Source organism: Epilithonimonas hispanica (assembly GCF_003385395.1).
Lineage (GTDB): Bacteria > Bacteroidota > Bacteroidia > Flavobacteriales > Weeksellaceae > Epilithonimonas > Epilithonimonas hispanica.
This window is the reverse complement of record NZ_QNUG01000018.1, coordinates 1-57,671: the sequence shown is the minus strand read 5'-3', so window position 1 is coordinate 57,671 and position 57,671 is coordinate 1. Positions and strand designations below refer to the sequence as shown.

Here is a 57,671-nt window from a genome sequence, read left to right as displayed (position 1 = left end):
GCATTGGAAATGGGGGAAGAATAGAGTAGAGTAGCTTTTGTATTGTAAACCTCAAAAGAGTTCTCTTTAAGAATGTAAACTTTGTTATCGTAAACAAGGAAGTCTTTCAGAGATTGTAGATTGATGTTGAAAGGGAAAGAGCTAATTGTAGAGCTATTTCGGAAGTTGTATTGGAAAAGCGTCTTGTTGCTGTCGTCTAAAAGCCAAGCGAATTGAAGATCTTCTGCATAAACAGCCTTTATGAATCCGAAATTTAAATTTATTTTTTGAATTTCGTTAAGGTTTTGATCTAGAAATTTGATTTCCTGAGCGTTTTCAGAAAACATCACAATGTTGAGTGGGTTGGTTACGCTTTGGATTTTGTAAGGGAAAGTTAACATTAGTTTTCCCAATTGAGATCCTATTGAATCATACTTAGTAAAACTAAGGTCTCTATTCTTATATAAATAGATGTTTCCATAATCATCCCCCAAAAGTTCTTGGACATTCTTCGTTTGTAAAGAGTCTAATCCGATTCTTTTCTGAGAAAAAAGTAAAACAGAACTTAATATTAATATGAATGATAGAGATTTCAATAAATTAGTTTTTATTAAATGAGATAGCTTATCCTCCATTTAGAGTAATGATAATATCTTTTGTGATGGCTTTGTTTTGATTATATTTTGCATCGCAGATAGAGGTGGTTAAGTTGTAATTACCTTTTTCTACTAAGATGTAATTTTGTCCATTGGACGGAACTGTAAGGTTGTAGAATTTTTTACCATTTATTTTTACCACAAGGACACATTTGGATTTATTGACAATTTGGATGACAGCCTCTTTTTTATTGGGGTTGTTATCGAATAAATTCGTGAGGATTGCCGCAGTGTTTTTTGCTTGTGCAGACGGTTGTCCTTTTGCAGCAGATGTTCCAACAGTAGACGTTTTTTCTATTCTCTTTTCCGTCATCCGTGTAATTGTGGGTTTTGCGGAAGATGATGTTGATCCTCCATAAGAAAGAGTTGTGAGTCTTTTCTTCAGTTCGGGAACAGCGGGATGTTTTGGGTTTTTGCTGATAAATTTTTCAACAATAGCTCTGTCTGTGGTCGATTTTGCTTCGAAAACGCTTTGTGAAAATGCAAAGAAACTAATTGGTAAAAACAAAAGTAAAAATATCTTCTTCATTGTAATATTATTAATGTCGGTTTGGGTATAAAACGTAAAAATAAATTAAATCTTGTTAATAAATTAGAAATTTATGATAATTAAATAATAAGTTAACTAGTCTGTTTTAAAGAAATGTGGCTATGTTTCTATTTTATTAAGAATATTTAGGTGTGTTATTTTTTTATAAAAATCACTATATTTGCACGCTGAAAAACCTCAACGAGGAAAATCAAATCAATTAAATAAAAAAAATAATCAATATTATGTCTTATACACCAGTAGCTGCAGACGTAGCAAAACTAAGAAACACAACAGGTGCAGGAATGATGGACTGCAAAAAAGCTCTAGTAGAAGCTGAGGGAGATTTCGAAAAAGCAATCGATATCCTTAGAAAAAAAGGACAAAAAGTTGCTGCTAACAGAGCAGACAGAGATTCTTCTGAAGGTGCTGTAATCGCAAGAGTAAACGAAGATAATACTTTAGGTGTTGTGATTTCTCTTAACTGTGAAACTGACTTTGTTGCTAAAAACGAAGCGTTCATCGAGTTGGCTTATGAGTTGGCTGAAATGGCAATTTTTGCTGCTACTAAAGAAGAATTATTGGCTACAGATTTCCACGGAATGACTGTTGCAGATAAATTGATCGAGCAAACTGGAGTTATCGGTGAGAAAATCGAGATTGGTGCATTCGAAAGAATCGAAGGGCCTTTCTTAGGAGCTTACATCCACGCTGGAAACAAAATTGCTTCTATCACTTCTCTTTCTGCAAAAGTTGACGGAGCTGACGAAGCTGCAAAATCTGTTTCTATGCAAGTTGCTGCAATGAACCCAATTGCTCTTGATGAGACTGCTGTTTCTCAGGAAACTATCGATAAAGAATTAGAAATCGAAAGACATAAACTTATCGAAGAAGGTAAGCCTGCAAACATTATCGATAATATCTTGAAAGGTAAAATGCAGAGATTCTACAAAGACAACACTTTGGTACACCAAGATTTCATCAAAGATTCTAGCGTATCAGTTGCTGATTATGTAAAATCTGTAAACGCTGATCTTAAAGTAACTGGATTCGTAAGAGTTGCACTTGCTTAATTAAGACTAGGAATAAATAAATCAAATCCCGCTATATTTTTATGGCGGGATTTTTTATGTTATAATTAATGAATATTTTTGCATCCCATTATTATGTTAAATGACACGTTCTAAATTTTTCCAATTATTGCTTTGTTTTTTTAGTCTTATTAATATTAATCTGATCAAAGCACAGAATATTAGCGTTGATACAAGTTTGAACGCACAGCAATTGGTGGATAAATTCATTGGAGCACAAAATGCAAGTTGTATCACTGTTTCGAATGTCTCTATCTCAGGATGGAATTTTGGAGGAAATGATACAAGTTATGGTTATTTTAGCAGAAATGGAAGTAGTTTTGAAATTGATGAAGGCATCATTCTTTCTACTGGAAAAGCTAAAGACGCAGAAGGACCAAACAGTACATTGCAAAGTAATTTTGATAGCAATTGGCCTGCAGGAGATCCAGATTTGGTTTACATACTCAGTCAAGCGGGGTTGCCAACAGATAATATTCTGAATGCAACTTATCTCGAATTTGATTTTGTATCCCTGCAAAGTGATAAGATTAGTTTCGATTATATGTTTCTGTCGGAAGAATATCGTGATAGCAACTGCCGTTATTCCGATGCTTTTGCTTTTTTGATCAAAGAGGCGAGTAGTACAGATCCTTATCAGAATATTGCACTTGTCCCAGGAACCAATACGCCTGTAACTTCTCTTTCTATAAATGGAGCTACAAATTGTCCTCGTAATGTTGATTACTTTGGGGGTTTTAATGGTTTGGTGAGTCCAACCAATTTTAATGGGCAAACCAAGGTTTTGAAAGCAAACGCAACTGTGAAAAAAGGAGTGACTTATCATATAAAATTGGTAATCGCTGATCATGGTGATGCTAATGGACTCTATGATTCTGCGGTTTTTCTGAAATCTGGAAGTTTTACAGGGAATATTAATATTGGAAATGATCTTACAATTGATAATGCGGATCCACTTTGTGAAAATGTACCATATAGGATTCAACCCAATCCTATAATTAATGATCCATCTGCCAAATATACTTGGTTTAAAAATGGAGTGGCAATTACTTCGATTCCTCCAAGTCAATCTTATTATGATGTTGTCAATGAAGAAGGAGATTTCAGTGTGGAAGTTACTTTGGGAAGTGGATGTAGATTGGAAGGTTATGTGAAGATTGAAAAAGTACCAGTTGCTAATATTAATACAACTCCAATTCAAGTTTGTGATAATGATTTTGATGGGAAGTATTCTGCGGTTCTATCAGATTTCAATAGTCAGATAATAACCAATTTTTCAAGAGATTTTAAGGTTTCTTATTATACTACTTCGGGAGCTCTAATTGATCCGGATAAAGAATTTGTATTTACTAGTAATCCCCAAACTATTAATGTTTCCGTAGGAGCGTTTTCCTGTACTCCAAAAATTTATCCAGTTCAGTTTTATTATGGAACTCAACTTACTGTCAATTCTATTCCGGTTTATCCAATTTGTGATGATGAACTTAACGGGAGTGAGGATGTTAATTTGGCTGATTATGTAGCATTAATTACAAATGAAACTGGTGTTACGCCAACTTATTTTGCAACAGAAACCCAAGCAAAAATAGGCGGAAGTTCTACTATCTCTAGTTTGCAAACCATCAGTACGGATAAGTCATTTTTTATCAGAATAGAGAAAGCTGGGTTTTGTCCTAATTATAAAGAAGTGAAGTTTAACTTCAAAAAACCTAACCAATCTACTACGTTACCAAATGATCCGATAACTATCTGTAAAGGAGCTACCACAATCTTAGATGCTGGTATGGGTTTTACAAGTTATGATTGGTATAATGAGGCAGCTCCTACAGTTTCTATTAGCAATCTTGATAAAATAACAGTCGGTGTAGGTAATTATTTTGTAATTCTTACTTCTCCAAATGGATGTAGTTTCAAACAATCTGTAATAGTTGAAGAAGCTATAGAACCAGTGATTGATAATGTTTTGATAGAGGGAACAACGGTTACGGTTTTGGTTTCCGGTGGAACAGCTCCTTATCAATATGCTTTGGACGGAGGTAGTTACCAATCTTCTAATATCTTTACAAACGTAGATCTTGGAAATCATACAGTTTTTGTTCAAGATGCAAATGGTTGTTCTATAATTACGAAAGATTTTTCTTTGATTAATATCCAGAATATCATTACACCAAACCATGATGGTATTAATGATGTTATCAATTATTCTTCTTTGTTGACAAAACTAGAACCAAGATTTGAAATCTATGATAGGAATGGGATTCTGGTTTTCAAAGGTGATGTCAATAACCAATTTGTTTGGGCTGGTACTTTAAATGGAAGAATATTACCAACCGCTACATATTGGTACATTATAGAATGGAATGAATCTGGAAATCCTCAAAGAACAAAACTTACAGGTTGGATATTACTGAAAAATAGAAATTAGTAAATTTAAATATAAGGCAATAAAATGCTTTTTTCTACATTTGTAATAATATTGATAAGGTTATTACAATGAAGAAAGTTTTACAAATTCTATTATTATTTATTTTTTCCATAAAGTTTTATGCTCAATTAGATAGAGAACATTGGTTTGCACCAATGATTGATAGAACAGGAAATCCCGATCGATTTCAAACGTTGTATATGTCAACTGATGAGACGGTGCCCTTCAAAGTCGATATTTATAACAATAATGTTGTTATTGGATCTGTCAATATCAGCAAGAATAATCCAGGGAAATTTGATGTTCCAAGGATTTACATTATTACAACAACAAACGGAGATCTATTCAAACCTGTTTCAAAGGGACTTTACCTAAAAGGAGAAAAACCTTTCTTTTCTAGCTTACGATTTTCAGTGTATAATCATGGGGAATTAATAACATCCAAAGGATCTGCTGGAATAGGGAATTCATTTAGAGCTGTTATGGCTCCTATCTCAGCAAGTAATAATATTCTGAATTTTATGACTAGTGTTATGGCGACAGAGGATAATACCAATGTCACAATCACAGGCTTTAGTCCAAGTCTTATTTTTTCTGATGGAGATGGACGAACCCAGTTTACTTTTACGCTTAACAAAGGACAATCTTATATTATAGATGGTAGAGGAGGAATATCTCAAAACTGGACTGGGTTCATAGGTGCAAAAATAGATTCGGATAAACCTGTTTCGATAACCAATGGTAATTTCAACGGACAATACGCAACTAGTTCTACAAATAGCTCTGATATCTTGATGGATCAAGGTGTTCCTATTGATAAACTGGGACAAGAGTTTGTTCTAATGAAAGGCAATGGAAATCCTTACAATGGGATGGAAAAAGCTCTTATTGTAGCAACAGAGGATAATACTGAGATTTATTTGAATGGTTCCGGCATGCCTGCTGCAACTATTAATGCGGGTAAATATTTTGTAACACCTAATAATGCTTACATTTTGCAAGGTTCTACGCATTACAACATGCATGTTAAAACTACGAAAAATGTGTATGTTTATCAATTGTTGGCGGGAGATCCAAATAGTTCTGAAGTTGCAACAGGCGGTTTTAATTATATTCCGCCACTAAGTTGCTATCTACCAAAAAAGATTGATGAAATTGGAGCTATCCAAGAAAATTATGTTGTAAGCAACGGAAATCCCGGTGGCATTCTCAATATCCCAACAAAACTTAATATCATTACAGAAAAAGGTGCAACTATAGATGTTAAAAGAAATGGAGTTTCTCTTAATTTAACTTCTGCTAATGGACCTTTCAATGTTTCGGGATCTAGTAATTGGGTGACTTATTCTTATCCCAATATTACAGGAAATGTAGCGGTTATTTCCTCTAGTGCGGTTACTGCTGGTATCTCTGCAGGGGATGATGCTGTAGGTTACGGCGGTTATTTTGCGGGTTTCTCCTATATTCCGGCCATTATTAAGCAGGAAGGAGATTGTCTACCTGGAGTTAAACTTGCTGTAACAGAGGGTTTTACGTCTTATCAATGGGTTGTTAAAGATAATTCAGGTGCTTACTCACCAGCACCAGGTGTTAATAATACTAATACTTATGAGCCGGCTCAGGCAGGGATCTATGCAGTAATTATTCAGCAAGGATCTTGCCCAGCAATCCAGACTCCAGATTTTAAATTTTATAATTGTACTACCTACACCAATGTCAATTATGAGACTTGTTCTACACTTACTATAACGCCAACGTTTAGTTTAAGTCCGCAGGTTCTAAATCCATCAACTGTAAAAATAGAAACACCTCCAACAAAAGGTACTGTTTCTATCGCAGCCAATGGTGTTATAACTTATACTGCAAATCCTAATACTTTAGGAATTGATACTTTCAGATTCTCATATTGTGGAAATGGCACAATCCCAGATTGCGAAACCACGCAAGCAACTATCCAAGTCAATCAAATTGTTGGACAAGATGCTACTTTGAGAGAGTGTACTTCTACAAATAATGCGGTTTATAACCTTTCTCAGGCCGATGTAACATCAGATACAACAACAACCAAAGTCTATTACAAGTCGTTATCAGGAGCGCAAAACGAGACGACCGCAGATGAAATTTCAAACTTTACGGCATTCAACTCTCCAGATACCAATGTGTATGTTCGAATCAAAAATGCGACAGGTTGTTTTGCCATCTTTAAAATTGAATTGAAGCACAAAGCAAATCCTGTTGTTCAAGAAAATCTTTATACAAAAGTACATTGTGACGATGAAGATGGAGTTGTAGACGGTAATTATGTGGTGAATCCCAATGATATTACACCAATTGTGCTGTCAAATCCAGCAACATTTACTGTAAAATATTATGATTCTGCGGCTAAAGCAAATGCTGGAGGAACAGATAATATTACAGGAAATTATATTTTCACTGCTGCCAATGCAAAAATATGGATTAGAGTAGAATCTGTGGAAGCTTGTGCTACGGTAAGAGAAATTACATTAAATATAGGTAATAAAATACCACTTATTACAAATAACCTGAATGCCGACGTTTGTGACAAAGGTTTAGATAATACAGAAATTGTAAATCTTGCCGACTATCTACCACAGTTGACTTCCGAAACTGGTCTTACAGTATTATATTATGCATCAATGGCAGATGCGCTTAGTGGTCAAAATGCAATTTCTGCATCGCAGACAGTAACTTTAGGAACAGTGGCTACATTTTATTATGTCATCAAAAATGCTAGTTTCTGTTCGGATGTGGCAACCGTTAATTTGACATTGATAGAAGGCGGAATTGCATCCACAACTTTGCAACCAAGCTATACGATTTGCGAGGATTCAACAATTCTTTTAGATGCAGGAACCGCTCATTCTACTTATAATTGGTATAACCAAAACGATCCAACTACAATTATAGGAATAAGCCCGAAAATAACGCTTCCTGTTGGGAAATATTTTGTAATCTTAATTTCTATCACAGGTTGCGAATACAAACAGTCTGTAGAAATTGTGGGAGCGCCAAAACCGGTTCTTAATATTGCGGCTTATAATGCAACTCTTTGCGATGATAACCTAGATGGACAAATTGATCTTACATTCTCAACAAACGTTACACCAACTATTTTAACAAATAATAATACCTATTTCACGGTAACATATTACAACAATCCAGCAATGTTGCCAACACAAGTATTGCCAGATGCTTGGAGTTTTTCGGCAGATACAAGAGTATATGTAAAAGTAGCTTCTAGCAATTGTACAGATGTAACCGGTTTTATTGATTTCAAAATAGGAAGTAAAGTTGTTCTTCTTACAGAGTCTGTTAATCAAAACATTTGTGATACAGATTCTAATGGCGATGAAAATATAGATCTTTATGATTATAAAAACTTATTTTTATCAGCAGCCGACATGGGAATCCAGCCCACGTTCTACTTGACTTTGTCTGATGCTCAAAATAATACTAATGCAATTGCAGCTAATGTAGTTTTAACTGCAAATATTAATTACTATTACCGATTTGAAACCTCAGGAAGTTGTGCAAACGTTGGCGAGTTGAAAATCGCATTCACAAATGGTTTTTCCTCTACAACGTTGCAGCCAAGCTATACGATTTGCGAAAATGCAACAACAGAATTAGATGCGGGAACTGCTCATGCTTCTTACAATTGGTACAACGAGGCAGCCCCATCCACAATCATAGGAACAACTGCAAAAATTACTGTTCCACCAGGAAAGTACTATGTGATTCTTACATCGGCAGACGGTTGCGATTATAAGCAGAATGTTGAGGTTGTTGGTTCTCCTGTTGCACAGCTGGATGTTACAAAACTCCCATCAACTTATTGTGATGATAATATTGATGGTACAATTAATCTTCAACTATCAACAGGCGTCACGCCTTTGATTTTGTTGAATAATAATAGTGTTTTCACGGTTAATTACTACAATAATGTTACGGGGCAATTGCTTCCAGATAATTGGAGTTTCACAACCGATACAGTAGTTAGAGTAGAAGTAATATCTACACATTGTGGAACGGTTACAGGAATCCTTAATTTCAAAATTGGGGCAAAAGTTCCGCTTATTACATCGGCTGCAACAGAATCTGTTTGCGATGATGATCTAGATGGTGAGAAATTAGTTCAAAACCTGGATGACTATATTGCCAATTTTACATCCGATCCAGCGGTAACCGCTAAGTTTTATACTAAAAAAGCAGATGCACAAGCTAATGCATCTAACAATATTACAGAGATTACTGTTAACCAATCGCAGACTTTATTTGTCAGACTTTCTAGCCCAACAGAGTGTCCAGAGATAGCCGAGTTGACAATCAAAATTAAAGTTCCTTTGTCATCCACTAGTTTGCTGCCGGTTTATACTATTTGTCCAGATGCAACAATAAGTTTAGATGCTGGTTCAGGATTTAGTTCTTACGCTTGGTATAATGAATCAGACCCTACAACTATCATTGGAAGTACTTCGGTGATTCCAGATTTGCCGGTTGGTAAATATTTTGTAATTCTAACAGGATTCTCACCAAACGATTGTCCTTATACTCAAAAAGTTGAGATCAAAGCAGTAGAATTGCCAATTATAGAGGGGATTTCCATCACCGGAAATACAGTTATTGTCACTGCAACCGGAGGAAACGCTCCGTATAGATATGCTCTAGATGGTGGTAGTTATCAAGATTCTAATACGTTTACCAATGTTGCACCAGGATTACATACTGCTTATGTAATTTCTGATGATAATTGTACACCAGTTAACAAAGATTTTTCTGTCATAGAAATTTATAATTTGATTTCTCCAAATGGAGACGGCAAAAACGATGTTCTAGATATGTCGCTTCTCAAGTATAAAGAAAATGTGACGTTCCAAATTGTTGATAGACAAGGTAAAAAACTGTTTGAAGGCGATACCAAAAACAACTATATCTGGGATGGAAAACAAAATGGAAAAGTATTGCCGACATCTAGCTATTGGTATATTATGCAATGGCAAGATTTTGTTGACTCGCCTCCGGTTAAATATACCGGTTGGATATTGTTGAAAAATAGAAACTCCGACTAAAAATAGATCGAACAGTTATGATGTAAAATATATTGTAATTCTAATTACTTAACAGAAAGCCGATAAAGTTTAATATAATTTTAAACCTTATCGGCTTCTTTTTTGTAACAATTCTCTGTTTATTTCTCTATAAATTTGCCGGATTATTATGAAGAAGATATTTATTGTTTTTCTATTACTTTTTGTAGCATCTGTTTCTGCGCAGGAGATTCAGGGAGAGATCTTTATCCGAGATAAGTCTAGCTTGTATCTTAATCAAGTCTATGTTACCAATCTCAATGAACACAAAAGTGTAATGGCGAACTATAATGGCGAGTTCAAAATTGCTGTTAAAGAAGGGGATGTCCTTAGATTTACATCTATAGCAACAGAAAGAAAAGATGTAAAAGTTACCAGTCAAATGCTGGGGATTAGGAAAAATTTCGTAGAATTACAAATTGCTTATTACGAGATTCAAGAAGTTATCGTAAGCGCTTTCAAACCAACGGGCAACCTTCGTAGAGATGTCGCAATGCTGAAAGGTTCGGATAAAGCTTTCGAACTCAAAAAAATGATCGGCCTCCCAGAACCGAAAGGCGACGGGACTTCTCCAGAAATTCCTATCTTGGGCTTCAATCAAGGACTTAGTTTTAGTATCGATAGTTTTTTTGATTTAATCTCGGGAGAAAAGAAAAAGAAAGAACGCGCCTATCAGTACGAAAGAATGAGTAAGAATATCAAGAATCTTCAAGATTATTTCGGGGACGATTATTTTATCAGAATGAAGATCCCAAAAGAATTGATCCCAAATTTCTTACAATTTATCTATAGTTCAGATAATATAACAGAGTTTTTGGAGACTAATAATTACGAAGCTGCAAAAATTTATATAGAAAAATATCTGCCGATTTATCTTAAAAGATTGCAAAATTCCAATCTGATGCAAGTTACATCAGATATGTCAAAATAATATTATTAACTAATTATCAAATTTTAAAAAATAAACGAAAAAGCTGTAAGTTATTGCAAGGTAGCTGATTACACGTTTTTCATTTTCAAGATAAAAACAACCTTAGAAAAAATGGGCAAGAACAAAGCTGCAAGATTTAGAGAAAATACGATATTACCAAATGTAATCCAGCCAACGCGTGATCAGTCAATCAATGGGTTTGAACACAAAGGGAAATGGAAAGAGTTTTTTGGAAATGATAATCCAATAGTTTTGGAACTTGGCTGTGGGAAAGGAGAGTACTCGGTAGGATTAGCAAATGCTTTTCCGGATAAAAATTTTATTGGAGTAGATATCAAAGGAGCAAGATTTTGGTTTGGTGCAAAAGAAGCTATAGAAAAGAACCTTAATAATGTCGCTTTCCTCAGAACCCAAATAGAATTAATAGATAATCTCTTTGCTGAAAATGAGGTGTCTGAGATTTGGATTACTTTCCCAGATCCACAGATCAAATACAGAAGAACAAAACATAGGCTTACGAATCCAGAGTTTTTAGCAATGTACAGAAGGATCCTGAAACCAGACGGAATCATCCATTTGAAAACAGATTCCGAATATCTTCATGGATATACCTTGGGACTTTTACAAGGTTTGGGACACGAGATTCTGACTGCTCATCACGATATTTACGGTGCTGCAGAGTATCAGCCAGATACACCACTGTTGAAAGATATTAGAACTTATTACGAGGAGTTGTTTTCTGCGAAAGGAAAAACCATCACGTATATCAAATTCAAATTAAAGAATGAATAAAATTTTCTATAACAAGAATCTTGAAAATACAGATTTAGCGATTATTCATTAATAATAAAAAAAACGAGTTTCAAAAAAAGAAACTCGTTTTTTATGCATTGTAAAGTGAAATTACTTGATTGATATTTCGTAGATTCTGCTCCAGTTTTTACCAGTTATTACCATATTATCTCCTTTGAAAGCGATCCCATTCAAAACATCTTCACCACCAGTAGAACTTTGTTTTACGATATTTGTAAGATCAAGAATACCTGTGACTTCTCCATTAGTTGGGTTGATTTGCAGAATGATTGGTTTGTGCCAAACATTAGCATAAACAGAGCCTTTGTGATACTCTAGCTCATTTAGTTGATCGTAACCTTCTGTGTTGCTTGCTACAGCAATTGTTCTTAGGACTTTCGATGGATTTTCTGGATTCAGGAAGTAGAGATTTTTTGTCCCATCAGAAAGGATAAGCTCTTTCCCGTCGTAAGTCAATCCCCAGCCTTCACCTAGGATGTTGTCATAAGGGAATTCGCTTAATAATTTCAGACTGTTTTTATCGTAGATAAAACCTTTTTTGTTCTTCCAAGTTAATTGATAAACTTTATCTCCAACAATCGTACTTCCTTCCGAAAAAATGTCTTCAGGTTGAGATGTGCTGATGATTGGAGTTGTAGAGCCGAGATTATAAGTCAAAATTCTAGATTGTCCGTTTTGTCCATCAGATTCGTAAACGGTATTTCCGTCCAGTTGAAAACCTTGTACAAAATTATTGGCATCGTGTGGATATTGGTTTAAGACAGTATATGTTATACTTCTTGGTTTTGCTTTTGCAAAAACGTTTATCGTTGCATCTTGCTGTAGGACTTCTCCACTTTTTGTTTTGATATTGAAAGTCACATCATTTTCTCCCAAAGTGAAAAAAGTTGGGTCAATGGTCAAATTGCTGATTTCTTTATCACCATAGCTTATTGTGATAGCTTCCGAATAGTCCAAAACATCTTGAGGGATTTGAAGTTTGTCCCCAAAGTGATAACCTTTGCTCTGTTGGCTGATATTATAGTCATTCAGTGAGTTGAGGATATCCTTGTCATTAGTACAACTTACCAAAAATAAAAATGCAACAGCGGATGTTAAAAAAATCTTTTTCATTAGAAAATATTGTCTGTCGGACTTATCCGATTTTTAAATTAAAATTTGGGAGAATCTATTATTGTTTCCAATTCTATAGCTCAGAAACTTTGCCAAAATTACAAAATATGAAAACTAAGAGCTCATAAATTTTTCTTAATTAAACATAAAAATGTAGATTTGTAGATATTATGATTACGATAATTGCCGCAATAGGAAAAAATAATGCTCTAGGAAAAGATAACCAATTACTTTGGCGTCTTCCAAAAGATTTGAAACATTTCAAATCGCTTACAGAAAATCATCCCGTGGTTATGGGCAGGAAAACTTACGAAAGTATAGGAAAAGCTTTGCCAAACAGAACCAATATTGTGGTGAGTAGAAAAGATAACTGGTTTGAGGAAAATATTCTGATTGTTTCCAAACTTAAAGAAGCTCTCAAGTTTGCAAAAAAAATTAATGAAAATTTTTTCATTATTGGTGGTGGTGAGATTTATAAACAAACAATGGAATTGGCGGATAAATTAGAAATCACCTATGTGGAAGAAGATTTTGAAGCAGATACATTTTTTCCGAAAATAGATTTGAAAATCTGGCAAAAAACAAACGAAGAATTCCACGCAAAAGATGATAAAAACGATCACGATTTTTATTTTCAAACCTACGAGAGAATTAACAAAGATTAAATCATTAGGATTAAGTCTTCTGTCTCAATTCTTGATTCTGAATTATGGATTATCCAAGCAAAGTTTTATCGAAAGCTGTTGAAGAAATATCTGGTTTGCCCGGCATCGGGAGAAAATCTGCCCTTCGATTGGCGTTGCATCTGCTTCGTCAACCAGCTTCGCAGGGAATTTCTTTAGGTACATCAATCCAAAATTTGGTTACAGATATTAAGTATTGTAAAGAGTGTCATAACTTTTCCGATTCAGAAGTTTGCGATATTTGTAATGATCCCAAACGCAATGATGAGCTTCTTTGTATAGTAGAAGACGTAAGAGATGTAATGGCGATTGAGAATACAGGAAAATTCAAAGGGAAATATCTGGTTTTGGGAGGGAAAATTTCGCCAATGGAAGGTATTGGTCCCAATCAATTAAGAATAGGAAGCATAGAGAAAAAACTAACGTCCAATACAATAAAAGAGCTGATTTTTGCGTTAAGTGCTACTATGGAGGGCGATACTACGGCTTATTATATCTACAAAAAATTCAAAGCTCAGCAAGTCAAATTTTCGAGTATTGCTAGAGGAATTGCTGTGGGCGATGAGTTGGAGTATGCAGACGAAATCTCTCTAGGAAGATCTATAACAAACAGAACTGCTTATAACGAAGCCGAGTAATGAAAGTAAGTGTCATCATTGTTCATTACCAAGTAAAGGATTTGTTGAAGAGTTGTATCCTTTCTATTCAAAAATATTTTCAAGGATTTGACTATGAGATTATCGTTGTAGACAATAGCTCTCCAGATTCTGCATGGAAAAGCTTGATTAATCAATTTAATGATGTCGAATTCATTGCTCTAGAAGAGAATTATGGTTTTTCTAAAGCTAATAACATAGGTGTAAAATCTGCAAAAGGAGAGTATGTTTATATCTTAAATCCGGATACAGAAATTGAAGGCAATTATTTTCAAGAAGTTCTAGATTATGCAGATCAACAATCTGGATTTGGAGCATTGGGTTTGAGAATGCACGATAAGCAAGGTATGTTTTTGCCAGAAAGCAAACGCTCTATTCCTGCATTGATTAATTCCTTCGAAAAATTATTTACTAAACTGAGCAACGATTCCAAGACCTATTATCGTAATGATGTAGACGAATTCGAGATTGCTGAGGTTGAAGTGATGACTGGTGCTAATCTTCTCATCAAAAAGTCGGTTTATGAAGAGGTTGGCGGTTTCGATGAACGTTATTTTATGTATGGTGAAGACATAGATTTGTGCTACACTATTCTGAGAGCTGGTTACAAAAATTTCTATTATGGGAAGTATTCTATCCTACATCATAAGGGTGAAAGTACGTTGAAAGATAGAGTCTATCTCAGTCGGTTTTTCGGAGCGATGGATATTTTTATCAACAAGTATTATAAAAAACAAAAGCCTTTTCAGTTTGTCCTGATGAAAATTGGATTGAAATTGAAACATTTTATAGAAGCGCAAAAGATTTGATATTAATCTTCCTTCTCAACGTGTAAAGTAGATTCTTCTGCAAATTTTCTTAACTCCTGCATTTCCTCTTTAGCTTTAATTTGTCCAAATCTTGCCGCAAGATATGTAAGCGCAATTAATCCTAATACAGCAAAAGAACAAGGCAAAGCCCAAGGATAGTTACTGGTATTGATTTGTTTTTCTACATAATACAAAGTGACAAAAGTCATCCAGGAAACAGTGAAAAGAAAATATAAAAACATAAAAAATGTCCAGACAGAAGTACTCGGGCCAAAAATTCCTCGGATAACTGTTTTTTCGTCTTCCTTTTCAATTCTCAATGCTAGATTGGGTTTCCAATAGTTGTCCTCTTCTTTTCTTACAAATATTGTTGCAACTTCTTTGTTGATATTGCCATAAAATTGATCTTGATGTTCATTAAGGTATTTTTTCAGATTAGCTTCATATTCTTCCAAAGAAAGATCTGTGTATAGCTTGAATCTCGGTCTGTTTCGTATGCTGTTCAAAGTCTCGTTCATAATCAAATATTAGTTTTCAATTATACCATTACTAAAATCATTCCTCAATGTAAGAAATTGGGCCTTCTAATGTGAATTCGAATTTCATTGGTAGACTGAGCGCTGGTCAAGACACTGAAAATTAAACTGATAATGATTAAGAATTTCATCATATTAAATTACACTTATTTTTAATAATTGCAATTTTAAGAGAATTTATTTTATTAAATATTTAATTTAATTATAATTTATTTGATAATTAATATAGTATTGGAATGTTATTTGGAGTGTTTTTCAAACATTTTAATAAAATGTTATTAATCGTTTAATTTAAAAATTTATCAGTTATGAAAAATCTATCAACTTACTTTGGAAAAGACAATTTGGATGAAATAGTTTTCTCCAATAGAAATAAAGCTTATGGTGCTTATGCTCTCAGAAATGAGTATTCTAATGATCTTACGAAGGCATTATTTGTAGGTGTCGCTTTTTTCGCTTCAGTAGCGGTGATTCCGTTGGTGGTTTCCTCATTTGAAGTTAAAATTGTTCCTAAAGAGATTCCTGTTTCAGATCCAATTATTTTGGATAATGTAGATGATCCGGAGGTTGTAAGAGCTACGCCAGTTGCGGTTGCTCCACCTAATATCAAAACAGTTGTTAATCCAGAATATACACCAGTAAGAGATCTGAAAAAAGACACTCCAATTCCCACAGTTGATGATATGAAAGGAGCTGCTATTGGTTCCGAGACCAAAGGCGGTGATGAAACAACTATCGCTTATGTTCCTCCGGTTGTAACTTCTGGACCACCAGCGGTTGTTTATACAGCACCTGTAAAAGTTGAAAATCCTGATAAACTTATCAATCAAAATGAAGCAGACGTTGCAGCGGACTTCAAAGGAGGAATTAATGTTTTTCGAGAAAAAGTAGCGCAAAGTTTTGATACAGAATCTATGGATACATCTGGTATGATTTCTGCAGTTATTACATTTGTAGTAGAAAAAGACGGGAGTATTTCCAATTTGAAAATCAACGGTTCTAATGCAGAGTTTAATTCAGAAGCAGAAAGAGCTGTTAAATCTGTTAAAACAAAATGGACACCAGCACAATTAAAAGGCAAAGCTGTAAGATCATCTTTCAGAATGCCTATTTCCATGAAAATTGAATAGGCTGATAATCAGGACTGTGAAAATATTAAACTTGTAGTTTTTTATAATTATCCACATTTTGTAAGGAAATGTGGATAATTTTTTTTTAAGCCAATCGTTTAATTAACAATACTTTAACGGCTTTTCAGGTTTTTCAAAACTTTCCAAGTAGTAAAAAATCGTATTTTTGAGAATTAAATTAATGTTTATGGCAAAAATTATAGGTGTTGCAAATCAGAAAGGAGGTGTCGGAAAAACGACAACTGCTGTTAATCTGGCGTCGGCTTTGGGGGTTTTGGAAAAGAGAGTTCTCTTGATAGACGCGGATCCGCAAGCCAATGCGAGTTCTGGTTTGGGTGTAGAAGAGATTAATTTTTCTACCTATCATTTGCTAGAACATAGCGCAGAAGCATCCAAGTGTATCCTGCCTACAACTTCGCCCAACGTGGATATTATACCGTCTCATATAGATTTGGTAGCTGCGGAAATAGAATTGGTTGATCGTGAAAAACGAGAGTATATGATGCGTGAAGCTTTGAAGCCGATTAAAGATTTGTATGATTATATCATCATCGATTGTGCTCCTAGTTTGGGTTTGATTACTATTAATGCATTAACGGCAGCAGATTCTGTTATTATCCCAATTCAATGTGAATATTTTGCATTGGAAGGTTTGGGTAAATTGTTGAATACCATTAAGAATGTACAAAAAATCCATAATCCAGATTTGGATATAGAAGGTTTGCTTCTTACGATGTACGACAGCAGATTGAGATTGTCTAACCAAGTTGTAGAAGAAGTTAATTCTCATTTCCCAGAAATGGTTTTCGAAACAATCATCAGCAGAAATGTAAGGTTGAGCGAGGCTCCAAGTTTCGGAGAAAGTATCTTGAGTTATGATGCAGAGAGCAAAGGAGCAATACAATACATTCAGCTGGCTGAAGAGGTTTTGCTGAGAAACGAGAAATTAATTAAAAATTAAAAAAGCCGGAAGTCAGAAGGTAGAAGCTGGAAGCTTGTTTTAAAACTTCCATCCTCCTTCCTCCATCTTCCAACTTAAATATATGAAAGACAAAACAAGAGCAATGGGGCGTGGTTTAGGAGCTATTCTAAACGCCGAAAGCAAAACAAATATCAATTCAGCTTCGGACGAAGGTGCAAAAACATTGGTAGGCAATATTGTAGAAATTGCTATCGAAGATATCTATCCTAACCCAAATCAGCCAAGAACTTTTTTTGACGAAAAAGCACTGAATGATCTAGCTGAATCTATTAAAAGCTTAGGAATTATTCAGCCGATTACCCTTAGAAAAGATGGCGAAAAGTTCGAAATTATTTCTGGTGAAAGGCGTTATCGTGCCTCCAAAATTGCAGGTTTAACTTCTATTCCCGCTTATATCCGATTGGTGAATGATCAGGAATTGCTAGAGATGGCTTTGGTAGAGAACATCCAGAGAGAAGATCTAGATCCTATTGAAGTGGCCTTAACTTACCAAAGATTATTGGATGAGGTAGGGATGACTCAAGAAAATCTTAGCCAAAGAGTAGGAAAAGAGAGAAGTACAATCACTAATAGTGTTCGGCTTCTGAAGCTTTCACCGGATATCCAGAATGGTGTAAGAAGTGGTCAGATTTCTGCAGGCCACGGGCGCGCAATCATGGGCTTGGATTCTGATGAAAAACGCCAAATTCTTTTCGAAAGAATCATTAAAGACCAACTGAATGTAAGACAAGCTGAGCAATTGGCAGGCTTTATGAAAAATTCTCAGGATACAGAAAAAGTTGCGAAACAATCTATCGTTCCGAATCATTTTAAAAAAGCTCAGAAAACGTTATCTGATATTTTGGATGTAAAAGTTGAAATCAAAACTTCAGCTAACGGGAAAAAAGGTAAAATTGTTCTCGATTTTAAAAATGAAGAAGAGCTGGAAAGCATTCTTGCACACATTAGATAGATGAAGAAATTACTTTCAGTTTTTTTGATACTTTCTTTTTGTTTTGCCTTTTCCCAAGTCAATCCAAATGATACAATACGTGTGGAAAACCATCCGAAGGACAGTATTCCAGCAGCAAAACCGTTCTCTGAGTCTCAGATCTTGGGAGATATCGATCAAAAAAATGCACCTGCAAAAATCACAAAACTAAGTCCAATAAAAGCCGGATTGTATTCAGCAGTTTTACCAGGTTTAGGTCAGTATTATAATAAAAAATACTGGAAAATTCCTTTGGTTTGGGGAGCTGTAGGAACCGGGGTTGGGATAGCACTTTGGAATCAGAATCAATATGAAAGATATAGGAATGCTTTTGTAGCAGAGCTTAATGGTCTTCCTCATGAGTTTTCTGATAAACCATATGTTACAAAAACTGTTTTGGGAAATGCACAAGATAGGTTTAAAAGACAGCGTGATTACGCTATAGGAATTGCTGCTTTGATTTACATTCTTAATATTGTAGATGCTGTTGTAGATGCTCATTTGTATGAAGGTCGTCATGATCCGGATCTAGCCATTACACCTACAATTATTAATGATCAATTTGGAACTTCTATTCCAAAGACAGGATTAAGTTTAAGCTTTAAATTCTAAAAAAAACAATCAAATTCTAAAATTTAAAATGAAAATAGCATTAGTCGGGTACGGAAAAATGGGGAAGATTATCGATGAGATTGCCCAAAACCGAGGTCATGAAGTAGTTGCAAGATTAAAAGAAACACCAACTAAGGAATCTCTTAACAATGCAGATGTTGTAATAGAATTTTCAAATCCCGAAGCTGCTTTTGAAAATATAAAAGTCTGTTTGGAAAATAACATTCCTGTAATCTGTGGAACAACAGGTTGGTTAGACAAAAAACCAGAAATTGAAAAAATCACTTTAGATAATAATAGCGCGTTTTTATATGGTTCTAATTTCAGTTTAGGTGTCAATTTATTTTTTGCTCTCAACGAAAACTTAGCCAAATTAATGAACAATGTTAACGAATATTCTTGCCAATTAGAAGAGATTCATCACATTCATAAACTGGACGCACCAAGTGGAACTGCTATTTCCATTGCAGAAGGAATTATTGAAAATTCTAAATATGAAGCTTGGAAATTAGATGAAACCAAAGATAACGAACTAGGAATATTTGCTATTCGTGAAAATGAAGTTCCTGGAACTCATAGTGTTTTTTACAGGTCAGAAGTGGACGAGATAGAAATCAAACATACAGCTTTTAACCGAAACGGATTTGCTTTGGGAGCGGTCATTGCTTCTGAGTGGATTGTTGATAAGAAAGGAATTTTCTCTATGAAAGATGTTTTAGGTTTGTAAACTTTCAAATTGATTCTCCCTTTAGGGTTGGGGCAAAAATTAATTTAGAAGTAAAAAAACTGTAACAAAAAATAGACATCAAAAACTAATTATAAAAAATCAGCAAAAAGCTATTAGCCATTTGCCAAAAGCCAAAATATGAATTATATTATTACTTATACAGTTTATGTTCTCATTATCAGTGTTTTGATGGGACTTACAACTTGGAAGTTATTCAAGAAAATGGGTTACAATCCATTATTATCGTTTGTTCCTTTTTATAATTATTTGATTATTCTCAAAGAAACCAAACATCCAAAATGGTGGGCGATTTTGTCATATTTGCCAATTGTTGGTCCAATCATGATGTCGGTTTTTCATCTTTTCTTGATGAAAAAATTTGGAAAAAGAGGAGCATTAAATGGGGTTTTAACAGTAGTTCTGCCTTTCATTTTTATGGCAACAGTCAATTACGGAAAAGAGCCAGAAATTGAAACTGAAGAAGAGGAAGAAGAAAGCAAGAAGAAAGAAACGTTCTTGGGTTCAGTAACTTTTGCAGTAGTTTTCGCAACTATTATTCACGCATTTATTACACAACCATTTGGGATTCCGACAGGTTCGATGGAGAGAACTTTGCTAGTTGGAGATTTTCTTTTCGTTAACAAATGGGCTTACGGTTACAGAATGCCGATGAGACCTGTAGCATTACCATTTTTACAAGGAACAATCTTCGATACGGGACAAAAAGGAAATCCAAAAGATGATCCAAAATCTTATGTTGATGCAGTTAAATTACCATACCTAAGACTTCCAGGTTATGACGAAATCAAAAGATATGACATCGTTGTTTTCAACTATCCACAAGATTCTGTTCATACGGCAATCGATAGAAAAGACCCTTACGTAAAAAGATGCGTTGGTATTCCTGGAGATGTTATCGAGTTCAGAGCCGGAAGATTATTCGTGAATAATGCACCTGAGAAAATTCTTGGAGACGAGTATCAGCAACACGGATATTTGGTGACAACGAGCTCTCAGCTTAATATTCCTCAGTTATACAAAGCTTTCGGTTTCCTTCCGGTTCAAGAAAATCAGACTAATACAGGATTTTTATATACTTTCCAAGGTTTAACAGACCAGATCGCAAAAGAAATCAAAGCACTTCCTGAAGTTGTTGAGATGAAGGAAATGATTGAGGAAAAAGGAGAAGGTGCAATTAGATATAAAGCGAATGCAGATAAAACAGCTTACACCAAAAATATAGATACAACGCAGTCCATTTATCCAATCAATAAACCTTGGAATCAGGATTGGTACGGACCGCTTAGAATTCCGAAAAAAGGCGATGTTGTAAAGCTTGATAAAGAAACTTTGCCAACTTACCAATGGATTATCTCCGAATATGAACACAATAAGTTGGAAAACAAAAACGGGAAAATCTACGTCAACGGACAAGAGACCAATCAATATACTATCAAACAAAACTATTATATGATGATTGGGGACAACCGTGATGCGTCTTTGGATGCAAGATTCTTTGGAGTTGTTCCGGAAGAAAATATCGTGGGAAGACCGATGTTCACTTGGATGAGTGTAGAAGGATTGTTCGCCGACGCTAGCTCAACTTACCAAGCGCCAGGCAAAAAAATCCGTTGGGACAGGATGTTCAAAGCAACCAATACGGGCGAAGCCAACAAAACGTCCTATTGGTGGGTTGCCGTGATTATTTTGGTCTTGTTCTTCGGTTGGGATTATTTCGCCAAACTTTTCGGAAAGAAAAAAGAAGAAGAGTAAGTACTTTGTCAAAGTTTCAAATCTTTGACAAAGTTTAAAGACAATTAGGAGCTTTTGAATTCCTCGATTGCGATTGATTGTTTGGAGCTGTTTCCCGCTTTCCGTTGCAATCTTTTTTGCTACAAGTTTTGTCAGGCTGAGGCTCTCGAAGCCCACGCAAAAAAGGATTTCCACTACAATCGGGGCTATGGGATTGGTCCTTCGAAATAAAGATTCAACACTTTGTTGAGGCTTCAAAGCTTCAGCAAAGTGTTTTTAGTTTTAATAAACTATAAATATAAAATCATTGTTATCTTTGCTGAGTTTGAAGTTTACACTGAGCAAAGTCGAAGTGCCTTTGCGAACCTAAAACATTCATTAATTAAAAAATCTTTGCGGGCTTTGCGTTTAAATTAAATGCTTTAAGCAAATGCAACATAATAAATATGAAAAAAGTTCTTTTACCAATATTCTATTTACCGCCAGTTTCGTGGTTTTCGGTATTCTTAAATGAAGAAAACGACGTCGCTTTCGAACAATTTGAAAACTTTCCAAAGCAGACTTACAGAAACCGAGCATCAATCTACGGCGCTAACGGAAAATTAGCATTGATTATTCCCATCAAACATACAGGAAAACGAGAAATCAAAGACATCGAGGTTTCTTTTGCAGAAGATTGGCAGAAACTCCATTGGAAGTCCATCAAAACAGCTTATCAAAGCACACCTTATTTCGAATATTACGAAGATAAGCTCAAGAAAATATATAGTGAGCAGATTGTTTCTTTAAAAGAATTTAATCTTAAAGCTTTAGGTATTATTCTTGATATTCTGAAGACCGAAAAAAAATATGACCTGACCAACGAATATTTTAAAAATCCAGAAGCAGAAGATTACAGAGAAAAATTCTCTGCAAAATCCGAATCAACATCTGAGTTCGAAGAATATTATCAAAGCTTTTCGGACAAGAACGGATTTATAAAAGATTTATCTATTCTGGACTTGCTTTGTAACATTGGACCAGAAAGTTTGACTTATATCAAAAATATAAAACTCGATTAATAGCCACGAAACTCTACAGACGAGATTTTCTTTAATTAAAATAATTATTTATATGAAATCGCTTGTTGCAAAAACGTCTATTTAAAGATTAGTGAAATAAGTGATAGCATAAGGCAATTAAAAACAATAGATTTATACTTATGAAAAAATTATTGATAGCGGCAGCTTTTTTATATGCAGGATTTGGATTGATTCACGCGCAGACAGCTTCTCCGCAGGAAGATAAAGACCAAAAAACTTGGTATCATAAAAATTATGCAACTACAAAAGTTTATGGCGTTAACACAGAAAATGCTTATAAGTTTTTAGAATCCAAAGGTCTGAAACCAAAAACTGTAGTTGTTGGAGTTCTAGACAGCGGCGTAGAAGTTGACCACCCAGGATTGATTAAAAATATGTGGACAAATCCGAACGAGATTCCTAATAACGGAAAAGATGATGACGGAAACGGATATATCGATGATGTTCACGGCTGGAATTTCTTAGGTGGTAAAAATGGCGATATTGATGTTGATAATATGGAAGTGACGAGAGTCGTGAAAAAGTATCAGCCAATTTTCGAAGGTGATGATTCTACTAAGAATAAAGAGAATCAAGCTAAGATGCCAGACGAGTTTGCAATGTATATGAAGTCCAAAGAGATTTTTAACAAAAAAAGTCAAGAGGCAAAACAAAGTGTTCAGATGTACACGATGATTAACAATTCGATTCCAGATATGGTGAAATTGTTAGGAAATAAAACATTGACTAAGGAAAACCTTGCAACCATAAAACCTTCTACACAGCAAGAAGCTATGGCAATGCAGGTTCTTTCTCAGGTTGCTAATGATCCTCAAGTTGCAGGAAAACCGGCTTCTGAAGTAAAAACTTATATGGAAGGTCAGATGAAAGAAGCTTTGGATTATTTCACTCCTCAAGCAGAGAAAGGCTTTAACCTGGATTTTGATCCAAGAAAAGAAATCGTTGGCGATAATTACGATGATTATTCTGAGAAAAGCTATGGAAACAATCATTACGAAGGTCCAGATGCGAAACATGGGACTCACGTTGCTGGGATTATTGCTGGTTTAGCAAATGGTTCTGAACCTCAACATGGTGTAGCTTCCAGAGTAGCAAAAATTATGACTGTGAGAGCCGTTCCAGACGGAGACGAAAGAGATAAAGATGTTGCTAATGCAATTCGCTATGCAGTTGATAACGGTGCGAAAATCCTTAATATGAGTTTTGGAAAACCAGTTTCTCCAGGTAAAAATGTAGTTTGGGATGCATTCAAATATGCAGAAAGCAAAGGTGTTCTTTTGGTAAAAGCTGCAGGTAATGAAAACGAAGATATTGCTGAACATCAATATTTCCCAACTAATTTCAAATCTCAATCAGATGAGAAACCATTCATCAATAATATGATGGTAGTTGGTTCTAATACAAATGATGCAAATGCTTTGAAATCAAGTTTCTCTAACTATGACGAGAAAATGGTGGATGTTTTTGCTCCAGGTTCAGAAATCTATTCAACAGTTCCAGATGGAAAATATGAGTATCTTCAAGGTACATCTATGGCTTCACCTGTTGTAGCTGGTTCTGCTGCTATTCTTTTAGCTTATATGCCAAATCTGAAACCAGAACAAATCATCGAATCTCTTGTTAAAACTACAAATGTAAGTTCAGCTAATGGCTTTGATAAATTGTCAAGATCCAATGGTGTGATAGATGTTGCAAAAGCTGCAGAATATGCTTATGCTAATTTTTACAGAGCCAATTCCTCTTCGAATTCTGTTAAAAAATCTATAAAAAAACCAAAAACGCATAAAGCGATTGATAAGTCTAAGCTTTAATTCATAGACTGTTACATGAAAATAAAAAATCTGAGACTCACTCAGATTTTTTATTTTTTATCCTTTGGCATAGTTTTTGTAATAACTTAGCAGTAAATATAAAACTATGAGAAAATTAATTTTTTTAGGATTTATTGGAGCCGCTTTGATTTCTACATCATGTGCTTCAAAGAAAACTGGAGTTAGTGCAGGTGAGGCTCAGACAGTACGTGCTGAAGTTATGAAATTGAAAGGTGAATGGTCAATCTCTGACGTAGATTATAACAAATCTTTCAAAATAAAACCTTTTGATGAAGGGGCAGATATCAATTGTTTCGTTGGTAGTTCTTGGAAATTGATTCCAAACAATTATACCGGAACTTACACATTGAATGGAGGAGGAGATTGTCCTGCTAAAACTCAAGCAATTACTTTTAGTGTAGATAAGTTCAGTAATGTGTCTATCAAAAAAGTAGGTGAAGGAGAAAAAGCAAAACGTGTTTCCGCAGGATATATGTTGAAACTTGAGAATCCAACCGAAAACAGCTTTACATTGGTTCAGTCAGTTAATGCAGATGGTTCGCCAATGGATGTAAGATATAATTTTGTAAGAACTGCTAAATAATTAAAAATACATATAATGAAAATCACTAAATTAAATATAGCTGCATTTTTTATTTCAGCTTCACTTATTTTAACAAGTTGCGAAGCTGTTCAAAATGCTAATAATACACAAAAAGGTGCTGCAATTGGTACTGCTGCAGGTGCTGTTCTTGGAGGAGTCTTAGGAAACAACATTGGGAAAGGCGGTAATGCACCTCTAGGAGCTGTTTTAGGTGGAGTTGTTGGTGGAGTTGCTGGTGGTGTTATCGGTAACAAAATGGATAAACAAGCCAAAGAAATTAAAGAAGTTTTACCTGGTGCAGAAGTAGAAAGAGTAGGAGAAGGAATCAAAATTACACTTCATGAGAATACTGTTAACTTTGACTTTAATTCATCTAATTTGACAACTTTAGCTAAGTCTAACCTTGATAAATTGGTAACGGTTCTTAAGAATAATCCAGATACAAATATAAATATTTATGGACATACAGATAGTATTGGTAGCGATGCTGTTAACTTAAGAATCTCAGGGCAAAGAGCTGCAGCTGTAAAAAGTTATTTCGTAGCCAATGGGGTTTCTGCTTCTAGATTGTTCACAGAAGGTTTAGGGAAATCCAGTCCTGTTGCAAGCAATGATACCGATGCCGGAAGAGCACAAAATAGACGTGTAGAATTTGCAATTACTGCAAATGAAAAAATGATTAATGATGCAAAAACAAATTAATATTCATTAATTTACCAATAAATAAAAACCGCAATTTGCGGTTTTTTTATTTTAATGCTATTTTTGTATATTATAGAACAATTGATGAAAAACTATTTAAAATTAATAAGAGTAGAGCAGTGGGTTAAGAACTTATTTGTGTTTGCTCCATTGTTTTTTTCAGGAAAGATTACAAACTCGCATTTATTTTACGAGAGTATTTTTGCTTTTTTAGTTTTCTCATTCACTGCAAGTTCTATTTATATCATTAATGATTATTTTGATATAGAATCGGATAAAAAACATCCGGAAAAGAAACTTCGTCCATTAGCGAGTGGAGCTATTTCCAAAACAAATGCAAAAGTTCTATTTGCTTTTTTGATTCTTTTATCCATATCATCGGTTTTTATCGGGAATTATATTTTCCATACCAATTTTTGGAAATTCGGAGTGATTATCGCATTTTACTTTGTAATGAATCTTTTCTATACTTTCAAGCTAAAACAAGTTGCCATTGTTGATATCTGTATTATTGCCATTGGTTTTGTTCTGAGAGTCCTTGCTGGTGGTTATGTTACCGGAGTTGTTGTTACTAATTGGGCGATTTTATTAACCTTTGTTTTGGCTTTAGTCTTAGCAATCGGAAAGAGAAGAGGAGAATTAATCAATGCGCAGATTTCTGGAAAAACAAGAAAAGCTTTAGACGGATATAATGTTCAATTTGCCGATATTGCTTTGTCAATCAGTTGTACATTGGCAATTATTTGTTATCTGATGTTTACTTTGTCACCAGAGGTTCAGGCGAGATTTCATCCAAGAGTTTTCTATACCGTGATTTTTGTTGTGTTTGCATTTCTAAGATATTTGCAACAAACTTTAGTTTATAATAAAACTGAATCGCCCACCAAAATTGTCTACAAAGATCGATATATACAAGTCACAATTATCCTTTGGGTAATCGTGTTTCTTTTACAAATCTATTTTAAGAATTAAAATCAAAATATTAGAAGTTGAAGAACACATTCAATTTTTGAATAATTAAAAACCCAAAGATGAAACCGAATTTTGTGCAAAAAGTAACCAATTGGGGTAATTATCCCATTGTAGAAAAAGAAATGAAATCGGATGATTCTGTTTCTAAGATCAAACAATTTGTAACAGATAACAACGAAGTTATCGCAAGAGGTAACGGACGTTGTTACGGAGATGCTTCTCTTGGTGAACATATCTTTTCGACGAAAAGACTTAATAAATTCATCTCTTTTGACAGACTCAACGGAATTATCGAATGCGAATCCGGTGTTCTGCTGTCAGAGGTTTTGGAAGTGTCAGTTCTTCAAGGTTACTTTCTGTATGTAACACCAGGAACTAAATTTGTTTCTGTTGGAGGTGCCATCGCTTCCGATGTTCACGGAAAAAATCACCACGCAGAAGGTTGCTTTTCAGAATATGTAACGGAGTTCAAATTGTTGAATGAAAACTCAGAAGTGATTACTTGTTCCCGCGAAGAAAACTCGGATAAATTTTGGGCTACAATTGGCGGAATGGGTTTGACAGGAATTATTTTGTCAGCTAAATTCAAACTGAAAAATATAGAATCGGCTTACATCAGACAAGAAAGCATCAAAGCTGAAAATCTGGATGAGGTTTTCAAATTGTTTGATGAAAGTGAAGATTGGACATATAATGTGGCTTGGATTGATTGTTTTCAAAAAGGAAAAAATCTTGGTCGTTCTATTTTGATGAGAGGTGAACACGCTTTGAAAGCTGAATTGCCATCCAATCTTCAGAAAAAATCTTTGAAACTGAAAGAAAAATTTAAACCAACTGTCCCTTTTTATTTTCCAGGATTTGTTTTGAATGCCTTGACTATTAAGATTTTTAATTTCCTTTATTACAATAAGCAAACGAAGAAACAACTCAATAATTTTATCGATTACGAAACCTTTTTCTATCCTTTGGATGTCATCAATGATTGGAACAAAATCTACGGTAAAAGAGGATTTATACAGTATCAAATGGTAATCCCGAAAGAAAACGGGAAAGAAGGAATGAAACAAATCTTGGAAGCTATTGCAAAAAGCGGAAACGGTTCTTTTTTAGCGGTTTTAAAATTATTTGGAAAAGATAATCCATTGGCTTATAATTCATTTCCAAAAGAAGGTTACACTTTGGCATTAGATTTTAAAGTCAACAAAGGATTGAAAAAACTGGTTGACCAATTGGATACAATCGTTGAAAATTTCGGAGGAAGAATTTACTTAACGAAAGACAGTATGAGCAAGTCTTCTCTGACTAATTATCTTCAAAATGTGGATTCATCCAAGTTTGTATCACTTCAACATAAAAGAATTCTTAATAATAATGGTTGATGGTTTTCAGTTGATGGTTGATAGAAACAATTCTAAGCCGACAACTAACTACTAACAACCGACAACTAACAACTATGATAGTATTAGGTTCCAATTCCGAAGTTGCACAAGCATTCGTAGAAGAATGTTTGGCTAGAGGAGAAAAATTTTCCACAATTTATTTGTTGAGTTCCAATCCGGAAACTACCGAGAAATTCGCGGGTCATCTTCAGGTCAAGTTTCTTCAGAATTCCGAAATTATTCATTTCGATTTGATGAAAGAAATCGATTATAAATCTTTTGAAAATATAAATTCCGATTTGTTGTTTTGTGCCTCTGGTTATCTCGGTTTAGGAACGGAAGAAGGACTTTATGATGATGGAAATACAGCGCAAATAATTGATGTCAATTATGCTAAGTTAGTTCCTGTCCTCAATTTCTTCGCCAAAAAAATGGAATCCAAAAGAACCGGGACTATGATTGTTTTATCATCGGTTGCTGGCGAAAGAGGAAGACAAAGTAATTTTATCTATGGAAGTGCGAAAGCGGGCTTAATAGCTTATTTAAGCGGGCTTAGAAATTACTTATTTGATAAAAAAGTTCAGGTTTTGACTGTGAAACCGGGTTTTATGGATACCAAAATGACAGAAGGTTTACCTCTGAATCCTGCGCTGACAGCAACTCCGAAAAAAGCAGCGGATGGAATTTATAAAGCTTATAAAAATAAAAAAGACGTTGCTTACGTTTTACCAATTTGGGCAATTATTATGATGATAATCAGAAATATTCCTGAGTTTATTTTTAAAAAATTGAAGCTTTAATTTAGGTTTAAGGTAATAGGATTAGGGTGATTTTAGAAATTATTTCCTAACTTATAACCTAAAACCAATTCCTAATACTTAAAATGATGAAAAAGTTATATCTATTCGACTTCGACGGAACTTTAACTTACAAAGACACAATGTTTATGTTTTTGAAGTTTTATGACCCTGCAAAATATTCGGTTCAATTCTTGAAGCACGTTCCACTTTTTGTTTTATTAAAATTAAAGTTGGCAGACGCAGAATCTGTAAAGAAAAGTTTGATTGCATCCATTCTGAAAGGCAAATCAAGACATCAAATCGAAAAAAAAGCACAACAATTCTTTGAAGAAAACTATCCAAGTCTGTTCAGAGAAAACGCTTTAGACTTTATTAATAATATCGATAGAACTCATACAGAATCCTATATTGTTTCGGCTTCTTTGGATATTTGGGTAAAGCCATTTGCTGAGAAATTTAATATGAAATTGCTTTCTACGCAGGCAGAGTTCAAAGATGATATTTTTACAGGGAAATTCGTTGGGAAAAACTGTAATAAAGAAGAAAAAGTCAATCGAATTAAACTTGAAATTGGCGATAAGAAATTCGATAAAACAATTGCATTTGGAGATACTTCCGGAGACAAAGCAATGTTCAAATTTGCAAATGAGTCTCATTATCGATTTTTTCACTAATTTTGTAGCTTAATTTTTCGAACAATTTTCGGCTTCAAATCTAATTTAAAAATGGAAAGAATTTATCTGGATAACGCAGCAACTACGCCTCTGGACGATGAGGTGATAGACTGTATGGTGAATGTTTTAAGATTCAATTATGGCAATCCGTCATCAACACATAGTTTGGGACAGGAAGCCAAGACCATTTTGGAAGAAGTAAGGCGAAAGATTGCAGATTCTTTGAAAGTAACTCCGGGAGAAATCGTTTTCACATCCTGTGGAACCGAATCCAACAATATGATTATCAAATCTGCTGTGAATTATCTCGGCGTTGAAAGAATCATTACTTCGGCTCTGGAACACAAATGTGTAGCTGAAACCTGTCTTGAAATGAAAAAATTGAAAGGTGTGGAATTGGTTTACTTAAGACCAGATTCCAACGGAGATTTTGATTTGAATAAACTAGAAGAATTACTGAAAAACTCAGACAAGAAAACCCTTGTAACATTGATGCACGCCAATAACGAAATTGGGAATCTTCTGGACATTGAAAAAGTAGCTCATCTTTGTAAAGAAAATAATACATTGTTCCATTCTGATACAGTTCAGACAATGGCACATTTGGATTTGGATTTCTCAAAAATTCCTGTTGATTTTGCATCTTGCAGTGCACACAAATTTCACGGACCAAAAGGTGCGGGATTTGCATTCGTAAGAAAATCTTCAGGTCTGAAAGGAATCATTACAGGCGGTCCACAGGAAAGAAGTTTGAGAGCCGGGACTGAGAATGTAACCGGAATTGCAGGTTTAGGAAAAGCTTGGGAAATCTCTCAGGAAAAAATGGATCTATATAAAAATCATATTCTGGAGATCAAGCATTATGCAATTGAGCAGCTGAAAGATAAAATCCACGGAATAAAATTCAATGGAAGAAGTGCGGATGACACCAGTCTATATACTGTTCTGAACATCTTATTACCTTATAAAAACCCTTTGATAGGTCTTCAGTTGGATATGAAGGGCATTGCTATCTCTCAGGGTAGTGCATGCAGTTCAGGAGCTGCAAAGCCATCAATGGTTTTGATGTCTGTTTTATCGGAAGAAGAGTTAGAAAATTCTACTCCTGTGAGAGTTTCTTTTAGTCACTTCACTAAAAAGCAGGATATAGATGCTTTTGTGAATGCTTTGGAAGAGATAGGGAAACAATTCGTTATAGAAAAAACTGATAGTTTACATAGATAATCAACAGATTAATTACAATATAAAAGTTGTAAATTTGTTTAATAAAAACAATTAAGAATAAGAAATCATGGCAGTAGAAATTACAGATCAATCCTTTCAAGAAACAGTTTTAAATTCAGATAAACCAGTTTTAGTTGACTTTTGGGCAGCTTGGTGCGGACCTTGTAGAATGCTTGGCCCAATCATCGAAGAAGTTGCAACTGACTTTGAAGGCAAAGCTTTGGTAGGTAAAGTAGATGTAGATAACAATCAACAGATATCTGTTGATTATGGAATCAGAAATATTCCTACAGTTTTAATTTTTAAAAACGGAGAAGTTGTAGATAAAATTGTAGGTGTAGCACCAAAAGAAGTAATCGCTGAAAAGCTGAATGCCTTCTTGTAAGAAATTAATATACTTGAAAATGAACGCTTTCTCTTATGGGAGGCGTTTTTTTTATTTAAAATTTTCAAATATAAAATATTGTTGTATTTTTGCAACCACAATAACAGAGGGTAATAATCCAGGTTATGGCAAAAGATCCGGTAGTTCAGCTGGTTAGAATGCCGCCCTGTCACGGCGGAGGTCGCGGGTTCGAGTCCCGTCCGGATCGCAACTATTAAATTAAAATAGTGCAAAATGCTTTAAAACGTATGTTTTAAAGCTTTTTTTGTTTTATGTCTGTTCAAAGAGAACTAAAAAAGCACAATCTGAAAGTGACCTATTCAGTGACCTGTTAAAGCAGGTGTAAAATGGTCACTAAAAATTCAGAGAAACCCTGTTCAGTAGCTAGTTCAGCAACTGAATATCTTGTGATAAGTTTTTGCTAAGGATAATTTTAAATCTTAAACGCTAAACGATATGAACAAGACATTCAATTTACTTTTCTATGTAAAAAAAGCTAAAATCAATTCTGTAGGAGAGTCTCCTATTTACCTAAGAATTACAATTGATGGCAAAATATCCGAGATCAGCACAAAACGCACAGTAAAGCCTTCAAAATGGAACTCTGCTATGCAGAAGGTTAGTGGTTCTTCAGAAGAATGCAGATCACTTAATTTTTATTTAAAAACATTTGAGCAGAAAGTTTACGACACCTACCACGAATTAATCAGAGATAAGGAAACAGTAACTTGTGAGGCTCTTAAGAATAAGTTAGTAGGTAGAGGTAGATTGACCAGAACACTGATTCCTATTTTTCAAGATCATAATGATCGAATGGAGAAACTGATAGACAAAGAATTTGCTCAAGGAACATTAACGCGTTATAAGACCTGTTTGAAGCATACCAAAGATTTCCTGAAATGGAAATACAGTGTTACCGACATTGAAATTAAAAAGATCGATTACGCTTTTCTAAACGATTTTGAATTTTTTTTGAGAACCGAAAGATCCTGTAACAATAATTCGGCTGTTAAATACATCAAGAATTTTGGTAAGATCATTCGTATCTGTCTTGCAAATGGATGGATGGAGCGAGACCCTTTTATGAACTATCATTCGAAGTTTAATGAAGTGACGAGAATGTTCCTTAATGAAAAGGAAATAGAAGTGCTTTTTGCCAAAGATTTTAAAAATGAGAGATTGTCCTTGGTAAGAGATATTTTCCTGTTTAGTTGTTTTACAGGATTGGCTTACATTGATACTCAAAAACTAACATACCAAAATATCAATTTAGGACTTGATGGCTCTCAATGGATCTATACCAAACGTCAGAAAACGAAAACTACTTCTAATATTCCCTTGCTTTCTCAAACAGAGAAAATCATTAAAAAATACAAAAATCATCCTGTATGTCTTAATAGTGGAAAACTTCTTCCTATTCTTAGTAATCAAAAAATGAACGCCTATCTCAAAGAGATTGCAGACCTATGCGGAATTAACAAAGAATTGACCTATCATATTGCACGCCATACTTTTGCAACAACGATCACTTTATCTAACGGGGTTTCCATTGAAAGTGTAAGTAAAATGCTTGGTCACAAGAGTATTAAGACTACTCAGCATTACGCAAAAATTCTAGATAAAAAAGTTAGTGAGGATATGATGGAATTGAAACAAAAATTGATTGACAAAAACATGTCAGCAGTTGTTAGTTAATTTTTAGTTATAAAATGATACGTTGAAAAATGATTTAATTTTTTACGTTTTTGGCCCCTACCCATAACCTAAGAGATATCGAAATATTTGGTGGAAGATTTAGAAAGAATTTCACAATTATCAAAACTGAAAGAATAAAATTTCTACAGTAATATTCAAGAATAATTATCATTGCAGACGGAAAATCTATAAATTTAGAATTATATTAGATTCCACTATTTGGAACTGAAATTTACAGTTTCTAGTGAGCCCGAAAGATCATCAAATCATTTCCCCAGATAATTAATTCTTATGATCCAAATTACTTATCCAGCTTTAATAAAATGTTCTCTTAATTTATTCATAGATTTAGATTGTTGTAAAACATCATCTGACTTCATTATATTATGAAAAATATCAAATAATTCAGATTGTGTTAGAGGATTTAAATCCATTCCATATTCATGTACTTTTCTATTAAGTTCACAAATATGGATCGTATAGGAACCTTTTTTCGACTTTGAGATTGTTAAAACCTATTTTTAATACTACATCTTTTATCTCTGATAGCGCTTTTAAGATTAATTCAATTACTACTTCAATAAATAAAATTGAGTCATTATGCTCAACTGTGCAGTCTTGTATCTTACTATCAAGCTTTTCTATTATTTCATTGTATAGTTTTCTCATGATAATGCTTTTATTTCGTCTCAATATTTAAAATTTAGTGGTAAAAAGCTACTCAATTTTAATTGATCCTATCATACTTAACAATAAGCAAGTCTTTATAGCTTGCTTATTGTTTAAATAGCAAATCACTGCCGTGGTACAATATAAATGATGTCGGACAACTTATTTATTATACTATAAATTCGCCATTGAACTGGATCGCCACCATTTCACTTAGCAGTAAATTAGGAATTTCTGGTCCAATGCTAAAATCTTTACGATTAACGCTTCCTGAAAGACTAAATCCGGCGGTTGTCTTTTGAGACATAGGATTTTCAGCTTTACCATGGTAAAAAAGATCCATCGATATCGTTTTGGTGATATTTTTAATCGTCACATCAGCTTCAAGCGAATAATTACCGTGACTGTCCGCATTTTGATGGTAGGATTTGTTGCCGACAAAGACAGCTCCTTTAAATAATCACCTCCTATTGAAACAGGGCTTTATCCATTTCGAAGTTTTATACTCCAGGTAAAATCAAACTGCGCCACCTGTTCCCCGGCTTCGTCCGTCCCTAAGCTGGTAAGCTTTATCGTTATCCCTTCGTTTGTTTTCACCGCTTCTCTTATGGCTTGGTCTATTTCTTCGCCCTGTCCGCAGGTAAATACAATTTTACCTACTGCTTTTTTGGTAAATACTGCTTCATTTTTGGTTACCAGTGTAGAAATATTTTTTCCGGATTTCCGGATTTTTTCCAGCAACATCATACCGCCAGCAAATTCTGCTGCCATTCCCTCCACTGCCCAAAACATGCTTTTAAAAGGATTTTGGTTTAGAAAATCCAGTTCTACATAGGTTTTGATTTCGTTTTCGGCGGCACTTTCCAGCCGTACGCCGGCGATCCAGGCAATAGGAATTTGGGTAGTTAACAACTGTTTGAAGGTTTCTTTATTCATATTAATTTAATTATTGTTGACGGTGTCTTTGTGAAGTGTTTTCAAATCTTTTTTGGATATTTTTCCGGAGGCAGTCATTGGAAGGGTTTCTACCAATTGGATATACCTCGGATATTTGTAACCTGCTATATTTTCTTTTGTCCATTGCATCAATTCTGCTTCCGTAACTGCTATGCCCTGTTTCAGTACGGCATACGCCTTTACTTCCTCTCCGTATTTATCATCGGGAATACCGATAACGGCAACCATAGAAATAGCAGGATGCGTCATAATTACTTCTTCTACTTCTTTCGGGTAAATATTTCTTCCACCCCTGATGATGAGGTCTTTGATCCTGTCCACCAAAAAATAATTTCCTGTTTCATCCACATAGCCTACATCTCCTGATCTTATCCATCCGTTTGCGAGCATTACTTCCTGCGTGGCTTCCGGATTTTTATAATATCCTTTCATGGCGGAAACCCCTCTGAAACAAAGCTCCCCTATTTCATTCACCTCTGTATCAGAGCCGTCTTCTTTGATGATTTTAAACTCGGTTCCCTGTATCGGTACGCCGATAGAACCCAATACAGGCTCTTTATCAACACTGCAGAGGGATACGATTCCTGAGCTTTCAGAAATCCCCATTCCTTCGTAAATTTTCATGCCGAACATTTCATAAAAATCTTTGCTGATCTGTGGGGGAACTTTTGCGGCACCGCCACCACATAACCGGAGATTTTGCCGAATTTCGGGTAACAGGGCTTTGGTTTCTTCCGTTTTGCCGGACTGCACCAGCTGCCAATACATGGTGGGCACCGCCGTGAGTATAGTTACTTTATGTTTATGCATTTCTTTCAATGCCGCTACCGGATCGAATTTCAACATCAGTATATTGGTCATTCCTCCGATGATACTGCAATTCATATTACAACCCTGTCCAAAACTGTGAAACAACGGTAAGGCAGTAAGGAGAATGTCGTTTTGTGTACCCCTGAACGTATTAAATGCGGCCTGTGCATTCCAAACAATCGCAGAATGGCTGATCTCCACGCCTTTCGGATCCCCGGTTGTGCCGGAGGTGTATAGGATAACGGCGGTATCGGTTTCCAGCGTAGGATAGCATTCGTATACATCGGACTGCCCTTGGATGAGATGAAAATAACTGATGCTGTTTTCAAACGGTTGGGTGGCTGAAGAGCCGGTGGGAATCGTGATAAAATGTTTGCAGGACTCAGCCTGAGAGAAGCCTTCAAAACCCCAAGTTCCCATCGGGAGTCCGGGAGTATCTTCAAAACAGAAAAACGCCTTGCTCTCGGAATGGGTGAGTTGAAGTGCGATTTCGTTTGGCCTTAGAAGAATACTGAGTGGTACGATGGCGGCTCCGGTTTTAAGTATTGCGTAGTAAATAATCGGGAAATAGAAGAGATTTGGGCAGCTCAGGGCAATTTTATCGCCCGGCAGAATTCCCATTGAAGTCAAACCGTTTGCCACCTTATTTACACTGCTCTCAAGTTCTTCAAAGGTCATTGAATTATCTCCTTGTATAAAAGCTTGTTTGTGAGGATAATTTCTGGCATTATAATTCAGAAACGTATTTAAATTCAGCATAATGTTATGTATTAATGATTTTAAAAATAGTATTTTTTGTTAGATTAAAGTCTAATCAATTATTTTAAACCGGCCGTAGTAGACCTTCCTGAGCAACACTTGCCACGAGCTTTCCCGAACGGTTGAAAATGCGTCCCGTTGCAAAACCTCTTACACTGGCCGCTACCGGAGATACCAGGTCAAACAGCAGCCAGTCGCCAATATCCGATGTATGATGAAACCATATGGAATGGTCTAAACTGGCTACATGGGTGTTGGCATAGCTTGCACGATCCCCGTGGGTGCGGAGAGCCGTTCCTAAAATATTATAGTCTGAAGCATAGGCTATCAGCTGCTGTACTGCAATCCACTCCAATTGTTGCGGAAATTCCCTGAATCTGAACCATACAGGATTGTGGTTATTGATTTCGGAGCGGGAATAATCGGGTTGAAAGCAAGTCCGCATCTCAACCGGCCTTTCGGCATTAATGAAATTCTTAATTTTTTTCAGTTTCTCTGCATCTTCCAGCAAAGGAATATCCAACCACTTTGTGAGCATTTCGGGCTCCGGAACTTCGGGCATGTCGACCTGATGCTCATACCCTTCTTCCTGTTTATGAAATGATGCCGTCATAACAAAAATGGAGGTATTGTCTTGTTTCGCCACTATATCGCATACGGTAAAGCTGCCACCTTCCTTTATATGCTCTACTTCATAAATTACCGGTAATTTCAGGTTGCCCGGCAAGATAAAATAGGCGTGAAGCGAATGACAGATACGTTCGGGTGAAACACTACGGATGGCGGCATTCAGTGCCTGTGCTACCAGCTGTCCGCCAAAGATGTTGGGACTGCCCATATAGCCATTTTTACCCAAGAATACTTTATCGCTCATCTGTTCCAACTGTATTAAATCAAGCAATTCTCTTGTTGTCTGCATTATTCAAGTCTGTTTATTTCTTGTGTGGAACAAATTTTTCCTTTAAAATGAATTTCTGTGCTTTGCCCGAAAGAATATGCTGCAATACGTTGGCAAACTGCTGATCTTAGAAATTTTGCATTCGGCCATGGGTTTCCTTTCTAGAATTTTAGATTCTCCCTTCTCTCAAGGTTTTTATCCAAAGCAGCTTTATAATCTTGCTTTAGACTTCCTACCAATTCAGCAACGGTAGGGACATCTTTGATATTGGTGCTTCCGTGTCCTGCAGACCAAATGTCTTTCCACGCCTTGCTGTGTTCTCCCGTCATTTTGGAGAAATCTTCTTCTTTTTTTTCATCAATGTTAATATTGGCTTTGAGGATGCTTTTCTTCAGAAAATTAGCATGTACACCGGAAACGCCATCGGTGTATATGATGTCGTCAATCCCGGATTCCACTACCATCTGTTTGTACTCCCCCTGTGCGAGACATTCCTGCGTGGCTATAAACCGGGTACCCATATAGGCAAAGTCCGCTCCTATCGTTTGTGCGGCAAGGATGTCGCTTCCGGTATCCAAACTTCCGGCTAATAAAATGGCACCTTTGAAGAAACTTTTGATCTCTGCTACCAGTGCGAAGGGATTTGCGGTTCCGGCGTGCCCTCCTGCACCCACTGCAACACAGATCAACCCGTCAACACCTGCTTCTGCCGCTTTCTCGGCATGGCGTTTTTTGATAATGTCATGAAAAACGAGTCCGCCGTAGCCGTGTACTGCATCCACCAGTTCTTTTACCGCTCCAAGGGATGTAATGACCAGTGGAACTTTGTATTTTACGCATAATTCCAAATCGGGCATCACACGGGGGTTGGTTTTGTTCACGATGATGTTTACACCAAAGGGTGCGGGTTTTATGCCGGTTTCCTGTTCGAACTTTTCCAATTCTGATGTCACTTCCCGGAGCATCTCTTCGAATGCTTCGCTTGTTCTGCCATTCAATGCGGGAAAGGAGCCTACAATACCGTTTTTACAGCATTCGATCACCAATTTGGTTCCTGATACAATGAACATCGGCGATGCGACAACTGGTAGACTCAATCTTGATTTTAATTCTTGTATGGTCATAACGTTTTAATTTTTTTTTAAAATAATTTTTTACCGGTATTTAAATTAATCCTCCATTCAGGAAGAATATTTTGAAAATGTATTATGTAAATGTACCAAGTATAATATTTTAAAATTTGACATTTTTTTTGTATTTTTTGATTATTTTTAATATTCAATTATAATAAACCGATGAGCAATTCCTTGATTTCACCCTATACTGAATTTACAATTACTGAAGGCAAAAAAAGAATAGCCCCCGACTATTATATTACAGAAATACACAGCAAAAATCTTTTGAGAAATTCTTCTATCAGAATGAATGGATATCAGTTTGCTTTTTGCCTCTCCGGCAGTGTAGAGATGAAGGTTTCAGGAGAAGACATTCATTATGGAAAAGGGAGTTTTGGGGCTTTCAGCCCTTATAACACGCTGGAAGCAGATAGCGTATCTGAAGATTTCAGGTGTACGATGGTGATGTTTCAGAAAAGTTTTTTAACCGAAACGCTTAACAATATTTACTTCTTGGAACGCTTTCAAATCCTGCGTAATAAAGGTTTTGCCCATTTGCAACTGACAGAGCCTCAGATGGAACTTTTTGTTGCGAAACTGAACAGAATCAGAAAAGTCTTAGAACTCCACCACCATACATTCAAAAGGGAAATAATACGAAGCGAGATCATTATCCTGCTTTATGAGATTGAAAATGTACTGCTTAGCAACACGGATGATGCCGTTTATGAAACCAAACACATCGGTAAGGTAAAAAAGCTTTCGGATTTCCAGAAACTTTTGGTGGAACATTTCTATAAAGAACGAAAGGTGACGTTCTATGCCAATGCGCTCAATACCTCTATTGCACAACTAAGTAAACTGTTGTTCGACACCACAGGCCGTACAGCCAAAGAACACATTGATGAGATGAGGCTGCTGCAGGCAAAGCACCTGCTAAAAGCCGGAAAATACAATGTATCTGAAGTCGCCTCACTGCTATATTATGATAATATTGAAGAATTCAGCCGTTTTTTTAAAAAGAAAGCGGGCATTAACCCGCTTCGTTTTTCTAAGGGCGAGTAAGCCCGTCCTTATACTTTAATTTTACAGAAAATTTCTTCTCCCCTCCAGATAAATTTATTAATGAATTAATCCAATGCGGGCTCATAAGCATTGATATCTTTTCGCAACCATTCGGGAAGTTCAATCGGTTTCTTCACTGCGATGTCTATCATCACCTGAACACTTTTGCCTTTGGCGTGAAGGATTTCTGAGCCGTCTTTAGCGGTACTCGTTATCAGGTATTCGATTTCAAAACTTTTATTTCCCAAAGAGGAAGTCCGCATTTTGATGGTAGGATTTGTTGCCGACAAAGACAGTTCCTTTAAATAATCACATTCTATGTGGGCAATCACAAACATGTATTTCTGCCAGTCCCACTGTTGGCTTACGGCGTGCATATAATGGCCGCGTCCGATCTGAAAATATTCAAAATAATAAACGTTGTTTACGTGTGCAAGCGGATCCAGATCATTCCATCTGATGCTTAGCGGCATAGAAAATTTGTAGTCGCCAGTATTGATGTTGTTCATTGTTTTTTTTATTTTAACATCTATCTAAACATAGATAGACAAATTTAACAAATAGATTATATAAAAATATAATGGGTATTTTAAAATTATAAATATTCTCTTATCTTGGAGAGTAGCTCAGCGGCATCGTTAGTTGCATTTACACTATTAATCATCTTCCCTTTTTCATCCACAAAGAAAAATTTATCGGGGTGGGTGATCACATATCCCAAATGAGATTCAGGCTTATTTTCGATAATATACCCTGCCGGAAATTTTTTGATGGCCCTGTCAATTTCAGCTTTACTTCCCGTCAGCCCGATAAATTCAGGGAAGAAGGCTTCTGCAAATCGTGCGGCATCTTCCGGAGTGTCGTGCTGCGCATCGACACTGACAAATATCAACCGGACATTTTTTCGTTCTTCGGGACTAAGCTGACGAAATGCAGTTCCCGCTTTGCTCATACTAACCGGGCATACATCGCCACACTTGGTAAAGCCGAAATAGACGAGGTTCATCTTTTTGGGAGCATCGGAAAATTGCCATTTAGTATCTTTGTAATGGAGTGCGAAATTGCCACCGTAAGGAATACTGTCAAAAAACTTCCATACCACACCGCCCATTAAGACTAAGCCGATCAATACGGCAACGAATTTCCACGTGCCTGATCCAGATTGAGGTCGCATCTTATCCATAACCCATTTTTTAACTATTTTTACCCGATAACCTGCCTTTTACATAAGCTCCCGTCATCGCTACGCCTACTCCCACGAACATTGTCATTACCAATATGGTCCAGCTGAGGGCATCTGCACCCAATTCAAAAAAGCTTCTGTTCCATACGCCCCAAACGGGAATTACCGGTTTCCATAAATGTACCTTGGCAAATGCCGAGGCTACAAGCAGCCCGTTCACCATAGTAGCATTGACGGCTGATCTCCTTTTTTTACCCAACAAATAAAGTGCAATAAGCGAGGGCAGGTACACAATGATATTCACAATCCAGACTTCCAGCCCGATGGTGTAATTCCAGCATATAGCCTGACGGATGTGGTCGGCATCGTGGATTACGACCATAGCTATCATAATAAGATTGGCCCGTTTCAATAATAATTTACTTTTTTGGTCTAACATAATTTTGATTGGTATTTTGATTATTCATTCTCACTATTATTTTAACATCATTTCTATTTTAATTCTCGCTGGAATGGAGAGAATAATGCCCAGTATATAAGTCAGGAAATTTTATTTTAAAAAGTCTTTATCCTTATACGCCGGATTGGGATATTGATAAAAACCTTCGCCAGAGGATGTACCAAGCTTACCCAAATCCAGAAATTCTTCTTTGAGTCTCTCAGCAGTTAATATTTTTATCGGATCCTGAGTAGCTTCAGCTTTCATTTTTCGAATATTGTAAGCCGTATTGATACCAATAGTATCTATAAATCCAAATGGACCAAACGGTGCTCCGGTAGCTACCATCCAGGTTTTATCAATGGTTTGAATATCTGATACATCTTTACCCCACAGCTCTAATGCCGCATCTAAATAGGGAACAAGCAAACTGTTCAGGATATATGCAGGCTGTTCTTTATATATAGGCAATGCGACCATTCCAATGGATTTGGCAAAGCTGAACAACAGGTCAAAAACAGCTTTATCCGTGCCTGAATGTCCCATTATCTCCGCTGTGTTATATATCCGTATATCATTAGCAAAATGAAGTGCAATAAATTTATTCGGACGACCTGTGTAAGGAGCCAGAGCACTCGGTAACAAGGTTGAAGTGTTGGTTGCAAAAATGGTTTTTTCAGGAGCCACCGCTGCAAGTTTTTCGTAAAATTCTTTTTTTATATGTGGGTTTTCGGGCACTGCCTCTATCAGCAAATCGGCATCTTTTACCGCTTCCCCCAAATCTTTTGAATAACTTAAATTACCAAACGTTAAAGCCAACTGTTCATCTGTAGCATTCAAATCTTTTTTAAATGCTTCGCTAAGCAAGTCAAATTTTGCTTTTGCTTTTTCCAATACTTCATCACTAATATCATAAACGGTTACTTTATAACCGTGAAAGGCCGCCTGAAAAGCGATCTGGTAGCCTAAAACGCCGCTGCCTGCGACTGTTACATTTTTAATAGTCATAATACTTTGATTTAATTATTAATTAATATTTATGTTGTTGCATTGCCAGTAATTTATCCATTACCTTATGCAAATATTTCCTGAATTCATTTATCATAAACAATTTGTTGCGACCGATTCATTTTACCTTGCTGATCGTTTTTGCTGAAAGGCACAAAACTCATTAAAAAATAGATGATGATCGACAAATAATTCACCCCAATTTCCTGAGAAAACTCTATTTTATCATGTGATTTAAGGGTTTGGCTCAGAAGTTCTGTGTTATCCCACAAAATGGAAAACTCTTCCGGTTTAAGAGGGAAATTTCTGCTCAGTTGTTTTTTAAGGTTGTTGTATAAATTGAGTCGGTTTAATTTCATTGATACTTTTTCGATAAACTACCGATTGTAGGCAATAAAGCGGATTTCTATATCCTTGCTGATTTCCAATAGCTCATAAACCGATTTCATATCGATAAGCACCACCGAATTTTCATGGATTTCTACCACACTGATCTGTTCTTTCAGTATAATTTTTCCTTTTTTAAGAAATAGAATAGCTGATTTTTTTGGTCGATAGGGATGTCCCACAGGAATATGTTCATAAACCTCTTTTTCCGTATAAACCGTTATCGTCTGAAGTTCTGATTCCTGATCGTTCACTATTTTTTCCGTGGTTTTCAATATTTCAGTTTGTTAACATATTATTCAATATTTTCACTACATCAACCCATAATTTATCCTTCATCATTCTTCTGAAAAAACCAAAGTGGTCTATTGTCTTTAAACCCATTTTTTTGGGTTCCAATTTAGTAAAAGAAATTTCTTTTTCGCTTTTTACGTGCTTCCAAAAGGCTTTGGTGTTCTTTTCGTTGGAGATGGTATCGTCTATCGTCCAATACGTGTGTATAGGGAATTTATATTTTTTGAATTGTCCGATGGGAACTGTTTTTCCATAAAACTTTTTGTCGAAGAAGTAGTTTTCTTTTTCCAGCCAGTCACGCCATTGATACACCACCTTTTTTGGCAAATTTTCCATTAGTTTAAATGGTCTTGCCTTCACATATCCTGTAAACAAAACGCTCAATGGAGAAAAGATATAAAAGAAAAAATAAGCTCTTATCCTATATTTAAGCGGCATATTGGGATAATATCCTCCAGAGACGGCAAAATTGATGACACCTTTGACGTTGTCAAGATTTTCCATTAACCCAACCTGCTGTCCACCTGCACTGTGGGCGACAATGAAAAATGGCAGGTCAGGAAATTTTTGATTTAAAAAGGTTTTAATGGCTGGCATATCTTTTATTCCATAATCCGAAAAGGTAAAATCACAGTGCCGTAAATTGTCGGAAGACGATTGCCCGCTTCCGCGATAATCCCAGAGACAGCAAATATATCCGTTGTCGGCTAAATACGTTAGGAAAGAAAGATAAACTTCCTTTTTTGTTCCTGTTCCACAATTGAATTGCACGACTGCTTTTGGATTTTCGGGAATTAATAAGATTCCTTTGAGCGTAATCCCGTCTTTACAAACGGTTTCAAAATTTTCTTTTTTCATCTTATTCAGTTTTTATGGTCAAATCATCCAAAATCATTTCCATCATCTGTTCAAAAGAATGGTTGTTTTTTTCAATTCTTGCCAACTGTACCAACGACATTAAATTTGCAATTAACAGCTTGGCCTTTAGCTGGGTATTGAATAACTGTTTGAAAACATTCTGTCTTTGACCTTCCTCCAAAATACTATTTGCCCAATCGACCACGGAATTGGCAAAAGTCAATATTTCTCCTCTTACAGATTCTTCCAGTGTATTAATATCAGAAGTGAAAGCCCCGATAATGCACACTTTATGTGCAATGGCAAGTCTTTCATAATAAAGAAACAGTTTTTTTAGTTTTTCCAATGGAGTCTTCTCGTTGTTTTTTTCTATTGTTTTTTTTAAAATTTCATGATGGCTTTTGATCAGAGCTATTCCCAAATCCGTTTTAGAAGGAAAATGGTAGTGTATGGAAGAGGTTTTAATACCGATTTGTTCTGAAATATTTTTATAACTGAATGCATTAAAACCTCTTTCTATCAAAAGGTTATTTGCAGTACCGACTATCAATTGCTTAGTTTCCATATTCTATCTACTTATAGATAGGTAAAGATAGTAAAAAAAATTATTTCATGATAAGTATGTAATTGCTTAGAAATAAAGTAGGAGGAAAAACAACATTGAAATGTAGTTTGTTGTGACTATTCGCAATTGGTGCCATCGCAAAAACTTTGTTGATCTCATAGGGAATCCTGCCATATATTATTTACATAAAAATCTAAAACTTTATTTTGAGGAGTTATTGTAGAGTGCCTCTGGAATATTATTCGATCTCTCAGCCGGCAGGTTGAGAGTCATATTCTGAAAGGCCATTTGATTGCTTTCTGAAAATTGATTGTATTTGAAGTAGATTCCTCCTATCGGCAATAAATCAATTGTTTGCGCTTGAAACCCATTCAGTTTTAAAATCAGCAGGAGATTTAAGAGTGCCACCATTTAGAAGATATTTAGCTCATTACTATAGACCCGTAAATATCATTTATAATTCGAACCATCAGTAGGAGTTCTGTTATATTTCTTGAGATCTGCAAATTCAACTCCTGCATCAAGTAGTAAACCTGTCTGTATTTTAGTTTTGTCCAATTCTGAAAATGGCAATAAAAGTGTAGATTCAAGCGCTGGGTCAGTGGGTTGTATTGCAAGTGCTGATTAAATTGATCTTGCCCAAGCAAAAAATTTGACAGCAATATGAATGCTGTCAAAAACATAATTTTGTTTTCATAGGTTGTTTTTTGAAATTTAGTTATTAATCGAAATTTTTATCGAAACGTCTCTCCGTTACGTTGATAATGTTTCCGTTATTATCTGCAGCTTTGAACTCTAAAGTTCCGGAAACGATTTGGCTTTGCAGATCAACCCTCGTTATTTTTATTGTGCCTTTGTTACTAGTAAAGTTAGTACTATAGCTTTCAGGTGATTATCTGTGTAGACTGCGAAGTTGTAGCCAACATCTGGATGTTCTGATACAGCATAGCTATTGTTTAAATCTAAATCTTCAATAATTGAGGTGATATCTATTAAATTTCTACCTTAATTCTCTACCTGTCGTAAATCTAAAGTTATTTTGGTCCTATTGCCTAAATTCTCGCAGTAAGTACTGCTAATTTTTTTAGCAGTAGCTACCCAAACTTTACCGTTTATCAACGCAATCCGGCAGTGTTTTTGCCGGATTGCGTTGCCTCTGGTAGTACATTTTGATTTTGGTCATCATCTTTACAGGAAGAGAAAAGTCCTATGGATAATAGGACTAAAAAAAAGGTTTTTCATAAATTTTGATTTTGTAGCGGTTTGGAAAACGTTGTTAAAATAAGAAAATTTTGATTTGTATACAATTTTCTTTGATAGTCTGATTGATGAAATTTTACCTATCATCAAGCTTCTATGCGAAACCGTGTAAATAAGCTACAACTGTTTCAATTGTATGCATAAATCAAATACAGCCAAATTCTGACAGTGCGTAATTAAGACAACCCTCAACTTGACTAGTTGTTACAAGCACAAAATAATTTACCTGGGTAAAACAGACACAACTTATTCTCAAACCTGCGTAAAACAACTACAAGTAATTTCCCAACGTGGGTAAAATAAATACAGGTTTTCAATTTACCTGCGTAAAATAACTACACGCAATTCCACAAGGTGAGTAAAATAGATACAGCCCGAAAACTTTTTCTCTCAGTATCTTTTTTGTTTCCAAAGCATTAAATAAAAAAATCCCACATTATAAAGAGAATGAAGCTTTTGCAGTATTTTTTCAGAGCTCTAAAAAATAAGCCCTTTTTTGTGGCAAGATGTGTCTTTGTATATACAAACTTTCCAAGTTTTATATCCAAAGACGATCTTGCCTTTTTTGCAAAAAGGGGAAAAAACTGCGGAACTTGTTTTTTAATGTTTCAGCTAATATTTTGTTTAAGAATAATATTTTCTTTTTAACCATATACTAACCCTAACCAATAAAATTAATACCGGGACTTCCACCAATGGTCCGATTACACCTACAAATGCTTGTGAAGAATGGATGCCAAAAACTGCTATAGAAACAGCAATAGATAATTCAAAATTGTTTCCTGTTGCCGTAAATGCGATAGATGCATTTTTGTCATAAGGCACTTTCAAGGCCTTACTAATGAAAAAACTGATGAAGAATGTGAGAACAAAGTAAATAACTAACGGGATGGCTACTTTAACAACGTCCATTGGTAACTCTAAAATCTTATCTCCCTTCAAACTGAACATCAATACTATAGTAAACAGCAAAGCGTACAATGTTACAGGTGAAATAGCCGGAATGAATTTTCTATTGAACCATTCTTTTCCTTTAAATTTAATCAGGAAGTAACGGCTCAAAAATCCTGCAATAAATGGAATTCCTAAATAAATGAATACACTCTCGGCAACATCTTTCATTGGTACCGCAATGTTAAAATTTCCTAAGCCTAGTTTTTGTGGTAGTACATTTATGAAAAGCCAAACATAAAAACTATAAAACACCAATTGGAAAATACTGTTTAATGCGATCAGCAGAGCTGCGTACTCCCGATTACCTTTTGCTAAATCGTTCCATACAATTACCATTGCAATACATCTTGCTAGACCGATCAAAATTAGACCAATCATATAGTCTGGCTCATCCCGTAGAAAAATGATAGCTAATACAAACATTAAAATAGGGCTGATAATCCAATTTAGTAGTAATGATACCGACATTACTTTTTTGTCTTTAAAAGCCATTGGTAATAGAGTATAATCCACTTTTGCCAAAGGTGGATACATCATCAAAATCAAGCCTATTGCTAAGGGAATATTAGTCGTGCCAACAGACAAAGAATTTGTGACAGTAGAAATATCAGGAAAGAAATATCCTAACCCAACGCCCAAAAGCATTGCTAAAAAAATCCATAGGGTAAGAAAGCGGTCGAGGAATTTTAGTTTTGGTTGCATCGTCTAATTATTGAGTTGAGCGTACTTTTCCGCTGTTAATAAATTTTCAGTTTCTCTTAGGTCTTCAATTTCAATTTTCACCATCCAGCCATTATCAAATGGATTAGAATTTACAAGCGTTGGCTCTTTTAAAAGTTGCTCATTAGTTTCAATAATTTTTCATGAAAGAGGCATAAATAGGTCGCTGACGGTTTTAATTGCTTCTACAGAACCAAATACTTCGTCTTGTTTGAAATTATGATTAACATTCGGTAAGTCAACATATACGATTTCTCCCAATTCCTTTTGAGCAAATGCTGTAATACCGACAGTTGCAGTTTTATTGTCGATTCGCACCCAAGTGTGTTCTTTAGAATAATGTAGATCTTTTGGAAGTTCCATTTTTTTTTAGATTTTAAAGATTAATAACCACGTCTTAGATTTTCTGCGTACTCATTCGGAAGCGGACTGTCTTCTACTGCTTTTGCTGCCTTTTCAAAGTCATAATCGAAGCGGATAAATTCCACACTGATGCTTTCTTTGTCTAAAACAGAACTGTTCTCATTAATTGTCAACATCACGTAACCGCCTCTGATATCATTGTCTTTCGGCTTCCCAACGGAACCGATATTTACTGCGTGACGAAAATGATCTTGTCCGTCAATACCCGAATTTAAAACCCTGTGATATGGCTTGTGGGTATGTCCGAAACACATAATGTCGGCATCGGCCTGTTCCATAATACGAAGCATACTTTTTTCTTCACGGTCTTCAAAAAGATATTCGTTAATTTTTCTTGGACTACCGTGTACTAAAAGCAGGTTTAGTTTGTCTTCGTTCAATTGAAATTCTACTTTTATATGTGCGGGGAGTGTACGCAAGTAAGCACGTTCTTCATCTTTCATCAAAGAATTGGTAAAAGAAATGGAAATATTTCCGTTGTCCTTCTCAGCGTCTGTTTTGTAGGCACAACCACATTCATTACTCATTCTCCCAATGCCAAAATCGTAGTTGCCTGCAATAGTTGGTATTTTTCTTTTACGGATTTCATTGACCACTTCGTTTGGCCAAATATTGTAACCTACTAAATCTCCCAAACAATAAATGCTATCGGGATTTCTTTTTTCAACATCTGCAAAGAATGCTTCTAATGCAGGGAGATTAGCGTGAATGTCACTGAATAATGCAATTTTCATTTTTATTGATTTTTTTATTGATATTATTTTAACAACATCCGCCACCTGGTGTGCAAGAATTGCCATTATTTGCGCTAAGGTTAGATAAGTTTTTCTTTTCTTTTTCTGTCGGAATTCCGCAAGCGTCCTGAGCTAAACAAGCTGTTGTCTTGCTTTTTAAAACAAATGTTTCTCCGTTAAATTCTAAATCATATTTCCCGATAGTATCACTTTGATATTCAACTTCAATATCAAAATCCTCGATTCCTAATTTATCTTCAGAAAGTTTGATAATGGTGAGCAACTTGTTAGGCTTCAAACGATGTTCAAAATCGTCCGCATTCCATAGCTGAAAATTCACAACCTTCTCTGAACGGATGACACCGCCACAATCAATAAAATTTTTGTTAATCATTCCTACTTCTGTAACGTGAAAATGTTCAGGAACAAAAGCACCATTCTCTAATTGGAATTCAACATTTTCTAATGTTGGTAAAATTTGTTTTACTTCTGATAATTTCATAATTGAATCTTTATAGTTTAAATGCAATATTGCGATATATTTTGATAAAAAAATGCTAACAGCATTTTAATTTGGTAACACTTTGTACTATTGCGGAAAAATAAGTGTTTAGAATTTCGATAGTCTTTTCGTCTATACAATAACAGATAGCGTTTCCGGAAATGTTACCTTTTATAATCCCTGCGTTTTTCAGTTCTTTCAAATGTTGGGAAACGGTAGGTTGAGCTAAGGGTAATTCATTCACGATGTCGCCACAAATACACTCATTAACTTTCATCAAATACTCAATAATTGCTATTCTGGCAGGATGCCCTAACGCTTTTGCAATAGTTGCAATTTGATTTTGTTTATCTGTAAAATGTTCTGTTTTGGTAGCTCCCATAATTTTGTTATTAAATATTGCAATATTACGATTTATATTAAATATAAAAAATAATTTATCTTTTTTCTTCAATGACGTGTAAGATAGTTTTTACTAAAAGTAAAACATAAATAAAAATTTTATACTTTTGTAAAGTGAAAATTTTGAGACTTCTATTAACATTCTATTTCGTAGCACTGCTTATCATTCCTTGCAGTGATGTTGAAACGCAGCGTGTTGTAGGTCATCATAGCGAGATTTCCATAAGTACCGAGAATTCCCAGCCGGGTAGTAATGATGGTACTTGTTCTCCTTTTTGCATGTGCAACTGTAGCCATGTAAGTGTTATCGCCTTTAAGGTAGAACCTTTGCTGGAAATTCCTTTGCAGGTTAAATTCTATTTTTCCAAAAAAATTCTTTTTCATAAGAATAACATTGCCTATCAGGTTTATGACCATATCTGGCAACCTCCTAAGATTTAATTTTTTTTTGATAGTTTTTTAAAGACTTTGCCGTAAAGCAGTGTCTTTAATGGTTACGATTACTGTACTTTTTACAGGAGTTTGTGGCTGCGTTGAATTCGTAAGCAATTTCAATAAAATTAAAATTAAATGTTAGATAAAATCATAAAATTTAGCATCAACAACAAGATCGTCATAGGAATAATGACCTTGTTACTGATACTATGGGGTGTATGGAGCGCAAACCGATTGCCCATTGATGCTGTGCCCGATATCACCAACAATCAGGTTCAGATCATTACTGTTTGTCCCACGTTGGCAGGACAGGAAGTAGAGCAGTTGGTTACGTTCCCAATTGAACAGAGCATTACCAATATTCCCGATATCGAAGAAACCCGCAGTATTTCAAGATTCGGACTATCGGTTATTACTGTTGTTTTTCAGGAAAATGTTGATGTTTATTTTGCACGTCAACTAATCAGCGAAAAATTAAAAGAAGCTTCAGAAGAAATTCCAAAAGGTGTTGGCACACCAGAACTTGCACCTGTGAGTACTGGCTTAGGAGATGTATATCAGTATATTTTGCATCCGAAGAAAGGAAGTGAAAAAAAATATTCATCTAAGGAGCTCAGAACGATGCAGGACTGGATCGTAAGAAGGCAATTGAACGGAACTCCCGGTGTTGCGGAAGTCAATAGTTTTGGCGGAGAGCTGAAACAATATGAAGTGGCTGTTGATCCCAACCGTCTCAGGGCGATGGGAGTTAGCATTACAGAACTTTTTACGGCATTAGAAAAGAATAATCAAAATACAGGAGGGGCTTACATTGATAAAAAGCCTAATGCCTATTTTATCCGTGGCATAGGTGTCGTAACTTCTCTCGAGGATATTAAAAATATAGCAGTCAAGAATGACAAAGGAAATGTCCCTATTTTCATTAAGGATGTAGCTGATGTTCGTATTGGAAGTGCAGTTCGTTACGGAGCTATGACATACAATGGTAATGTAGATGCTGTTGGCGGCATTGTAATGATGCTAAAAGGCTCCAACAGCAATGAAGTTGTAAACCTGATTAAGGATAAAATTCCTACGATCCAAAAATCTTTGCCGGATGATATTGTAATAGAACCATTTTTGGACAGGACAAATCTTGTTGGAAGAGCAATCAGCACAGTGGAAAAGAACCTGATTGAAGGTGCATTGATTGTTATTTTTGTTTTGGTCGTATTTTTAGGAAATCTAAGAGCGGGATTGATCGTTGCATCAGCGATTCCGTTATCGCTCCTTTTTGCATTAGGGATGATGAATGTTTTTGGGGTCAGTGCCAATTTGATGAGTTTAGGCGCAATCGACTTCGGATTGATTGTCGATGGAGCTGTCATCATTGTGGAAGCAACACTTCACCATTTAGGATTACGGAAATCTACTCAAAAACTGACGCAAACTGAAATGGATGAAGAAGTTTTTCTTTCTGCTTCAAAAATCAGAAATAGTGCGGCATTTGGCGAGATCATCATTCTGATCGTTTACATTCCTATTTTAACTTTGGTCGGTGTTGAAGGGAAAATGTTTACACCGATGGCAAAAACAGTAGGGTTTGCTATTTTGGGAGCTTTGATCCTATCGCTGACTTATATCCCGATGATGAGCGCATTATTTTTATCAAAAAAAATATCACGAAAGGAAACTTTTTCAGATAAGCTGATGAATAAACTACAGGGTGTCTATCAGCCATTACTAAAAAGAGCTATCAAAATCAAGGGTATAATTGTTTCCGCTACGGTACTTTTATTTGCAGTGAGCCTATTTTTATTCAGTCGAATGGGTGGCGAATTTATCCCACAGTTACAGGAAGGCGATTTTGCTTTTCATTGCATCTTGCCTCAAGGAAGCTCCCTGTCGCAAAGCATTGAGACTTCAATGCAGGCTTCTAGAATTATCAAAAAATTTGATGAGGTAAAAATGGTGGTGGGAAAAACAGGGGCTGCCGAAGTACCTACCGACCCAATGCCTTTTGAAGCTACAGATCTGATCATTGTTTTAAAGCCACAAAAAGAATGGAAAAGTGATAAATCTTATGATGAATTAGCGGACGAAATTTCAGAACAACTAGAATTGATTCCCGGTGTATTTTTCGAGAAAAACCAGCCTATACAAATGCGCTTTAATGAGCTGATGACTGGAATCCGTCAGGATGTGGCGGTGAAAATCTTTGGTGAAAATTTGGATTCCCTTGCAATTTACGCAGATAAGGTTGGCAAAGTCATTCAATTTGTTGATGGGGTTACTGCTCCACAAATTGAACGCATCAGCGGGCTGCCACAGATCAATGTAGAGTACGACCGTACAAGAATGGCAAACTATGGATTAAGTATTGAGGATGTTAACAATACTTTAAGTACAGCTTTTGCAGGAAAATCTGCTGGTCAGGTTTTTGAGAACGAAAGACGTTTTGATCTGGTAGTCAGACTCGACAGTCTTCACCGAACCAATATCGATGATGTCAATAATCTGATGATATCCACCAATACAGGAAACCAGATCCCACTTTCTCAAGTGGCTAATATCGGCTATAAACTCGGCCCGGCACAGATCAGTCGAGAAGAAGGGAAACGAAGAATAGTTGTAGGTTTTAATGTCAAAGGTCGGGATGTAGAAAGTGTAGTCGATGATATTCAAAGCAGACTTGAACAACAAATAAAGCTGCCCTCAGGATATTATTTCACCTACGGCGGACAGTTTGAGAATCTGCAGGCTGCAAGCAAGAGACTGCTGATTGCTGTTCCTGTGTCTTTACTTCTGATTTTTTTCTTACTGTATTTTACATTCCGCTCTTTCAAACAGGCTGCATTGATTTTCACGGCCATTCCAATGAGTGCCATCGGCGGGATCTTCGCTTTATTGATCAGAGATATGCCATTCAGTATCAGTGCCGGAATAGGTTTTATCGCATTGTTTGGCGTTGCTGTTCTCAACGGAATTGTCCTCATAGGAACATTTAATCAGCTGGAAAAAGAGGGCGAAACAAATCTTATGAAACGTGTCGTAGAAGGTACTAAAACTAGACTTCGGCCAGTTCTGATGACCGCAACAGTGGCTTCATTAGGATTTCTTCCAATGGCAATTTCGACAGGAGCTGGAGCAGAAGTTCAGAAACCTTTGGCAACGGTGGTAATAGGTGGCTTGATCACTGCGACGTTTCTAACGCTATTTGTTCTACCGATTCTTTACATCATTTTCAACAGTAACTTCAGAATTAAAAATATGAAGATGAAATCTTTGACAACAATTATCGTGTTAGGATTTCTACTTGTCGGACAAACATTGAATGCTCAAACAACAAAAACACTTTCTGTGGAACAGGCTACAGAAATGGCATTGAGCAATAGTTATTCAATAAAAACGAAAGAATTGGATATTAAAGTTTCCGAGGCCTTGAAACCGACCGCTAATGAACTTCCAAAAATGAATTTCAATGCACAGTTAGGTCAATACAACAGTCCGAAGTTCGATCAGTCGTTTTCCATTTCGCAGAGCATCCCATTTCCGACTTTGTTTAAAGCCAGAAAAGACCTGATTGCAGAAGAGATTAAAGCTAAACAGATCAGTAAAGACATCACCGCCAACGAAGTTGCAAGGCAGGTCAGAACTTATTTTTACCAGATTGAATATCTGCACTACAACCAGACCAAACTGATGAAGCTCGACAGCCTTTATCAGGATTTTATCAGGATAGCCACTGTCAGATTCAATGCAGGTGACATCAAAAAAATTGAAATCAGTACAGCAGAAACTCAGAAAGGGGAGATCGGTCTATTGCTAAATCAGAATAAAATTTATCTTGATAATGCATACAAAAATCTGAAAGCACTATTAAATACAGACGATGATATAAAGGTTTTGTTTAAAGAAAATTATGAGCCTATGAAAGCGGAGTATGTTCTGGACAGCACTACAATTGCCAATCATCCAACCGTCAAAGCATTCTACCAGGAAATGGAAATTGCCGAGAAAAATAAAAACGTAGAGCGATCGCAGGGCTTACCTGAGTTCAGTTTGGGTTACACGAACCAGTCGATCATAGGTTTTCATACACTCAATGGGCAGGAAAAATATTTTGATGCAGGAAACCGATTTCACATTGCCAATCTTGGAATTTCAATTCCTTTGACTTTTGGAGCGACGAAAGCGAGAATCCAGTCTTTGGATTATCAGAGGCAAATGGCAGAATCGAACGCAAAACTCCAGCAAAGGCAATTGACGGTTCAACTTGAGAATGCCTTAGAGCAATATAAGCAGGATGTACAGCAATATGAATATTATGTAGGTCAGGCTATTCCAAATGCAGAAAAAATTGTAAAAGCAGGTCAGCTCGGTTACAAAACCGGAGAAATCTCCTACGTCGAATATCTTTTCGCTCTGCAGACTGCAACCAATATTCAGCTAAAGTATCTGGAATCCATTCAACAGGTCAATCAGTCTGTAGTCATCATTAACTCTTTAATCAATAAATAATATGAAAAAAAATATCATCTATACTGCTTTCGTTTTTGTTATTCTTATGAGCTGTGGAAAGAAAGAGGCCAACACAGAATCGGAAAGCGAAATCAAAACTGAGCAGGCAGAAGAACACGGTGATGAGGTTCCACAGACCATAGCAAGCCTGTCTGAAGAACAGATTAAAGCGGTTGGCATCAATCTAGGAAAGATTGAGATGAAGGAATTGACTTCTACCATCAAAGCCAATGGAGCACTTAGAGTTCCCAATAATAATAAAGCGACCGTCACATCAATGTATGGTGGGATTATTAAAACTTTGAATGTACAGATCGGGGATTTTGTAAGAAAAGGACAGGTAATTGCCTCCATATCAAATCCGGAATACATTCAGTTGCAAGAGCAATACCTGACCGTGAAAAGCAGGATTGCATTTGCAGAACAAGAATACAGGAGACAAAAGGAATTATTTGATAATGATGCCGGCGCAAAGAAGAACCTTCAGAGTTCAGATGCTGAACTGAAAACCCTCAGAACACAAAGATCATCTTTGCAGAGACAGCTTCAGATTATGGGCATCAATCCCGCCAATGTCAATAATGGAAATTTGCGATCCGGTTTAGTTATCACATCACCAATCAGTGGAACGATAAGTACTATTTCCTCACAAATTGGAAGTTACGTTGACATCTCATCGCCCGTTGCGGAAATTATAGATAATGGTTCCCTGCATCTTGATTTGCAGGTTTTTGAAAAGGATCTACCAAAAGTGAAAGTGGGACAAATCGTTCATTTTAAATTAACAAATAATCCTGAAACCGAGTACGATGCCAAAATCTACAGCATTGGTTCATCCTTTGAAAACGACAGCAAAACAATCTCGGTACACTGTTCTGTAACGGGAAACAAATCAGGATTGATCGACGGAATGAATATCACAGGAATCGTAAGTCTCGATAAAAGTACTACGCCTGCGGTTCCCAATGAAGCTATTGTAGAAGCGGACAGCAAATATTTCATTTTTATCAAAACAGATAAAAAGGCTGAAGAGCATCAAGAAGAGGGAGAAGATGAACATTTAAATGAAAAGAAAATATCTAACAAAGAAGAAAAAATGACTAATTTCGAAAAGATAGAAGTTGTGAAAGGTTCTTCTGATATGGGTTACACGGCGATTACAGCTGTCAATGAAATTCCGGCAAATGCTGAAATAGTAGTAAAAGGCGCATTTTTTGTCAATGCTAAACTGAGTAATTCAGGTGAACACGAAGATTAAATTTTTAAAATAACTGTAATGGAACACAAACATATTTACGACGAGGAAGGAAACCAGCTTTGTTGTACAGCGCAGGAAGGCAAAATTTTCAAAGACGCAGGTGCCAAAAAATTGCTTAATAACGATAGCTGCTGCTCTACAGAGAATAATAAATCTGAAACGCACAGTGACGATGATGGACACGACCATAACGATGGTGAGAAAAATACATTTCAAATGTTTTTACCAGCAATTGTTTCTCTGGTTATACTTTTGATAGGGATCGTACTGGATAACTTTTTTCCGCAGGAGTGGTTTAAAGGCTGGGTACGGATCGTATGGTATGCGGTGGCTTATTTGCCTGTGGGTCTACCCGTTCTAAAAGAAGCGTATGAAAGCATTGCCAAAGGTGACGTTTTTTCGGAATTTTTTCTAATGGGCATTGCTACTATAGGCGCATTTGCAATCGGAGAATATCCGGAAGGGGTTGCTGTTATGTTATTCTACAGTGTAGGAGAGGTTTTCCAGACACTTGCTGTTTCGAGAGCAAAGAATAATATCAAAGCATTGTTGGATCAGCGTCCTGATGAAGTGACCATTCTGGAAGGTAACCAATCAAAGACCATCCCTGCTAAACAGGCGAAAATTGGGGATATTGTACAGCTAAAATCAGGAGAGAAGCTGGCTCTGGACGGAGAGTTGGTAAGTGAATCCGCATCGTTCAATACCGCTGCATTAACTGGTGAGAGTAAGCCTGATACCAAAAACAAAGGTGAGAGCGTGCTTGCTGGAATGATCAATCTGCAGACTATTGCTCAGGTAAAAGTGACAACTGCTTACGAAGACAGTAAGTTGAGCAAAATTCTGGAATTAGTACAAAATGCGACGGCTCAGAAGGCACCTACCGAACTTTTTATTCGAAAATTCGCAAGGATTTATACACCCATTGTCGTCGGACTCGCAATACTGATATGCCTACTACCATATCTGTTCGTGGAAAATTATGTTTTCCGTGACTGGCTTTACAGAGCATTAGTGTTCTTGGTTATCTCTTGTCCTTGCGCTTTGGTTATTAGCATTCCTCTAGGTTATTTCGGCGGAATTGGCGCAGCTTCAAAGAACGGTATACTGTTTAAAGGAAGTAATTTTTTAGACATTATCGCCAATATTAAAAATGTGGTAATGGACAAGACCGGAACAATGACCGAGGGCGTCTTTAAAGTTCAGGAAGTTACTTTAAAATCTGAATTTAATAAAGATGAAATTCTGAAGATGGTAAATGCTTTAGAAAGCAAAAGTACCCATCCGGTCGCTACGGCAATCCATCAATATGTCGGCGAAATCGACCATTCTATACAATTAGAAAATACAGAAGAAATTGCTGGGCACGGATTGAAAGCCAGTATCAACGGAAAAGATTTGCTTGTGGGAAATTTTAAATTGATGGATAAATTCAATATCAAATATGATCTTGACCCTAAGCAGATCGTTTATACAATAATTGCAATCGCATATGACGGAAAATTTGCAGGCTACATTACTATTGCAGACAGTATAAAAGCCGATGCACAGCTGAGCATTGATAAACTTAAAGCCTTGGGTGTAAAAACAACGATGTTAAGCGGAGACAAGAGCACTGTTGTACAATTTGTTGCAGATCAACTGGGAATAACTAACGCCTTTGGCGACTTGCTACCGGAAGATAAAGTCAACAAAGTTAAAGAGATCAAATCACACAACGAAACAGTTGCCTTTGTTGGAGACGGCGTCAATGACGCTCCGGTTGTTGCCCTGAGCGACGTAGGTATTGCAATGGGCGGATTAGGAAGTGATGCAACCATTGAGACCGCAGATGTAGTCATTCAAGACGATAAGCCAAGCAAAATACCGATGGCAATCAATATTGGAAAGCAAACCCGGAAGATTGTTTGGCAAAATATTTTTCTTGCTTTTGCTGTGAAAGCTATTGTATTGGTTTTGGGAGCTGGTGGATTAGCCACAATGTGGGAAGCAGTTTTTGCAGACGTAGGCGTTGCTTTATTAGCTATATTAAATGCTGTCAGAATCCAGAGGATGAAATTTTAGTAAATATTTTCTTCGAAATTATATCCAGAGAGATTAGATGTAACCGCGAGTAAATTGTAAGTTGCAGAAATATTTTTTTACAGGCAAAAAGGACGTTAGGTTAAAACTAACGTCCTTTCGCTTTAAGTATAAATCATTGATAGTGCAATCCTTTATTTAATTTGCTTAACTATATTATTTCTATTAGTTCCATACTTCCAAAATTTAAGTAGTTTATTGTTTAATAAAGAATTATTAAATTACTCTTATAAAGGAAGAATTTTTAATCAACATTTTTTACATTGTTCTTATCTTGAGCGAATATTCCAGATTAATCTTTTTTATTCTTTTTTAATCTTCTTAAGTTTCCAAACTAATCCAGATTATTCTTATTTAGCCAAAACCCTTTGAATACTATTGTTTTAGAAGGTTTTAACGCCCAATTTTGTCACAGAATTTTTAATCAAAATACTAATGAAAAAATTGAGTCATCTTCTATTCATGTTAATAGTAGTATCAATCCAAGGTCAGGTCGGCATCAATACCCAAAATCCGGAAGCGACTTTAGAAGTGGTAGGGAAACCAAATGATGCCAATCATTAT

At 35.9% G+C, this 57,671-nt stretch carries 51 protein-coding genes, 1 tRNA gene and 2 pseudogenes (1 of these 54 running past the window's edge); 31 read left to right on the top strand and 23 right to left on the bottom strand.

The window, feature by feature from the left end:
* Positions 1-575 carry the 5' portion of a hypothetical protein gene (locus tag DRF58_RS10110; protein WP_123902389.1) on the bottom strand. The gene continues 190 nt to the left of window position 1, outside the view, so 575 of the gene's 765 nt are visible here — the first part of the coding sequence; it begins with the start codon at positions 573-575; its stop codon lies beyond the left edge, outside the window.
* A gap of 28 nt (positions 576-603) precedes the next feature.
* Positions 604-1,164, bottom strand: a complete 561-nt coding sequence (locus DRF58_RS10105) for a DUF6759 domain-containing protein (protein WP_116035145.1) — start codon at positions 1,162-1,164, stop codon at positions 604-606.
* 245 nt (positions 1,165-1,409) lie between these two features.
* Here DRF58_RS10105 and tsf point away from each other — a divergent pair, with 245 nt between their 5' ends.
* The 5 genes from tsf to trmB all read left to right on the top strand — a co-directional run bounded on the left by tsf (position 1,410) and on the right by trmB (position 11,511).
* Positions 1,410-2,237, top strand: coding sequence for a translation elongation factor Ts (gene tsf, locus DRF58_RS10100; RefSeq protein ID WP_116035143.1), 828 nt, complete (start codon positions 1,410-1,412; stop codon positions 2,235-2,237).
* 100 nt (positions 2,238-2,337) lie between these two features.
* On the top strand, positions 2,338-4,680 hold the full coding sequence (locus DRF58_RS10095; RefSeq protein WP_116035141.1) for a choice-of-anchor L domain-containing protein: 2,343 nt from the start codon (positions 2,338-2,340) through the stop codon (positions 4,678-4,680).
* Between the two features lie 68 nt (positions 4,681-4,748).
* On the top strand, positions 4,749-9,770 hold the full coding sequence (locus DRF58_RS10090; RefSeq protein ID WP_116035140.1) for a T9SS type B sorting domain-containing protein: 5,022 nt from the start codon (positions 4,749-4,751) through the stop codon (positions 9,768-9,770).
* A gap of 148 nt (positions 9,771-9,918) precedes the next feature.
* Complete coding sequence (locus DRF58_RS10085) at positions 9,919-10,719, top strand: hypothetical protein (protein ID WP_116035138.1); 801 nt, start codon at positions 9,919-9,921, stop codon at positions 10,717-10,719.
* A gap of 111 nt (positions 10,720-10,830) precedes the next feature.
* Positions 10,831-11,511, top strand: coding sequence for a tRNA (guanosine(46)-N7)-methyltransferase TrmB (gene trmB, locus DRF58_RS10080; RefSeq protein ID WP_116035136.1), 681 nt, complete (start codon positions 10,831-10,833; stop codon positions 11,509-11,511).
* A 111-nt stretch (positions 11,512-11,622) separates the two neighbouring features.
* Here the strand turns inward: trmB and DRF58_RS10075 are convergent, their stop codons facing one another.
* A complete protein-coding gene (locus DRF58_RS10075; protein WP_116035135.1) occupies positions 11,623-12,645 on the bottom strand; it encodes a glutaminyl-peptide cyclotransferase in 1,023 nt (340 codons plus the stop codon).
* A gap of 170 nt (positions 12,646-12,815) precedes the next feature.
* Here DRF58_RS10075 and DRF58_RS10070 point away from each other — a divergent pair, with 170 nt between their 5' ends.
* The 3 genes from DRF58_RS10070 to DRF58_RS10060 are packed head-to-tail and all read left to right on the top strand — an operon-like array spanning position 12,816 to position 14,793.
* Complete coding sequence (locus DRF58_RS10070) at positions 12,816-13,310, top strand: dihydrofolate reductase (protein ID WP_116035133.1); 495 nt, start codon at positions 12,816-12,818, stop codon at positions 13,308-13,310.
* A 44-nt stretch (positions 13,311-13,354) separates the two neighbouring features.
* On the top strand, positions 13,355-13,966 hold the full coding sequence (gene recR / locus DRF58_RS10065; protein WP_116035132.1) for a recombination mediator RecR: 612 nt from the start codon (positions 13,355-13,357) through the stop codon (positions 13,964-13,966).
* Complete coding sequence (locus DRF58_RS10060; RefSeq protein WP_116035130.1) at positions 13,966-14,793, top strand: glycosyltransferase family 2 protein; 828 nt, start codon at positions 13,966-13,968, stop codon at positions 14,791-14,793. The genes recR and DRF58_RS10060 overlap by 1 nt, the downstream gene beginning before the upstream one ends.
* Before the next feature lie 2 nt (positions 14,794-14,795).
* Here the strand turns inward: DRF58_RS10060 and DRF58_RS10055 are convergent, their stop codons facing one another.
* Positions 14,796-15,311 carry a hypothetical protein gene (locus DRF58_RS10055; protein ID WP_116035129.1) on the bottom strand — a complete coding sequence of 172 codons (516 nt, stop codon included), beginning with the start codon at positions 15,309-15,311 and terminating at the stop codon, positions 14,796-14,798.
* A 326-nt stretch (positions 15,312-15,637) separates the two neighbouring features.
* Here DRF58_RS10055 and DRF58_RS10050 point away from each other — a divergent pair, with 326 nt between their 5' ends.
* The 18 genes from DRF58_RS10050 (at position 15,638) to DRF58_RS09965 (ending at position 32,830) form a co-directional block, all read left to right on the top strand.
* Positions 15,638-16,459, top strand: a complete 822-nt coding sequence (locus DRF58_RS10050) for an energy transducer TonB (RefSeq protein ID WP_116035127.1) — start codon at positions 15,638-15,640, stop codon at positions 16,457-16,459.
* A 187-nt stretch (positions 16,460-16,646) separates the two neighbouring features.
* A complete protein-coding gene (locus DRF58_RS10045; RefSeq protein WP_116035125.1) occupies positions 16,647-17,420 on the top strand; it encodes a ParA family protein in 774 nt (257 codons plus the stop codon).
* 82 nt (positions 17,421-17,502) lie between these two features.
* Positions 17,503-18,393, top strand: a complete 891-nt coding sequence (locus DRF58_RS10040; protein ID WP_116035124.1) for a ParB/RepB/Spo0J family partition protein — start codon at positions 17,503-17,505, stop codon at positions 18,391-18,393.
* Positions 18,394-19,023, top strand: a complete 630-nt coding sequence (locus DRF58_RS10035) for a DUF5683 domain-containing protein (RefSeq protein ID WP_116035122.1) — start codon at positions 18,394-18,396, stop codon at positions 19,021-19,023.
* A gap of 28 nt (positions 19,024-19,051) precedes the next feature.
* Positions 19,052-19,750, top strand: coding sequence for a 4-hydroxy-tetrahydrodipicolinate reductase (dapB, locus tag DRF58_RS10030; RefSeq protein ID WP_116035120.1), 699 nt, complete (start codon positions 19,052-19,054; stop codon positions 19,748-19,750).
* 138 nt (positions 19,751-19,888) lie between these two features.
* Positions 19,889-21,523: a signal peptidase I gene (gene lepB, locus DRF58_RS10025; protein ID WP_116035119.1), complete on the top strand. Its 1,635-nt coding sequence runs from the start codon at positions 19,889-19,891 to the stop codon at positions 21,521-21,523.
* Positions 21,524-21,948: 425 nt separating this feature from the next.
* Positions 21,949-22,563: a WbqC family protein gene (locus tag DRF58_RS10020; RefSeq protein ID WP_116035117.1), complete on the top strand. Its 615-nt coding sequence runs from the start codon at positions 21,949-21,951 to the stop codon at positions 22,561-22,563.
* 140 nt (positions 22,564-22,703) lie between these two features.
* Positions 22,704-24,395 (top strand): S8 family serine peptidase, encoded by a 1,692-nt coding sequence (locus DRF58_RS10015; protein WP_116035115.1) that lies wholly within the window; start codon positions 22,704-22,706, stop codon positions 24,393-24,395.
* Between the two features lie 106 nt (positions 24,396-24,501).
* A complete protein-coding gene (locus DRF58_RS10010; RefSeq protein ID WP_116035114.1) occupies positions 24,502-24,999 on the top strand; it encodes a lipocalin family protein in 498 nt (165 codons plus the stop codon).
* A 15-nt stretch (positions 25,000-25,014) separates the two neighbouring features.
* Positions 25,015-25,701, top strand: a complete 687-nt coding sequence (locus DRF58_RS10005) for an OmpA family protein (RefSeq protein ID WP_116035112.1) — start codon at positions 25,015-25,017, stop codon at positions 25,699-25,701.
* Between the two features lie 84 nt (positions 25,702-25,785).
* A complete protein-coding gene (locus DRF58_RS10000; protein WP_116035182.1) occupies positions 25,786-26,673 on the top strand; it encodes a decaprenyl-phosphate phosphoribosyltransferase in 888 nt (295 codons plus the stop codon).
* Positions 26,674-26,732: 59 nt separating this feature from the next.
* Positions 26,733-28,052, top strand: a complete 1,320-nt coding sequence (locus tag DRF58_RS09995; protein WP_116035110.1) for an FAD-binding oxidoreductase — start codon at positions 26,733-26,735, stop codon at positions 28,050-28,052.
* Between the two features lie 74 nt (positions 28,053-28,126).
* On the top strand, positions 28,127-28,852 hold the full coding sequence (locus DRF58_RS09990; protein WP_116035108.1) for an SDR family NAD(P)-dependent oxidoreductase: 726 nt from the start codon (positions 28,127-28,129) through the stop codon (positions 28,850-28,852).
* A gap of 86 nt (positions 28,853-28,938) precedes the next feature.
* Complete coding sequence (locus tag DRF58_RS09985; RefSeq protein WP_116035180.1) at positions 28,939-29,526, top strand: HAD family hydrolase; 588 nt, start codon at positions 28,939-28,941, stop codon at positions 29,524-29,526.
* A 51-nt stretch (positions 29,527-29,577) separates the two neighbouring features.
* The gene (locus DRF58_RS09980) at positions 29,578-30,750 is read left to right on the top strand and encodes a cysteine desulfurase family protein (protein ID WP_116035106.1); all 1,173 of its coding nucleotides are present in this window, start codon (positions 29,578-29,580) and stop codon (positions 30,748-30,750) included.
* Positions 30,751-30,817: 67 nt separating this feature from the next.
* Complete coding sequence (trxA, locus tag DRF58_RS09975) at positions 30,818-31,135, top strand: thioredoxin (RefSeq protein WP_074232979.1); 318 nt, start codon at positions 30,818-30,820, stop codon at positions 31,133-31,135.
* Positions 31,136-31,269: 134 nt separating this feature from the next.
* Positions 31,270-31,343 (top strand) — tRNA-Asp (locus tag DRF58_RS09970).
* A 248-nt stretch (positions 31,344-31,591) separates the two neighbouring features.
* Positions 31,592-32,830, top strand: a complete 1,239-nt coding sequence (locus tag DRF58_RS09965) for a site-specific integrase (RefSeq protein ID WP_116035105.1) — start codon at positions 31,592-31,594, stop codon at positions 32,828-32,830.
* Positions 32,831-33,668: 838 nt separating this feature from the next.
* On the opposite strand, the pseudogene DRF58_RS09955 reads toward DRF58_RS09965, so the two are convergent.
* From DRF58_RS09955 to DRF58_RS09935, 5 genes and pseudogenes are all read right to left on the bottom strand, one after another.
* Positions 33,669-33,929 (bottom strand): annotated as a pseudogene (locus DRF58_RS09955) (YceI family protein); the annotation flags it as partial.
* Between the two features lie 53 nt (positions 33,930-33,982).
* The gene (locus DRF58_RS09950; protein WP_116035100.1) at positions 33,983-34,435 is read right to left on the bottom strand and encodes a DUF4442 domain-containing protein; all 453 of its coding nucleotides are present in this window, start codon (positions 34,433-34,435) and stop codon (positions 33,983-33,985) included.
* A gap of 6 nt (positions 34,436-34,441) precedes the next feature.
* Positions 34,442-36,025 (bottom strand): AMP-binding protein, encoded by a 1,584-nt coding sequence (locus tag DRF58_RS09945; RefSeq protein WP_116035098.1) that lies wholly within the window; start codon positions 36,023-36,025, stop codon positions 34,442-34,444.
* Positions 36,026-36,089: 64 nt separating this feature from the next.
* Positions 36,090-36,944 carry an acyl-CoA thioesterase gene (locus tag DRF58_RS09940; RefSeq protein ID WP_116035097.1) on the bottom strand — a complete coding sequence of 285 codons (855 nt, stop codon included), beginning with the start codon at positions 36,942-36,944 and terminating at the stop codon, positions 36,090-36,092.
* A 140-nt stretch (positions 36,945-37,084) separates the two neighbouring features.
* The gene (locus tag DRF58_RS09935) at positions 37,085-38,047 is read right to left on the bottom strand and encodes an NAD(P)H-dependent flavin oxidoreductase (protein ID WP_116035095.1); all 963 of its coding nucleotides are present in this window, start codon (positions 38,045-38,047) and stop codon (positions 37,085-37,087) included.
* 171 nt (positions 38,048-38,218) lie between these two features.
* On the opposite strand from DRF58_RS09935, the gene DRF58_RS09930 reads away from it, so the two are divergent.
* Positions 38,219-39,103, top strand: a complete 885-nt coding sequence (locus tag DRF58_RS09930; protein ID WP_116035093.1) for a helix-turn-helix domain-containing protein — start codon at positions 38,219-38,221, stop codon at positions 39,101-39,103.
* A gap of 65 nt (positions 39,104-39,168) precedes the next feature.
* Here DRF58_RS09930 and DRF58_RS09925 read toward each other — a convergent pair whose 3' ends face one another.
* The 14 genes and pseudogenes from DRF58_RS09925 to DRF58_RS09860 form a co-directional block, all read right to left on the bottom strand.
* Positions 39,169-39,612, bottom strand: a complete 444-nt coding sequence (locus tag DRF58_RS09925; RefSeq protein WP_116035092.1) for an acyl-CoA thioesterase — start codon at positions 39,610-39,612, stop codon at positions 39,169-39,171.
* Between the two features lie 86 nt (positions 39,613-39,698).
* Complete coding sequence (locus tag DRF58_RS09920; protein WP_116035090.1) at positions 39,699-40,286, bottom strand: SCO family protein; 588 nt, start codon at positions 40,284-40,286, stop codon at positions 39,699-39,701.
* A gap of 10 nt (positions 40,287-40,296) precedes the next feature.
* Positions 40,297-40,725: a hypothetical protein gene (locus tag DRF58_RS09915; RefSeq protein WP_123902388.1), complete on the bottom strand. Its 429-nt coding sequence runs from the start codon at positions 40,723-40,725 to the stop codon at positions 40,297-40,299.
* A gap of 111 nt (positions 40,726-40,836) precedes the next feature.
* On the bottom strand, positions 40,837-41,733 hold the full coding sequence (locus DRF58_RS09910) for a 3-hydroxyacyl-CoA dehydrogenase (protein WP_116035087.1): 897 nt from the start codon (positions 41,731-41,733) through the stop codon (positions 40,837-40,839).
* An 86-nt stretch (positions 41,734-41,819) separates the two neighbouring features.
* Entirely contained in the window at positions 41,820-42,092 is a 273-nt protein-coding gene (locus DRF58_RS09905) for a hypothetical protein (protein ID WP_116035085.1), read from the bottom strand.
* 18 nt (positions 42,093-42,110) lie between these two features.
* Positions 42,111-42,395 (bottom strand): hypothetical protein, encoded by a 285-nt coding sequence (locus DRF58_RS09900; RefSeq protein ID WP_116035084.1) that lies wholly within the window; start codon positions 42,393-42,395, stop codon positions 42,111-42,113.
* Positions 42,396-42,399: 4 nt separating this feature from the next.
* The gene (locus DRF58_RS09895; RefSeq protein ID WP_116035082.1) at positions 42,400-43,272 is read right to left on the bottom strand and encodes an alpha/beta hydrolase family protein; all 873 of its coding nucleotides are present in this window, start codon (positions 43,270-43,272) and stop codon (positions 42,400-42,402) included.
* Position 43,273: 1 nt separating this feature from the next.
* Positions 43,274-43,837, bottom strand: coding sequence for a TetR/AcrR family transcriptional regulator (locus DRF58_RS09890; protein ID WP_116035080.1), 564 nt, complete (start codon positions 43,835-43,837; stop codon positions 43,274-43,276).
* A gap of 201 nt (positions 43,838-44,038) precedes the next feature.
* Entirely contained in the window at positions 44,039-44,248 is a 210-nt protein-coding gene (locus DRF58_RS09885; RefSeq protein WP_116035079.1) for a hypothetical protein, read from the bottom strand.
* A gap of 1,473 nt (positions 44,249-45,721) precedes the next feature.
* Positions 45,722-46,753 carry an ACR3 family arsenite efflux transporter gene (arsB, locus tag DRF58_RS09880; RefSeq protein ID WP_116035077.1) on the bottom strand — a complete coding sequence of 344 codons (1,032 nt, stop codon included), beginning with the start codon at positions 46,751-46,753 and terminating at the stop codon, positions 45,722-45,724.
* Positions 46,754-46,756: 3 nt separating this feature from the next.
* Positions 46,757-47,134: pseudogene (gcvH, locus tag DRF58_RS09875) on the bottom strand (glycine cleavage system protein GcvH).
* 20 nt (positions 47,135-47,154) lie between these two features.
* A complete protein-coding gene (locus DRF58_RS09870) occupies positions 47,155-47,928 on the bottom strand; it encodes a metallophosphoesterase family protein (protein WP_116035075.1) in 774 nt (257 codons plus the stop codon).
* A 28-nt stretch (positions 47,929-47,956) separates the two neighbouring features.
* Positions 47,957-48,430 carry a DUF6428 family protein gene (locus DRF58_RS09865; RefSeq protein WP_116035074.1) on the bottom strand — a complete coding sequence of 158 codons (474 nt, stop codon included), beginning with the start codon at positions 48,428-48,430 and terminating at the stop codon, positions 47,957-47,959.
* Positions 48,431-48,485: 55 nt separating this feature from the next.
* Positions 48,486-48,812 carry an ArsR/SmtB family transcription factor gene (locus DRF58_RS09860; RefSeq protein ID WP_116035178.1) on the bottom strand — a complete coding sequence of 109 codons (327 nt, stop codon included), beginning with the start codon at positions 48,810-48,812 and terminating at the stop codon, positions 48,486-48,488.
* A gap of 143 nt (positions 48,813-48,955) precedes the next feature.
* Between DRF58_RS09860 and DRF58_RS09855 the strand changes: the two genes are divergently transcribed.
* From DRF58_RS09855 to DRF58_RS09840, 4 genes are all read left to right on the top strand, one after another.
* Positions 48,956-49,273: a DUF6660 family protein gene (locus DRF58_RS09855; RefSeq protein WP_379883777.1), complete on the top strand. Its 318-nt coding sequence runs from the start codon at positions 48,956-48,958 to the stop codon at positions 49,271-49,273.
* Between the two features lie 129 nt (positions 49,274-49,402).
* Positions 49,403-53,767 carry a CusA/CzcA family heavy metal efflux RND transporter gene (locus DRF58_RS09850; RefSeq protein WP_116035070.1) on the top strand — a complete coding sequence of 1,455 codons (4,365 nt, stop codon included), beginning with the start codon at positions 49,403-49,405 and terminating at the stop codon, positions 53,765-53,767.
* A gap of 1 nt (position 53,768) precedes the next feature.
* Entirely contained in the window at positions 53,769-55,025 is a 1,257-nt protein-coding gene (locus tag DRF58_RS09845) for an efflux RND transporter periplasmic adaptor subunit (protein ID WP_116035069.1), read from the top strand.
* A gap of 18 nt (positions 55,026-55,043) precedes the next feature.
* Entirely contained in the window at positions 55,044-57,089 is a 2,046-nt protein-coding gene (locus DRF58_RS09840; RefSeq protein ID WP_116035067.1) for a heavy metal translocating P-type ATPase, read from the top strand.
* Positions 57,090-57,671: the final 582 nt, after the last annotated feature.

Coding starts and splice junctions, on each gene's coding strand:
- DRF58_RS10105 (WP_116035145.1), bottom strand. CDS start 1,164: ATGAAGAAGATATTTTTACTTTTGTTTTTACCAATTAGTTTCTTTGCA.
- tsf (WP_116035143.1), top strand. CDS start 1,410: ATGTCTTATACACCAGTAGCTGCAGACGTAGCAAAACTAAGAAACACA.
- DRF58_RS10095 (WP_116035141.1), top strand. CDS start 2,338: ATGACACGTTCTAAATTTTTCCAATTATTGCTTTGTTTTTTTAGTCTT.
- DRF58_RS10090 (WP_116035140.1), top strand. CDS start 4,749: ATGAAGAAAGTTTTACAAATTCTATTATTATTTATTTTTTCCATAAAG.
- DRF58_RS10085 (WP_116035138.1), top strand. CDS start 9,919: ATGAAGAAGATATTTATTGTTTTTCTATTACTTTTTGTAGCATCTGTT.
- trmB (WP_116035136.1), top strand. CDS start 10,831: ATGGGCAAGAACAAAGCTGCAAGATTTAGAGAAAATACGATATTACCA.
- DRF58_RS10075 (WP_116035135.1), bottom strand. CDS start 12,645: ATGAAAAAGATTTTTTTAACATCCGCTGTTGCATTTTTATTTTTGGTA.
- DRF58_RS10070 (WP_116035133.1), top strand. CDS start 12,816: ATGATTACGATAATTGCCGCAATAGGAAAAAATAATGCTCTAGGAAAA.
- recR (WP_116035132.1), top strand. CDS start 13,355: ATGGATTATCCAAGCAAAGTTTTATCGAAAGCTGTTGAAGAAATATCT.
- DRF58_RS10060 (WP_116035130.1), top strand. CDS start 13,966: ATGAAAGTAAGTGTCATCATTGTTCATTACCAAGTAAAGGATTTGTTG.
- DRF58_RS10055 (WP_116035129.1), bottom strand. CDS start 15,311: ATGAACGAGACTTTGAACAGCATACGAAACAGACCGAGATTCAAGCTA.
- DRF58_RS10050 (WP_116035127.1), top strand. CDS start 15,638: ATGAAAAATCTATCAACTTACTTTGGAAAAGACAATTTGGATGAAATA.
- DRF58_RS10045 (WP_116035125.1), top strand. CDS start 16,647: ATGGCAAAAATTATAGGTGTTGCAAATCAGAAAGGAGGTGTCGGAAAA.
- DRF58_RS10040 (WP_116035124.1), top strand. CDS start 17,503: ATGAAAGACAAAACAAGAGCAATGGGGCGTGGTTTAGGAGCTATTCTA.
- DRF58_RS10035 (WP_116035122.1), top strand. CDS start 18,394: ATGAAGAAATTACTTTCAGTTTTTTTGATACTTTCTTTTTGTTTTGCC.
- dapB (WP_116035120.1), top strand. CDS start 19,052: ATGAAAATAGCATTAGTCGGGTACGGAAAAATGGGGAAGATTATCGAT.
- lepB (WP_116035119.1), top strand. CDS start 19,889: ATGAATTATATTATTACTTATACAGTTTATGTTCTCATTATCAGTGTT.
- DRF58_RS10020 (WP_116035117.1), top strand. CDS start 21,949: ATGAAAAAAGTTCTTTTACCAATATTCTATTTACCGCCAGTTTCGTGG.
- DRF58_RS10015 (WP_116035115.1), top strand. CDS start 22,704: ATGAAAAAATTATTGATAGCGGCAGCTTTTTTATATGCAGGATTTGGA.
- DRF58_RS10010 (WP_116035114.1), top strand. CDS start 24,502: ATGAGAAAATTAATTTTTTTAGGATTTATTGGAGCCGCTTTGATTTCT.
- DRF58_RS10005 (WP_116035112.1), top strand. CDS start 25,015: ATGAAAATCACTAAATTAAATATAGCTGCATTTTTTATTTCAGCTTCA.
- DRF58_RS10000 (WP_116035182.1), top strand. CDS start 25,786: ATGAAAAACTATTTAAAATTAATAAGAGTAGAGCAGTGGGTTAAGAAC.
- DRF58_RS09995 (WP_116035110.1), top strand. CDS start 26,733: ATGAAACCGAATTTTGTGCAAAAAGTAACCAATTGGGGTAATTATCCC.
- DRF58_RS09990 (WP_116035108.1), top strand. CDS start 28,127: ATGATAGTATTAGGTTCCAATTCCGAAGTTGCACAAGCATTCGTAGAA.
- DRF58_RS09985 (WP_116035180.1), top strand. CDS start 28,939: ATGAAAAAGTTATATCTATTCGACTTCGACGGAACTTTAACTTACAAA.
- DRF58_RS09980 (WP_116035106.1), top strand. CDS start 29,578: ATGGAAAGAATTTATCTGGATAACGCAGCAACTACGCCTCTGGACGAT.
- trxA (WP_074232979.1), top strand. CDS start 30,818: ATGGCAGTAGAAATTACAGATCAATCCTTTCAAGAAACAGTTTTAAAT.
- DRF58_RS09965 (WP_116035105.1), top strand. CDS start 31,592: ATGAACAAGACATTCAATTTACTTTTCTATGTAAAAAAAGCTAAAATC.
- DRF58_RS09950 (WP_116035100.1), bottom strand. CDS start 34,435: ATGAATAAAGAAACCTTCAAACAGTTGTTAACTACCCAAATTCCTATT.
- DRF58_RS09945 (WP_116035098.1), bottom strand. CDS start 36,025: ATGCTGAATTTAAATACGTTTCTGAATTATAATGCCAGAAATTATCCT.
- DRF58_RS09940 (WP_116035097.1), bottom strand. CDS start 36,944: ATGCAGACAACAAGAGAATTGCTTGATTTAATACAGTTGGAACAGATG.
- DRF58_RS09935 (WP_116035095.1), bottom strand. CDS start 38,047: ATGACCATACAAGAATTAAAATCAAGATTGAGTCTACCAGTTGTCGCA.
- DRF58_RS09930 (WP_116035093.1), top strand. CDS start 38,219: ATGAGCAATTCCTTGATTTCACCCTATACTGAATTTACAATTACTGAA.
- DRF58_RS09925 (WP_116035092.1), bottom strand. CDS start 39,612: ATGAACAACATCAATACTGGCGACTACAAATTTTCTATGCCGCTAAGC.
- DRF58_RS09920 (WP_116035090.1), bottom strand. CDS start 40,286: ATGGATAAGATGCGACCTCAATCTGGATCAGGCACGTGGAAATTCGTT.
- DRF58_RS09915 (WP_123902388.1), bottom strand. CDS start 40,725: ATGTTAGACCAAAAAAGTAAATTATTATTGAAACGGGCCAATCTTATT.
- DRF58_RS09910 (WP_116035087.1), bottom strand. CDS start 41,733: ATGACTATTAAAAATGTAACAGTCGCAGGCAGCGGCGTTTTAGGCTAC.
- DRF58_RS09905 (WP_116035085.1), bottom strand. CDS start 42,092: ATGAAATTAAACCGACTCAATTTATACAACAACCTTAAAAAACAACTG.
- DRF58_RS09895 (WP_116035082.1), bottom strand. CDS start 43,272: ATGAAAAAAGAAAATTTTGAAACCGTTTGTAAAGACGGGATTACGCTC.
- DRF58_RS09890 (WP_116035080.1), bottom strand. CDS start 43,837: ATGGAAACTAAGCAATTGATAGTCGGTACTGCAAATAACCTTTTGATA.
- DRF58_RS09885 (WP_116035079.1), bottom strand. CDS start 44,248: ATGGTGGCACTCTTAAATCTCCTGCTGATTTTAAAACTGAATGGGTTT.
- arsB (WP_116035077.1), bottom strand. CDS start 46,753: ATGCAACCAAAACTAAAATTCCTCGACCGCTTTCTTACCCTATGGATT.
- DRF58_RS09870 (WP_116035075.1), bottom strand. CDS start 47,928: ATGAAAATTGCATTATTCAGTGACATTCACGCTAATCTCCCTGCATTA.
- DRF58_RS09865 (WP_116035074.1), bottom strand. CDS start 48,430: ATGAAATTATCAGAAGTAAAACAAATTTTACCAACATTAGAAAATGTT.
- DRF58_RS09860 (WP_116035178.1), bottom strand. CDS start 48,812: ATGGGAGCTACCAAAACAGAACATTTTACAGATAAACAAAATCAAATT.
- DRF58_RS09850 (WP_116035070.1), top strand. CDS start 49,403: ATGTTAGATAAAATCATAAAATTTAGCATCAACAACAAGATCGTCATA.
- DRF58_RS09845 (WP_116035069.1), top strand. CDS start 53,769: ATGAAAAAAAATATCATCTATACTGCTTTCGTTTTTGTTATTCTTATG.
- DRF58_RS09840 (WP_116035067.1), top strand. CDS start 55,044: ATGGAACACAAACATATTTACGACGAGGAAGGAAACCAGCTTTGTTGT.